The sequence below is a fragment of the Gymnodinialimonas sp. 57CJ19 genome (assembly GCF_038396845.1).
In the GTDB taxonomy this organism is placed as follows: domain Bacteria; phylum Pseudomonadota; class Alphaproteobacteria; order Rhodobacterales; family Rhodobacteraceae; genus Gymnodinialimonas.
In genome coordinates this window covers 3,810,728-3,861,607 of the sequence record NZ_CP151587.1, presented here as the reverse complement: position 1 = coordinate 3,861,607, position 50,880 = coordinate 3,810,728, and the positions used below count along the sequence as shown (strand labels likewise).

Here is a 50,880-nt window from a genome sequence, read left to right as displayed (position 1 = left end):
CGTCACACTTTGCCGATAGGCCCCGCCCATGAGCTTTGCAGACTTCCTGAACGCCCCACACCCCGCCCCCGTTTCTGTCCCCGATGCGGCGGGGCCGGCACGGTTTTTCAACCGTGAACTCAGCTGGCTCGCCTTCAATTGGCGGGTGCTGGAAGAGGCTGTGAACCCCCGTGTTCCCCTGCTGGAACGGGTGCGCTTCATCTCGATCTCTGCGGGCAACCTTGATGAATTCTACACCGTCCGGGTGGCGGGCCTGCGCGAACTGGCGCAAGAGGGCAACCATACCCCCGCCCACGACGGGCGCACCCCGGCAGAGCAGTTGAAACTTATCAACGCCAACGCCCGCCAATTGATGCGCAAACAGCAAGAAGCCTGGATCGACGTGCGCACCGAGCTGGAGGCCACGGGCATCACCGTGGTCACCCGCGAAGACCTGACCTCTGCCGACGAACGGCACTTGGCGGAAATCTTCCTTGCGCAGGTCTTCCCTGTGCTGTCGCCCTTGGCCATTGATCCAGCCCATCCGTTTCCGTTCATCCCGAATGAGGGCATCGCCTTGGCGCTGCAACTCAAACGCGACCGCGACGGGCGCGTGTTGCAGGCGCTGTTGCCGATTCCCGGCCAGATTGACCGCTTTGTTTCGCTGCCTGCCGAAGAAGGCTCAATCCGCATGTTGCCGCTGGAAGAGCTGTTGCTGCTGAATATTGTCGAGCTGTTTCCCGGCTATAAACTCAGCGGGTCCTGCATGTTCCGCGTTCTGCGCGACTCGGACCTGGAGGTCGAGGAAGAAGCCGAAGACCTTGTGCGCGAATTTGAAACTGCCTTGAAGCGCCGCCGCCGGGGCGAAGTCGTCCGCCTGCAAATCAGCGAAGGGGCACCGGAAAAGCTGGCCCGTGAGATCATCGAAGAACTGCACGTCACCGGCGACGAGGTCGTCGAAGTCAAGGGCATGATCGGCTTGGTTTCCTTGAAGGAACTGGTGCGTGATGACCGCTCGGATCTTCTGTGGCGCAGCTTCACCCCCCGCGTGCCGGAACGGGTGCAGGACCACGATGGCGATATGTTCGCTGCGATCAGCAAGAAGGACATGCTGCTCCACCACCCTTATGAAACCTTTGACATGGTGATCCGCTTTCTGGCCCAAGCGGCCCGTGATCCCAACGTGGTGGCCATTAAACAGACGCTCTACCGGACCTCGAACGAAAGCCCGGTCGTAGAGGCGTTATGCGAAGCGGCGGAAAACGGGAAATCCGTCACCGCGCTGGTCGAATTGAAGGCCCGTTTCGACGAGGCCGCCAACATCCGCCAATCGCGCAAGCTGGAACGTTCCGGTGCCCATGTGGTCTATGGGTTCATCAACTACAAAACCCATGCGAAAATCAGCACCGTGGTGCGCCGCGAAGGCGACAAGCTGGTCACCTATACCCATTACGGCACCGGGAATTACCACCCGATTACAGCGCGGTTTTATACGGACCTGAGCCTGTTCACCAACGATGCGTCTCTTGGGCGGGACGCCACGAAGGTGTTCAACTACATCGGCGGTTACGCCGAGCCGGAGTCGCTGGAAAACCTCTCTATCTCGCCGTTGATGCTGAAGAAGACCCTGATCGACGGGATCTTGGCCGAAGCCGAGCACGCCCGGAATGGGAAGCCTGCGATGATCTGGGCGAAGATGAATTCCCTGATCGAGCCGGACGTGATCGATGCGCTCTACAAGGCCAGCCAGGCCGGGGTGCAGATTGATCTGGTGATCCGCGGCATTTGCGGCTTGCGCCCCGGCATCGAAGGGTTGAGCGAGACGATCCGCGTGAAGTCCATTGTAGGCCGCTTTCTGGAACATTCGCGCATCGTCTGCTTTGGCAACGGCCACGGGCTTCCGGCCAAGAAGGCGCGGGTTTACATCAGCTCGGCCGATTGGATGGGACGCAACCTGAACCGCCGGGTCGAAACGCTGGTGGAATGTACGAACCCGACCGTGAAGGCGCAGATTGTCAGCCAGATCATGGCCGCCAATCTGGCCGATGTGGCGCAAAGCTGGGTTCTGCAACCCGATGGGACTTATCTGCGTCCCGATCTGAGCGAATTGGATAACCCGTTCAATTGCCACCGCTTCTTCATGGAAAACCCTTCACTGTCCGGGCGCGGAAGTGCCGGCGCGAAGGATGTGCCCGAGTTGACGCACAGCGAAGATTGACCCAAGCGGCGCGCCCGTGCCAAAAATGATCCAGACGACCTTGGAGGGCCCGATATGGGTGAACAAGACCCCGATTTCGGTCCCTTTGGGTTGCCGTTGTTTGATGGCCCCGAGGCGCGATCTCTGGCCCGCGTGGGGGTGATCGACATCGGATCAAACTCGGTCCGTTTCGTGGTTTTCGACGGTGCGGCGCGGTCTCCGGCCTATTATTTCAACGAGAAAATCCTGTGCGGGTTGGGGGCAGGCTTCGCCGAAACGGGCCGCCTGAATGCCGAGGGCCGGGTGCGGGCGTTAAGCGCGTTGAAGCGCTTTGCGGTGCTGGCCAAGGAGATGGACGTAACCCCCATGCTGACCGTCGCGACCGCGGCGGTGCGCGATGCCGTAGACGGGCCAGATTTCCGGGCCGACGTTCTGCGGGACGCCGGGTTGGAGATCCAGATCCTCACCGGCGCGGAAGAAGCCCGCCTGTCGGCCCAAGGGGTGCTGCTGGGGTGGCCCGGCGCGGAAGGGTTGATCTGCGACATCGGCGGCTCGTCCATGGAATTGGCCGAGCTGTTGGGTGACGGCATCGTGGGCACACGGCGCACCTCGGATTTGGCACCGTTGAAATTGATGGGGATGAAGGGTGGCAAGAAGGCCATCCGCAAGCATATTCGCGAAAAGGTCGCCGCCCTGGTGGCCGAGTTTCCAACGGCCCCCAAGCGCCTGTTCCTGGTGGGGGGATCATGGCGGGCGATTGCGCGCGTGGACATGGTGCGCCGCGATTATCCGCTGCGGGTTCTGCACGAATACCGGATGACGCCCAAGGCGATCATGAACACGATCAAGCACATCGGCGAAGTCGACCCCGACGCGCTGCGGGCCGAGACCGGCACCTCCGCGGAGCGGATGCGGTTGGTGCCCATTGCCTCGCTCGTGCTGAAAGAACTGGTGCGTCAAGTGCGCCCGAAAGAGGTGGCGATCTCCAGCTATGGCATCCGCGAGGGTCTGCTTTACGACCAGATGTCGGACGCCCTGCGCCACCGTGATCCGTTGATCGAAGCTGCCCGCCATGCCGAGGCATCATCGGCGCGGCATCCGGGCTTTGGCCGGGCGCTTTACCGCTTTGTGGAGCCACTGTTCTCGGGCGCTCGACCCGAGAAAAAGCGCCTCGTGCGGGCGGCTTGTCTGCTCCATGACGTCAGCTGGCGCGCCCATCCCGATTACCGCGCCGAGGTCTGCTTTGATAACGCCACGCGGGCCAACCTGGGCGGGCTGACCCATGGCGAACGTATCTATCTGGGGTTGGCGTTGCTGCACCGCTATAAATCCAACCGGTCAGGCACCGGCTTTGATCCGAACCTGTTGAACCTCCTTTCTGACGCCCGCGTGCAAGAGGCCGAGAACCTGGGCCGCGCCATGCGCTTTGGCGCGATGTTCGCCACCGCTAACCCGGTCGATCATGGGCGGCTGAAGTACCACCCCAAACGGCGCGAATTGGTCCTGACGCTGACCTCGGAAGAGGGGCGCGACCTGTTCGGCGAAGTGGCCCAATCGCGCTTCAAGTCGCTGGCGAACGCGATGGGGGCGGAAGCCATTGTGAAGGGGCTAAGAAAGCGACGGTAGGGATTCCCGCCATTTGCCAATTCGCTGGCGCGCCCTATCTCTGGTGTATCGCAAATGAGCGCCCAACCGGAGAGACCCCATGATCGCCCTGAACGCCATCGCCTGCTCAGCCGTCCTGCTGATCCTTGTGATGTTCACGATCATGATAGCTGCCCCTGTCTCTGCCGGATCGTTCTGACACGCGTGTACCTCAGGTGTGGTGGGCTTCTGTCCCTTGTCCCGCCACACCGACTTTCCTGTTCACACTGCCTCAACGGTCCCTTCGCGGGGCCGTTTTTTTGCGATGCAGTGCGGCGTCAGGGTATGGAATGCCTGCATTTCGCGCCGCGTTTCAGCACGCTATCGTGATGACATCGGAGAGAAGGAGCTGCCCAAATGTCTATCATGAACGTGCTGTCCATCACCCTAATCGCCCTAATCCTTGGCGCTATGCTTGCCCTGATTATCGGGGTTCGCTCTGTCGCAGCGCAGGCCAGTGCGGTCCCCGCAGAGATACCGCAAACCATCGCTACCTTGTGAGAGTTTTCCCTTTGGCGTAGACCGCAGGGAACACCCATATCCCAAGGTTCGCCAACATGCGCCTCAGCCGCTACTTCCTGCCCGTCCTCAAAGAAACGCCCGCCGAGGCGCAGATCGTCAGCCACCGGCTGATGTTGCGCGCCGGGATGATCAAGCAATCCAGCGCGGGCATCTATTCCTGGCTGCCTCTGGGGTTCAAAGTTCTCAAGCGGATCGAGCAGATCGTTCACGAAGAACAGATCCGTGCCGGTCACATCCCCATGTTGATGCCCACGTTGCAATCGGCCGAGCTTTGGCAAAAATCCGGACGTTACGACGCCTATGGCCCCGAAATGCTGCGCCTGAAGGACCGTCACGACCGTGACATGCTCTACGGTCCCACCAACGAAGAGATGATTACCGACATGGTCGGCACCTTCGTGACCTCGTATAAATCCCTGCCCCTGACGCTCTACCACGTGCAGTGGAAGTTCCGCGATGAAGTCCGTCCCCGTTTCGGCGTCATGCGGGGCCGCGAGTTTCTGATGAAAGACGGCTACAATTTCGATCTGACGAAGGAAGCCGCGCTGCACGCCTACAACCGCCATCTGGTGTCCTACCTGCGCACCTACGAGCGGATGGGCCTGCAAGCCATCCCCATGCGCGCGGACTCTGGCCCGATTGGCGGCGATTACACGCACGAATTCCTTGTGCTGGCCGACACCGGCGAATCCGAGGTGTTCTATGACGCCGAGATCACCGATCTGAAGTTCGGCGACCGCGAGATTGACTATGACAACTGGGATGAATGCGCCGAGGTGCTGACCGAGTTCACCTCGCGCTATGCCCGCACCGATGAAACCCACGACGCGGCAGAATTTGCCGCCGTGCCAGAAGATCGTCAGCGGTCCGCGCGGGGCATCGAAGTGGGGCAGATCTTCTATTTCGGCACCGAGTATTCCGAGAAGATGGGCGCGTTCGTGCAAAACGACGAAGGCGAACGGGTGCCGCTTCACATGGGGTCTCACGGGATCGGCGTCAGCCGCCTGTTGGGCGCGATCATTGAAGCCAGCCACGACGACAAGGGCATCATCTGGCCCGAAGGTGTCACGCCGTTCCACTGCGGGATTGTGAACCTCAAGCAAGGCGACGCCGAGGCAGATGCCGCCTGTGAAGCGCTGGAGACCGCGCTGGAGAATGCAGGGCTGGAGCCACTCTACGATGACCGCAATGAACGCGCAGGCGGCAAGTTCGCCACGATGGACTTGATCGGCCTGCCATGGCGCATCACCGTCGGCCCCCGTGGCCTGAAAAACGGCGTGGTGGAACTCACCGACCGCCGCACCGGCGAAAGCGAAGAAGTGTCGCCCGAGGCCGCCGTGGCCCGCGTGGCAGAGGTCTACGCCGCCCACGGGATCGGGACAGCAGGCGCCTGAACCGCGCCTAAAAGGCCGTTGAACATGTGGAAGAGGGTGCAGTCAGTTGCGCCCTCTTTTGCTGTCTACTTAGTCTCGGGCGCAGGCGCTGTCACAGTGGCGGACGCCGCGCCCGCAAGCCGCGCCAGATCGGCCACGATGTAGTCGACATACATGGCGACGTTGCGGTCAAAGGGTTCGTCCGGTTGCGGATCGGTGCGGGATTCCACGCCGATGATCTGATGGCCGCCGCTGTCCGTAGCGATAAACAGCGGAGAGCCACTATCGCCGGAAAGCGTATCACACTCATGCTCCAACACGTTCTGGGGCGCGACCTCGATCAGGGGGCAGCCGAGGTTCCCGGTCAGCACCCCTTGCTGGTCATAGCTATATCCCGCCTGCAAGATTTCCGGCCCTCGGCCCTGCAACATCTCGGCGATTTGGCCTTGGGTCAGGGGGGCGACAGTCATCCAGCCCAACTGATTGCCCAAGGGCTGGTCGAGGTAGATGAAGGCGTAATCCGTGCCCTCTTGTTCGCCGTTCACATAGCCCTCGGCCACGAAGAAATCGCGCACGCCCGAGCGCGCCACATGGGCGCCGTTCTGGAACCCCGCAAGGAACTCGACCGGGGGCGTGGCCACGACGCCATTCTCTACAATACAATGGGCCGAGGTCAGCACCACGTCAGGGCCGATCAAGGTGCCGGTGCAGCTGGCCTCGGACAGGTCCACGAAGCCGATCATGTTCCAGGGCGCGGTGGCGGCGTCGATGATGACCCGGTCGTCGTTGCCAAAGAAGGCACGGTCATAGTTGATCTCTGGCATGCCCAACTCGGTGATGAAGACATCAGCAGTCGGGAAGTTCGGCGCGGTTTCCTGATAGGTGCCGATCCAGATGTCGTATTGGCCGCCTAGGGGCGTGTCGAAGTTCAATGCTGGGTTCAGGTCAACGGTGTCGTCGTTGCAGTACCACTGCCCGTCCGGCGCGTTGATCAGCATCACCGTATCGGCCCCGGATTCCACGTAGAACGACAGCGGAAAGCCAAAGTCGCCATCGGTGAACTGGAGCCGGAGGTCAGGGGCGTCGGCGAAAAAGCCGCGGCAAGCACCGCCGCTGGCGGCATCGGTATATGCGCCATAAACCGGGCCGCCGGCCGCGATGGTCACGCGATGGGGGTCGGGCTGGAAGTTTGTTTCCAACGAGATTTCGCCAAAGGTCGGGGGCAGGGTGTAATCCTGCGCCATGGCAACGGGGGCGGTGACCAGCAGGAGGCCTGCGGCAAGGGCGATGGGGTTAGGCAATGTCATGGCGCTATCCAATATGAAGGAGACACCCGCAAAGACTACGCGGGCGGCCGTTTTCCGGCAATGAGGATGAAAGGGGTTAGGGGGCGCAATGCGCCGGGTGAACGGCGGCGAGGGGGATGCCCCCCCACCGCAGTTGAAGGTCTACTTCACCACAGGCTCTGGCAGCGCCGTGGTTGCCGGGGCCTGGCCGTTCAAGGCCTGATACTCAGCCACGACGTTCGCAATATACATCGCGACGTTCATGTCGAACTCCTGCTCGGGCAGGAAGTTGGTGTGGGATTCCACGCCAATGATCCGGTAGCGGTCGCCGTCCTGCACGAACAGCGGAGAGCCACTGTCCCCCTGCACCGTATCGCATTGGTGCACCAGTCGGTTCTGGCTGGCCAGCTCGACGAACGGACAGCTCAGGTTGCCGGTCAGCACGCCCGGTTGATCGGCACTGTACCCTGCTTGCAGGATGTCAGGGCCCGAGCCATTGGCGAAACCCGCCAGCTCGGCCTGGGTCAACGTGCCAATATCCATCCACCCCAACTGATCGCCAAGGGGTTGTTCCAGATAGAAAAAGCCGAAATCCATGCCCTCTTGTTCCGCCAGACGCCACAGCTGGGGGACGTAGTAGCTGGTCACGCGCGATGTCGCCACGGCGTTGCCATTCTCAAAGCCCGCGCTGAACAACATCGGCGGGTTGTCGGGCTCTCCCAGACCCACAAGGCAATGGCCGCCGGTAAGCACAACGTTGGGCCCGATCAGCGTGCCTGTGCAGCTGCCCGATTGCATTTCCACCAAGCCGATCATGTTCCACGGTGTTTCCGTGGGGTCCATGACGATGCGGTCGTCTTCCCCGAAGAACGAGCGCCTGCGCTGCGGCTCGAACGGCTCTTGTGCGGTGAAGCCCAGTTGCGCGCCGGGATAGTCGCCTTGTGGATCGTTATAGGTGCCGACCCAGACGTCATAGACGCCGCTTTGGGGGGCCTCAAATGTCACCGCACTGTCGAGACCAAAGGTATCGTCGTTGCAATACCACCGCCCATCGGGGCCGTTCACCAACAACACAGGATCCGCGTAGGATTCCGCCGTGATCGAGAAAGGATCGCCATTAGTGGCATCAAAAACCATCCGAAAATCAGGGGCATCGGCGAAATAACCCCGGCACACATCGCCGCTTGCGGCATCGGTGAACGTGCGTTGATCGAGCCCGCCCGCCAGCAAATAAACCCAATTGGGATCGTTGGAAAAGCCTGCCTCCAAGTTCAAGACGCCGAACGTCGGGTTTAACGACGGGTCTTGCGCGTGGGCAGGTGTCAGGGACGCCGCGAGGGCGGTGGCTGCAACAAGGGTCAGGTGGCGCATGGGTCACCTCCGTTAAGAAAAGTATGGACATAACGTAGGGGTAGCAGTGGCGCTTGGGCAAGGTTTGGCTTGCGGGGAATGTTCGGGAATCGGGGACGGAAAACCTCCAGTGACACGCGTACACTGGGGCGTACACACCCCGTACACCGCCCCCACATCCATAAAATTTTAACCGATTTGTGCGATTCTGGCCGGACCCAAGGCTTCAAGGACCGGACAATTGCCCCCCAAATTCATCGACAAATCCCCCACCAAGACCGAGCGCTTCCACCACTTCTACATGGTCGATGCGATGCGGCGGTTCGAATACGACATGCACAACGCCATCGCGCTGCACGGCCGCGTGCCGCCCGCTTGGCACGACCTGTCATCGAAACGAGACACCGCCAAGACCCGCGTGACCGTGCGGCTGGATACCGATGTGGTGAAGTGGTTCAAATCCATGGGTCCGGGCTACCAACCCCGCCTGAACGCGGTGCTTCGGTCCTTCATGCACGCCAAACTGATGGGGCTGTTGCAGGGAGATGAGACCCTCGACATGTTCCGCGACCCGATGTTTGACGGCGCGCGCAAGCCGGAATGGGGAGATATAGCTCGGGCTCGGGGGGAGTGAGGGGGGGCATTGGGCTAGAGCCCGGTCTACGGACATGCGGACCCGCCCGGAACGAGGCCGCAGGCCGCCGGGCGAGCGCCAGCCCGCCCCACCGGGGTGGCGCTTTTGCGAGTGTCGTGCCGAGTTGAGAGGGAGGGCGGGTTTGGCAAGAATAAAGTGCCGAGTTGGGAGGTTGCAGCGCCTCCCCGGCGGGCTGGCGCTCGCCCGTCTTGAGTATGAACGGTTGCGTCGGGTTACATCATATTCGGCTCTTGGATGAACCGTTTGTAATTCGGATTTCGCGATCGCTAAAATGCGCGGACGCAGAGCGGGCTGTGGCGTTTTTGGAGGGGCGGCCGGGGTGAGGGGTCAGACGTCTTCTTCGATAGTGTCCTCGACGCGCTCTCGATCTGCGCGGAGTAGGTGGACGTTGCGGCTGATCTCGGTCGCGATGCCAAGGGCTATGGCGATGAAAATGTATAATGACGCCTTGTCGATGATTGCGCCGGAGGTTGCCTCCCCCGCAATTCGCTGAGAGAAATAGCGGTTGTCTTCCATGCTCTCAGTGCCAAAGAGGATGGCGAAGCCAAGCAACAGTTGTGCGACGGCTACGGTGAATAGCAGCGCAGCGACAAAGCGCCCGACCTTGGTAAAGAACATTAATATCCCTCCTGTAGAGGCGGGGCTCCGCCCGTGAATTGACCGAAAGGTCCACTGGACCTTTCGCCCGCGTGGCGGGTCCGTCAATTCACCCCTGCAGCGCCCGAACCACAGTCTCGCCTTCACGGGCTGATACCATCGCCTGAGCCGCCGCGTGGCTGCCTGCGAGCGTGGTGAAATAGGGGATCTTGTCCATCAGCGTGACCGTCCGCATGGAGCGGGAGTCTTCGACCGCTTGGGCGCCTTCGGTGGTGTTCATCACCAATTGCACGCCGCCGTCCTTGAGGATGTCGACGATCGTGCGGCCGCCCTCGTATTGCTTGTTCACCACCTCGGCCTCGATCCCGTGCTTGCCCAGGAAGGCGGCAGTGCCGGAGGTGGCAAGGATGTGGAAGCCCAATGTTTTCAGCATCTTGGCCGTATCCACCAGGTCGGCGGTCTTGTCGGCCTCTTTGATCGACAGGAAGGCGGTGCCGCGCTCAGGCAGGGACACGCCCGCGCCGAGTTGCGCTTTCAGGAAGGCGCGGGGGAAGGAGCGGTCCCAGCCCATGACCTCGCCGGTGGAGCGCATTTCAGGCCCCAGAAGCGTATCGACGCCGGGGAAGCGGGCGAAGGGCAAGACGGCCTCTTTGACCGAGAACCAAGGGGTGCGGAAATCGGCCAGCGCCATCGGCTCGCCGGGGATGATCGGCGTGTCCTCGTCCACGGGGACGTGGGGTTTGGCCTTGGGGAAATCGGCCAGTTTCTCACCCGCCATGAGGCGCGCGGCGATGGAGGCGATGGCGCTATCGGTGGCCTTGGCCACAAACGGCACGGTGCGCGAGGCGCGGGGGTTAACCTCGATCAGGTAGATGTCATCGTTGCCGTTCCCATCGGGTTTGACGGCGAACTGGATGTTCATCAGGCCGACGACGTTCAGCGCCTTTGCCAGCGCCTCGGTCTGGGCGATGATGCGGTCTTGCACCTCAACGCTCAGCGTATGGGGGGGCAGGGAACAGGCGCTGTCACCGGAGTGGACGCCCGCTTCTTCGATGTGTTGCATGATGCCCGCCACATGCACGTCGGTGCCGTCGCAAAGGGCATCCACGTCCACCTCGGTCGCGCCATCAAGGTAGCTGTCGAGCAGGACGGGGCTGTCGCCGGAGACAACCACGGCGTCACGGATATAGCGGTTGAGTTGCGCCGTATCGCGCACGATCTCCATCGCGCGCCCGCCCAGAACGTAGGAGGGGCGGATCACCAGCGGATAGCCGAGCGCCTCGGCGGCGGCTTTGGCTTCGTCATCGGTGGTGGCAATGGCGTTTTCGGGCTGCTTGAGGTCCAGCTTCTGGACAAGCTGTTGGAAACGCTCACGATCTTCGGCCAGGTCGATGGCGTCGGGCGTGGTGCCGAGGATCGGGATCCCGGCCTCTTCCAGCGCATTGGCCAGCTTCAGGGGGGTCTGGCCGCCGAACTGGACGATGACGCCGTGCAGCGTGCCGTTTGCTTGCTCTACCCGCAGGATTTCCAGCGCGTGCTCCAGCGTTAGCGGTTCGAAATACAGGCGGTCCGAGGTGTCGTAGTCGGTCGAAACCGTCTCGGGGTTGCAGTTGACCATGATCGTCTCATAGCCCGCGTCGGACAGGGCGAAACAGGCGTGGCAGCAGCAGTAATCAAACTCGATCCCCTGGCCGATCCGGTTCGGGCCACCGCCCAGAATGACGACCTTCTTGGCGTCCGAGGGGCGCGCTTCGCATTCGGGCTCGCCCATCACGGGGGTCTCGTAGGTGGAGTACATATAGGGGGTCTGTGCCTCGAACTCAGCGGCGCAGGTGTCGATGCGCTTGAACTGCGCGTGAACGCCCGCGCCGACGCGGGCGCGGCGGATTTCAGCCTCGGTCAGGCCCGTCAGCGTCGCGAGGCGGGCATCGGTGAAGCCCATCATCTTCACGTGGCGGAATTCTTCTTCGGTGGCGAGCATGCCTTTATCGCGGATGCGGGCCTCTTCCTCGATGATCTCGCGGATACGGGCAAGGAACCAAGGGTCAAACTTGGTGACGGCGTGGATATCGTCGTCGGACAGACCGTGGCGCATGGCCTGGGCGATCACGCGGATGCGGTCCGGGGTCTGTTTCGCCAGTGCTTTAGTGATCGCGGCAGGGTCTGCGTCGGCGCCTTCGATCTCGATCTCATCGAAGCCGGTCAGCCCGGTCTCCATGGAGGCCAGCGCCTTCTGCATCGACTCGTGGAAGCTGCGGCCAATGGCCATCGCCTCGCCCACCGACTTCATCGCGGTGGTCAGGTTCGGCTCGGAGCCAGGGAATTTCTCGAACGCGAAGCGCGGGATCTTGGTGACGACATAGTCAATCGTCGGCTCGAAGCTCGCGGGCGTGACCTTGGTGATGTCGTTGTCCAGCTCGTCCAACGTATAGCCCACGGCCAGCTTCGCGGCGATCTTGGCAATCGGGAAGCCCGTGGCCTTGGAGGCCAGCGCGGAGGAGCGAGAGACGCGGGGGTTCATCTCGATCACCACCATGCGGCCATCGGCGGGGTTCATCGCCCATTGCACGTTGGAACCGCCCGTCTCAACCCCGATCTCGCGCAGCACGGCGATGGAGCCGTTGCGCATGATCTGATATTCCTTATCGGTCAGCGTCAGCGCGGGGGCGACGGTGATGCTGTCACCGGTGTGGACGCCCATGGGGTCCACGTTTTCAATGGCGCAGACGATGATGGCGTTGTCGGCCTTGTCGCGCACGACCTCCATCTCGAACTCTTTCCAACCGAGCAGAGATTCATCGACCAGAATCTGCGCCATGGGCGAGGCTTCCATGCCGGAGCGGCAGAAGAACTCGTACTGTTCCCGGTTGTAGGCGACGCCGCCGCCGGTGCCGCCAAGCGTGAAGGCGGGGCGGATGATGGCGGGCAGGCCCACGTATTCGATGGCCTCGATGGCTTCGGCCACGCCCGCGTTGATGTCGAACTTGCCGTCATCGCCCTTGGGGGCGGTGATGATCGTCGCCTTGGGGTTTTCCAGCCCGATCCGGTCCATCGCCTCGCGGAACAGCTTGCGGTCCTCGGCCATTTCGATGGCGGGACGTTTGGCGCCGATCATCTCGACGCCGAATTTTTCCAGCACGCCCATTTCTTCCAGCGCCAAAGACGTATTCAGGCCGGTTTGCCCGCCCATGGTTGGCAGAAGCGCATCGGGGCGTTCCTTCTCGATGATCTTGGCGACGACTTCGGGGGTAATCGGCTCGATATAGGTGGCATCGGCCAGTTCCGGGTCGGTCATGATCGTGGCGGGGTTGGAGTTGACGAGGATGACCCGGTAGCCTTCCTCGCGGAGCGCCTTGCAGGCCTGCGCGCCTGAGTAGTCAAATTCGCAGGCTTGGCCGATCACAATAGGCCCCGCACCGATGATCATGATCGAGTTGATGTCTGATCTTTTTGGCATGGTAGCCCCCAACATGTGCGCAAACTGTCGGCGTTATAAACGGGCCGTTGTGGGGCGCAAGGGTGGAAGCGGAGCGGGCTACGAAAAAGGCCGCGCGATTGATGGCGCGGCCTCGGAAGCGGTTGGCGAAGGTATCAGAAGCGGAACGCGTAGCCGACAAGTAAATCGGTCCGGGACAGTTCGCGTTCATTGGGAAGGAAGACAAGGCCAGGTACGTCTGTTTGAATTTCAGGGACGGCAACGGTGCCAAAATCCGTGTGGCGCACTTCAACGCGAAGAGAGCCTGACGCGCCCATTGCGATGTCCGCCCCGATTGCGACGGTCGGTGCCGTTTCCGTACGGGACAACGACCCACGTGCGTTGGCAGACGCAGCGTAAACTCCGTACTCCACGTTGGCGGATGTCACACCGATGGCGATGTACGGCATATAGCGACCCATATCGTAACCCGCGCGGGCGCGGAGCGAGGCGGTTGTACCGTAAGCCACGCCCATGAAGTTGTTTGGGAAGGTGCCCTGCGCCAAAACTTCGCCAGACACATCGCCAAACATGACATCTGCTTCCACGCCGATGACTGCACCGTTTGAATATTGGAAGTTATAGCCTGCGAATGCACCGGCCACCGCGCCAGTCACTTCGTCGTCCCAAAAGAAATTGATTGCTGGATTGGGATTGGCGCCAGTGTTGGCAGCTTGGCTGAATCCGAGCTGACCGCCAGCATAGGCCCCGGACCAATCCTGTGCTGTGGCTTGGGTGGCGGTTGCTGTCAGTATTAAGGCAGCCGCGAAGAGGTGTTTGCGCATTGAAAGAATCCACTTTTTAAATCCCCCTCATCAGTAGAGGGCGGGGAGGATAGAGGCGATGTTTTTCAGCGTCGGGGTTTAATTGCGCGGCCCTTGTTGCCGTAGGGCAACCCGAGCCAGTGAGCTCAGGTCGGCGACGGCACGGCTTCAGGCTCTTGCAAGAGCCTGATCAGACCCTTGCAAGGGTCTGGGTCTGGGTCTGGGTCTGGGCCGGGAGCGCTTAGGGCAGGAACTCCGCCGGGTTCACCGCCTCGAACCCGCGACGCACTTCAAAGTGCAGGAACGCCGGGTCGCCGCTGCCCACCTGGGCCACGGTCTGGCCTTGGCTGATCCGGTCGCCGCGCGACACGGCGATGTTCTGGATATTGGCGTAGACGGTCAGAAGCCCACCGGAGTGGCGAATCACAAGGATTGGCACCTGGTCGGTGTCTTGGGTGATGGCGGCCACGGTGCCATCGGCGGCCGCTTGTACGGCGGTGCCAGCGGAAGCGCCAATATCAATGCCCTCATTGCCCGAGCCGTAGCCGCGCACGATCGAGCCCGAAACGGGTCGGATCAGCGGTGCCGCGTCGCGGGTCGCGGCGGCGGCGGGTGCTGGGGCAGGGGTGGCAGTGCCGGTGCCCGCGCCGTCAAGGGCGGGCAGGGCGGCGGTTTCAATGCTGCCGGGCAGGGGATTGGCGGCCGAGGGCGGCAGGGGGGCCACGCTATCGCCGGGGCGGCTGTCGTCGGCGGCTTCAGCGGACTCAATCACGATGGGGATCAGCAGGTGTTGGCCTTCGCGCACCGCCAGATCGGGGCCGAGGCCGTTCCATTCGGCCAGGCTGCGCACCGAGACGCCGTAGAGGCGGGCGACGGAGTAGGCCGTTTCGCCGCGCCCGACACGGTGGCGGACGGGTTCCTGCCCATCGGGGAGTTGCGGTCCAGAGGCCGAGGGCGAGCCGCTGCCCGCAGCATCAATCGCCGCCCCCGCGATGGAGGCGATGTCGGTCCCGGTGCCGGTCGCAGAGGCCGCGCCGGCCACACGGCTTGGCAGGGCCAGAACCTCGCCGTTGCGCAGCTCATCGGTTTCAGAGCGGCCGTTGAAAGAGGCCAGTTCCGAGGAAGACAGGCCAATCCGCGCGGCCACATCGGCAACGGTGTCCCCGCGCCGGGCGACCGCGACCTGGTAGCTGTCGTAGGAGATGAGCCCCCGGCTGTCGGGATCGGGCCGATCGGCCACGGTGACATTGGTGCGCGGCGCGTTGGGGCGGAAGTCGAAGTCCCATTCCGCGGGCGCACCGACGCAGGCTGCAAGAAAGACGGGCGCCAGCAGGGGGAGCCTACGGGCGGGAAAATACTGTGTGATCAGGCGCATGGCGCTCGAACCTTCCTCAATGATGCGGGGCTGCGGCCCTCTTTGCGCGTAGTTTACACAGAAACGTCGGGTTTCGGAAGGGGGACAGACGGGGGCGGTTTCCCAGTGGCGAAAGGGCGCTCGGGGGGAGGGGGTGGGATTGAGTTGTATTGGCCAAGATGAAGGGGGAGCGGTGCGCGTGCCATTGGCGGGGGCTAGTCGCGGGCGGTGCCTTCGATGAGGGGGACAAAGCGCACGGGCATCAGTTCGTCGTAGTCGTAGCCGGTGTCGTGGCGGGTGACTTTGATCAGGCTTTGAACGGTATCGGACTGGCCCACGGGCACCACCATGATGCCGCCGATTTTGAGTTGTTGCATCAGGGGGCCGGGGGGATCTTCGGCGGCGGCGGTCACGAGGATGCGGTCGAAGGGGCCTTGGTCGGGCAGTCCGAAGGAGCCGTCACGGGTGAGCACGGTGATGTTGACGAGGCCTTGTTTGGTGAAGGCGATTTCCGCTTCACGGGTCAGGTTGCGGTGGCGGTCGATGGTGTAGACGCGCCGGGCGAGGTGGCTGAGGATGGCGGCCTGGTAGCCGGAGCCGGTGCCGACTTCGAGCACGGTGTCACGGGGTTGCACATTGAGGGCCTGGGTCATCAGGCCGACAACGGAGGGTTGGCTGATGGTTTGGCCCGAGCTGATCGGAAGGGGCATGTCCTCGTAGGCGCGGGCGGCGAAATGGCCGCGCACGAAGGCGCCGCGATCGACGCGCTCCATCGCGGTGAGCACGCGTTTGTCCATCACGCCTTTTTGGCGCAATTGGTAGAGGAACTGCATTTTGCGTTCCGGATCGAAGCCGGCGCCTTCGCGGTCGGTCATTCGATGGCATCTTTCAGGCTGGAGAGCCTGTCGTAGGCTGTGAGATCCGCCCGCATCGGGGTGACCGAGATATAGCCGTCGAGATTGGCCGTGGCATCGGTGTTGTCGCCGGAGGGGACATTTTGCGCAGAGCCGGTGATCCAGAGGAATTTGCGCCCGTTGGGGGCGGTGTCGGCGCGCATGCCCATGCCGGTGCCGCCTTCGCGGAAGCCCTGGGCCACGGCGCGGATGCCTTTGACCTCGGCGGCGGGAAGGGGCGGGAAGTTGACATTGTAGAACAGTTTGTAGGGGTGGCTGGTGAAGGCGTCCGGCGTGGAGAGGATTTTGCGAATGACGTCAGCACCATGGGCGCTGGCGGCTTCGAACTGGTTTTCGAGGCTCACGTTGCCGGGGCCGTAGTATTGCGACAGGGCGATGGCGGGAACGCCTTGGATTGCGGCCTCGATCGCGGCGCCGATGGTGCCGGAGTAGAGGGTGTTCTCGGCGGAGTTATTACCTTTGTTGACGCCGGAGAGGATCAGGTCCGGGGGCGTGTCCATCAGCACATCGTGGAGGGCGGCGATGACGCAATCGGCTGGGCTGCCTTCGGCGGCGAAGCGACGGGGGCCGAATTCCGAGATCATCGTGGGATGGGTGTAGGAGATGCAATGGCCCACGCCTGATTGTTCAAAGGCGGGGGCGACGGTCCAGACCTCGCCGGTGTCGCCGGCGATGTCGGTTGCGATGGCGTGGAGGACTTCAAGGCCGGGGGCGTTGATGCCGTCGTCGTTGGTGATGAGAATGCGCATGGGTGTGGGTGTAGCTTGTGGCCGCCAGTGCGGCAAGCGGTGGCAAGGGGGCGGGGCGTGTCCTTTTGACCCTTGCGTCTGGGGGGGCGCTGCGCAGTGAGTTGTATGGCCAAGGTGAAATTGCAGGGCGCGTCAGGATTTTTGGCGGAGGCGCAGGAGGGTCTGGATGCTGAGGATCGCGATGACGGCGATGGTGGTCCCGAGGGAGAGGGTGGCCCCGTTGGGGGCGTTGGCGACCACGACACCGATGAGCGCCCAGAGCACGGCGGCGGCGTAGGGGAGCGGATGGGCGGTGGCACGGATCACGAGGGTGGCGACAGCGCCGATGACGATCAGGCCGCCGATGCTGACGATGGTGGTGGAGATGCCGGTGTAGGCGGCGATGATGGTGGCGCTGGCAACGATGGCGGCGGCCGACAGCCAGCCCGCGTAGAGGGCGATGGGCGCGGCGGCGAGGGCCGGTTGGGCGGCGGGCGCGTTGAACAGCGCGATGAGGGCGGTGACCAGCATTGCGAGGATGAGCACCGTTGAGGTGACGGGGGCGGAGAGCGCCACGGGAATCCAGCTTGCCCCGATGACGAGGGACAAGAGCAGCGCCGGGCGCATCTTTTGCCAATCGGGAGCGCTGTCACGCGACAGCAGGCCGTAGGCGGCGCTGATGATGAGCCAGACATAGATCACCCCCCAGATCGAGAAGGCATAGCCCGCCGGTTGGATTGGGGGATCATCCACGGGGCGGGGCAATTGGCTGGGGTCAAAGCCCGAGAACGGCTCGGTCAGGAAAGGTGAGACTGCGAAGGCGATGGCAGCCATCAGGACGAGGGCCGCCATCGTTTTGGACGAGAGATCAGGCAAGGTCGCCATCCGCGGTGATTTGCGTCTTGCCGCCCAGCCAGGGGTGCAGGGCCTCGGGCAGGGTGACGGAGCCGTCGGCGTTCTGGCCGTTTTCCAGCACCGCAATCAGGCAGCGCCCCACCGCGAGGCCAGAACCGTTGAGCGTATGGACGAATTCGGGCTTGCCGCCGCTGGTGGGCTTGAACCGCGCGTTCATACGACGGGCCTGGAACGCGCCGCAAGTGGAGACCGAGGAGATCTCACGGTAGGTATCCTGGCCGGGCAGCCAAGCCTCGATATCGAACGTCCGCGTCGCGCCGAAGCCCATGTCACCGGCGCAGAGCAGGACCGTGCGATAGGGGATGTTCAGCTTGTCGAGGATACCCTCGGCGCAGGCCAGCATCCGCATTTGTTCGTCGTCGGACGTGTCTGGGTGAGTGACCGAGACCATCTCCACCTTCTCGAACTGGTGCTGGCGCAGCATTCCGGCGGTGTCGCGGCCCGCGCTGCCTGCCTCGGACCGGAAGCAGAGCGAATGGGCGGTGTAGCGGCGGGGCAGGGTGGCTTCGTCTACGGTATTGCCGCTGTCGAGAGAAGTGAGCGTGACCTCGGATGTGGGGATCAGCCACCAGCCATCGGTCGTCTGGTAGCTGTCCTCGGCGAACTTGGGCAACTGGCCGGTGCCATACATGGTTTCGTCGCGCACCAGCACAGGGGCGTTGACCTCTTGCAGGCCGTTTTCCTCGGTGTGGGTGTCGAGCATGAATTGCGCCAAGGCGCGGTGGACGCGGGCCACGGCGCCCTTGAGCGTGACGAAACGCGCGCCGGACAGCTTGGCGGCGGTCTCGAAATCCATCGATGCGGCGACGCCCTTGATCTCGAAATGCTCTTTCGGGGTGAAGTCGAAGCTGCGTGGGGTGCCGCGGCGGTGCTGCTCGACGTTGTCATCCTCATCCGCGCCGGGGGGCACGTCGGGGTGGGGCAGGTTGGGCAAGGCTTCCAGGATCGCGGTCAGCTCCGCGTCTTTTGCCTTTGCCTCTTCATCGAGGCGGGCGATTTCGTCTTTCTTGGCAGAGACGAGCGCGCGCAGACGCTCAAACTCGGCCTCATCGCCCGAGGCTTTCGCACGGCCCACTTCCTTGGAGGCGGCGTTGCGGTCGGCCTGAGCGGTTTCGGCCTGCGTGATCGCGTCGCGTCGGGCGGCGTCAATGGCGAGAATGTCGGAGGACACAGGAGACAGACCCCGAAGCGCCAGTGCGGCGTCGAAAGCGGCGGGGTTTTCGCGGATCGCGCGGATGTCGTGCATGGGTTGTGCCTCCGGTATGGTGTGGTGGACGCGGTATGCCAGAGGAGCGCGCAGGGGGGAAGAGGGGGAGCGGTGGTTCGGCTGAAAGCCGACGAGGCGTCCAGTGGACGCATCGAGCCGCGAACGGGCGGAGCCCCGGGTGGGGCGAAGAGGTTAGGGCGTGTAGTCGTGGGCGATGGTGACGGGCGGGTCGAGGGAAGCAGCGAAGGCGCGCCATTGGGTGAGGAAGGTGTTGTAGTCGAAGTCGTCTGTCTGGACCCAATGGGCGGGGGCATCTTCGGGCAGGGTCTCTGCGAAGTTTATGATGGCGTCCCAATGGGGGCGTAACTGTGCTAATGTCGTATCATCCACGGATCTGACCGCGACACCCCAGAGGGATGCGCCGGTCAGATCCGTGGATGAATCCATCTCCGCCCCGAAGAGGTTCGCCCCCTGCATCTCCGCCCCGAAGAGGTTCGCCCCCTGCATCTCCGCCCCGAAGAGGTACGCCTCCTGCATCTTCGCCTCGCGGAGGTCCGCCCCCTGCATCTTCGCCTCGCGGAGGTCCGCCCCCTGCATCTCCGCCCCGAAGAGGTTCGCCCCCTGCATCTTCGCCCCGAAGAGGTTCGCCTCCTGCATCTTCGCCCCGAAGAGGTACGCCCCCTGCATCTTCGCCTCGATGAGGTTCGCCCCCTGCATTTGTGCCTCGCCCAACTGAATGCCTTGGAAGTTCAGACCGCGCAGGTCGAAGCCTTGCAGGTTGCAGCGGCGCAGGTCGATGTTCTTGGGGTCAAAGGCTTCGCGGGCGTCGTCGTCTTTTGGGTTGATCCGCCCGAGGCTTTGAACGGCGCGTTCCATATCGGTGCGTTGAATTGGGCGCAGGGCTCTGGCCCATTCCTGCATTTGCGCCCGGCCTTCAAACGCGGGCGTCGGTTTGGCGGCACGGGCCGGATCGCGGCTGAGTTCCTGCACATAGATCGACAGCATCCGCGCGATGCGGGGGGCGACGTCGGCACGCTCCAGGGCGAGGCCTTCCAGTCGGTCAATCGCAGCGGCGCGGGTCACGAGATCATCTTCTTCTTCGGATAAGACTTGGGTTTTCGCTCCCCTTCCAATGACGCGGGTTACCGTGCGGCGCGCGGCGAGGTCCGTGGCGGCGGCGTTGATCTTGTCGTTGAACAGCGCCTCGTCCTGCAGATCGGTCTGGCGTTTGGTTTGGCCGATGCGGATCAGCGTGAAGGGGAAGGCCACGACCGCGCCCAAGGCGCCTGTCATGGCGGTGAGGGTGAGGAGGGTCCAGCGAAGGGTAGTATCATCCGGGTCGTCGGTTAAGGCCGAGAACGCGGAGGGGACGGTGAAGATGGTGGTCAGGATGCCGCCCGCGAGGGTCAGGGCGAGGATCAGCCAGAACGCGCCCGCGAACAGGGCAGCGGCGGGCGGGAATTGCCCGAGGCCGTTGCGGGTGAGGAAGCGTTGCCATGGGCTGTCCGTGGGGCCGGGCGGCGTGTCCGGCCTTGTGGCGATGGCGAGTGATACCCCGAGGGCGATGAGCCCGGCGAGGACGATCAACCAGAAGGTCGGGGGCGAGAGGGGGAGGGTTATCGTTTCTTGCACGGGCGCGGTCTTTCTGGGGCTGGGTCATCCAACCCGGTTTTCGGCGTTGTCGCAACAGGGGGCCGCAAGTCCCGGCCACCGAATTGCAGGCGCGGGTTGTGCGGCAGGGTGGGGATGCCCATTTGGCGGTTAGCGCTTATTGCACTCAGTCAACCGCGCCCTTAGGGTGCCGCAACTTTTCAACATCGGGTGTTTGACACCCAAGAAACTTTAAGGACGCAAGCCCATGGAAGCCTTCGGCCAGGTAGTTCCGCTGATCCTGATCCTCGTGATCATGTATTTCTTCCTCATCCGCCCTCAGCAAAAGAAGGTGAAAGATCATCAGGCGATGGTCGAGGCGCTGCGGCGCGGGGATGAAGTTGTCACCCAAGGTGGCCTGATCGGCAAGATCACCAAGGTCAAGGACGAGACCGAGGTTGAGGTCGAGATTGCCAAGGACGTGAAGATTCGCGTTTTGCGCCCCACGATTGCTCAGGTCCGTTCCAAGACCGAGCCTGCCAACGACTGATCTCTCGGCGCTTCCCCCGAGGCCCGAGAACGTAAGGACGACCCCATGCTGCAGATCCCTCTCTGGAACCGGCTGTTCATCATACTGACGGTTCTTGTGGGCCTTAGTTTTGCGATGCCCAACTTCTTTTATGGCACCGTAGAACGGCACAATGACGCGTTGGCTGAGATTGAGCGGACGGGCGCGGAAACACCGCAACAGACCGAGGATGTCGCGGCCTGGCCCAGTTACCTGCCTGCGACGCTGGTTAATCTGGGGTTGGACCTGCGGGGCGGGGCGCATCTGCTGGCCGAAGTGCAGGTGGAAGACGTCTATGTTCAGCGCATGGACAGCCTGTGGCCGGAAGTGCGTGACGCCCTGCGCGGGCTGCGTGATGTGGTCGGCACGATCCGCCGCATCGACGCAGAGCCGGGGTTGCTTCAGGTGCGCATCAGTCAGCCCGAGGGCATGGTATCGGCCCTCGCCGCCGTGCGCGAACTGGGCCAGCCGGTTGTCAGCCTGACCGGTGGTTTTGGCGAAAGCACCTTGGATGTCAGCGGGGCCGGTGACGTCATCACGGTGCAACTCAGCGAAGCCGAGCAAGCCGCCACCAACGACCGTACCTTGCAGCAGAGTATCGAGATCGTGCGCCGCCGTGTGGATGAGGCTGGCACGCGGGAGCCGACCATTCAGCGCCAAGGCGCGGACCGTATCCTTATCCAGGTGCCGGGCATCGGGTCAGCGCAGGAACTTAAAGAGCTGATCGGTACCACCGCCCGGTTGACCTTCCACCCCGTTGTCGGGCGCGCCAGCGGCCCCGATGCGGACACCGACTCGCGCCAGATGGTGCTGCCGTCGGTGGATGAGGGGGACGGCTACTATATCCTTGAGGAAACCCCCGTCGTGACGGGCGATGACCTTGTGGACAGCCAACCGGGCTTTGACCAACAGACCGGAGAGGCCATCGTTACCTTCCGCTTCAACCCCACCGGCGCGCGGGCCTTTGGGGAATACACCGCCGCCAACGTGGGCGCGCCCTTTGCGATCGTACTGGATGAAGAGGTGATTTCCGCCCCGGTCATCCGCTCGGCCATTACCGGCGGTGCGGGTCAGATCAGCGGCAACTTCACCGTGGAAGGCTCGACCGAGCTGGCAATTCTGCTCCGTGCCGGGGCATTGCCTGCGGAAATGACCTTCCTTGAAGAACGCACTATCGGGCCCGAGCTTGGCGCGGACAGCGTGCAGGCAGGCCAAACCGCGGCACTGATCGCCTTTGCCGCCGTCTTGATCTTCATGGTTGCCAGCTACGGCCTGTTTGGGGTCTTCGCCTCGATCGCGTTGATCCTGAACGTGGGGCTGATCTTTGGTGTCCTGTCCCTGATCGGGGCCACCCTGACATTGCCCGGCATCGCGGGGATCGTGTTGACCATCGGCATGGCCGTTGACGCCAATGTGCTGGTGTTTGAGCGTATCCGAGAGGAACTCAAGACCGCCAAGGGCCCCGCAAGGGCCATCGAGTTGGGTTATGAACGCGCCTTGTCCGCCATCATCGACGCCAACATCACGACGTTCATCATTGCCACGATCCTGTTCGTGCTCGGCTCGGGTCCCGTGCGCGGCTTCTCGGTCACGCTGGGGATCGGGATCGTGACATCGGTCTTCACGGCAATCTACGTGACACGCCTTTTGGTGGTCTACTGGTTCGAGCGGAAACGCCCGAAGAAAATCGAGGTATAAGTGATGCGTCTTCGTCTAGTCCCGCAAGAGACCAACTTCGATTTCTTCAAACACGCCCGCCTGACTTTTGGCGCGTCAATCGTGGCGGTCATCGCGTCGCTGGTGATCTGGGCCATGGTCGGCCTGAACTTCGGTATCGACTTTCTGGGCGGCACGACGATCCGCACCGACAGTACGGTGCAGGTTGATGTCGGGGAATACCGGACTGCCTTGGACCCCTTGGACCTTGGCGACGTGGTGATTTCCGAGGTGTTCGACCCGAACTTTGCCGACGACCAGCACGTTGTCACCGTGCGCATCCAGGCCCAAGAGGGCGCCGAGGCGGTGACACCCGAAATTATCACCGCCATCCAGACCGCCCTGCAAGAGGCCGTGGACCCCGCGATGACCTTCCCGTCGGTCGAATCCGTCGGCCCCAAGGTCTCGGGAGAGTTGATTCAGACCGCGATCATCGCGGTCCTGGCCTCGCTCGGGGCGATCCTTGTCTACATCTGGCTGCGGTTCGAATGGCAGTTCTCCGTCGGCGCGGTTGCGGCCCTGATCCATGACGTGATCCTGACCATCGGCGTGTTCAGCCTGTTCCAGATCCGGTTTGAGCTGGCCACCGTGGCGGCGCTGCTGACCATTGTGGGCTATTCGATCAATGATACCGTGGTGATCTTCGACCGCCTGCGCGAGAACCTGATCAAATACAAACAGATGGCCCTGCGCGACGTGATGAACCTGTCCGCCAATGAAACCCTGAGCCGGACCCTGATGACATCGGGGACCACGCTGATTGCGTTGATTGCGCTGCTGGTTCTGGGCGGCGATGTGATCCGTGGTTTTGTCTTCGCCATCGCTTGGGGCGTTGTTGTGGGGACGTATTCCTCGATCTATGTGGCCAAGAACGTGGTGCTGATGATCGGCGTGAAACGCGACTGGTCCAAGCCATCGGACGGCGGCGGCGCATCGGGCACCCAGTTCGCCAATATTGATGCCTGAGGCCCTTGCTCTGGCCCTGCAAACGCCGGGGTTGGAGTGGGTTATCTGTGCGGGCTTTCTAGCGGCATTGGTTTACGGCTTTGCGGGCTTCGGCTCGGCGCTGATCTTCATGCCGCTGGCGACCATCTTCATGTCGCCGGCCCTGGCGATTGCGGCGTTTTCCCTGTCGGCGCTTGGGTCACTGGTGACAGTTTTCCCCGGCGCGTGGAAATCGGCTGACCGACGCCAAACGCTGATGGTCGTGGCGATGTCCATCGTGTTCATGCCGGTGGGTATCTTCCTTCTGCGCATCGCCTCCGAAGTGACAATCCGCACCGCCGTATGCGTGGTGACCCTGCTGACGCTGGCCCTGCTGGTTTCGGGTTGGAAAGTCCCCTTGCGGGGCGGGCGGGGGCTGCAACTGGGCGTTGGCGCCTTGGCTGGCATTACCGGCGGCTCGACCGGCCTGAACGGCCCCCCGGTGATCTTGTTCAACCTTGGCACCGATCAGCCCGTGGCGGTGACCCGAGGCAATCTTGCCTGTTTCCTGACGTTGAATTCGCTCTTCGTGATGCCGATGATGTGGGCGCAAGGGCTGGTGGACGCGCGGGCGTTGTTTTTGGGGCTGATCTTGTTGCTGCCCTACGCGCTTGGTGGTTTTGTAGGGGTGCAATTGTTCCGCCCCGGTAACGTGGCGCTATACCGAACAATTGCGTTTGTGTTGATCGGGGTGGCAGGCGTGATGGGCCTGCCGATATGGGGATAGAGCGATGCGAATGAACGAAGTGCAGTTTGATGAAAGCAACCCCGTGGACGGCTATGGGCCGGGCTTCTTCCGCGTCGGCGGAGAGAAGTTTGACGGCGCGGTTTTGCTGCTGCCCTCGGGCGCGGCGCTTTGGGGCGGCTACGAGGATGCCGATGCCTTGGTTGCCGCCGCGACCGAGGTGGACGTGTTGCTGCTCGGCACCGGGGCCGAGATCGCCCATCCCCCCGCCGCCCTGCGCCGCGCCGTGGAAGCGGCCGGTTTGGGGCTGGAGGTCATGGCCTCTCCGGCGGCGTGTCGGACCTATAACGTGTTGCTGGCTGAAGGCCGCCGCGTGGGCGCTGCGATGTTGCCCGTCTAGGGTGCCACGGTTTCAGGGCGCCTGGGTTTCAGGGGGTCAGGGCGGGCGGGATAAGGCCGCCGAAGATCATCGCTCGCAGTTCCCGTTCCAATTTGCGCTGAATGGCCTCGGCAAAATGGTCGTGGTTCAGGGCGTATTCCACGAAGGCACCGGGGCCGTGGATGACCTCGGCGGCGAAGTAATCCTCAATCTCTCTTGACGCGCCGCCAATGGCGAGGCCGTTCACCGTGACCCCGTTGAAGTCGAAATGCTCGAAGGCGGCAGCAGGGGCGAAACCGTCGTTGTTCTGCCCATCGCCCGAAATGTCGAGGGTTTGGAACAGACAGTCCGGCGCTTCGTCGAAGCGGGTGGCGGCAAAGCCCAGGGCATAGCCAAGGGCCGTGGGGTAATCTTGGGTGCCCCGTTGTGATCCGGAGATGCGTTCTGCGATGCGCAGCAGGTCGGCCTCGGACCGGATCAGCGTCCAGTCGACCAGCACATCCTGTTGAAATCGCCCGGACCATTCAAAGACCGACAGCGCAACCGGGCCGGGAGCGCTGAAGAAGGCATCTGACACCACCGGATCAATCAGCGCGGCGGCAAGGCCATCCGCCTGCAACCGGTATTCAGCCGTATCGACCGAGGCGGATACGTCCAGCCCCAATTGCAGGGCCAGACGACAGTCTTCCTGCGCCGCAATCGGCGCAGCTGCGAGGAGGCAAGCGGCGTAAGCCGACGCGCCGAGGAGGCGCTGACCTACCAATGCCCCGTGTTTTCCATGGAGGCCCAGGGCTCCGCCGGGGCCAAAGGCTCCCCTTCCTGCAACAACTCAATCGAGACGTTGTCGGGCGAGCGTACAAAGGCCATATGGCCGTCGCGCGGGGGGCGATTGATGGTGACGCCATTGTCCTGCAAATGCTGGCAGGTGGCGTAGATGTCATCGACACGGTAGGCGAGGTGGCCAAAGTGGCGGCTGTCCGAAGGCAAGCCTTCGTCGCCGTCCCAGTTATAGGTCAGCTCGACACTGGCGTTCTCTTGGCCCGGAGGCGACATGAAGATGAGCGAGAACCGCCCGCCCTCATTCTCGATCCGCCGGGTCTCTTCCAGCCCCAGAAGTTTGAAGAACGCGATCGAGGCGTCCAGGTCTTTCACGCGCACCATCGTATGCAGGTAGCGAATTGCCATAGTCAAAGTCTCCATTGTGCCGTCGCGCCTCTCAGGAATGGGGCGGGATCGGCTTTACACGACAGTGTAGCGCCATGGAGGGGGCAAAAACTACCCCGCCGTTCAGTCACATTTGCGAGGGGAGGGGTGGATTTCGGCGTCGTACATGGCGTCACGCACCACCAGTGTGACCGTCACAAAGGCCACGAACAGCAGCAAATACCACGACCCGAACTTGCCGATATCCACAAGGCCAATGTCGCCTTGCACCGCGTAGCTCCACGTCTGGGTGAAGGTGCCCACGTTCTCTGCGATCCACAGCAACCATGCCGACGCGAACGCGCCGACGGGCAGGCGGATGGCGATGGGCTTGCGCCGGATAAACAGCCAGATCCTGGTGCGCCAAAACAAGACCAACGTGGCCGCAAACAGCACCCACCGAATATCGTAAGTGTAATGGTGCGTGTAGAAATTCGCGTAGATGGCCACGGCCAGCACATAGGTCGCCCAGAACGGCGGATAGGGGGCGAACTGGATGTGAAAGAACCGGATCGCGCGGGCAATGAAGCTGCCGACGCTGGCGTACATGAAGCCCGAAAACAGCGGCACCCCACCGATTTCCAGAATGCCTTGGTCGGGGTAATCCCATGATCCCTGCGCCAGCTTGAAGATCTCCATCAAGGTGCCGGTGATGTGGAAGATGAGGATGACTTTCGCCTCCTCCCACGTTTCCAACCCGCGCCAGATGAACACGATCTGCGTGACCACGGCGAACACCACCAATGCGTCATACCGTGCAAGGGGCCAGTCGTCGTTCCAGATCAATCTTGTGGCGATGATCGCCGACAAGATCATCACGCCAAACAGCGCCGCCCATAAAAGCTTGGCGAAAAACACCATGACGCCGGGCCATCCCGCTGTCATCCGTTCCAGTTTCGCCACGCCGTCGCTTGTCATCGTGCCTCATTATCTTGCGATTGGTTTGCCGCTTAGGGCAATATGTGGCCTTAAGGCCCTCGCCAACCTGATTCCTCCACAAGGACAAATGTCATGCCCCTGACCCCTGAACAACTGGAGGATATCCAAGCCTCTCGCGCCAATCCCCAGCCCACCCTTCGGGCCGTTGCTCCGGGGATGGAACAGCACCTCTACGAGGCCAAGCCGGTGCTGGACCATGGCTTCGTTCGGGTCATCGACTATATGGGCGACGATGCCGCCATCGTCCAAGCCGCCCGTGTGTCCTACGGCGCAGGCACCAAAAAAGCCCGTGATGACAGTGGCTTGATCCGCTACCTGATGCGTCACTGGCACTCTACCCCGTTTGAGATGTGTGAACTGAAGCTCCACGTCAAACTGCCCGTCTTCGTGGCCCGTCAGTGGATCCGCCACCGCACCGCCAACGTGAACGAATACTCCGCCCGCTACTCGATCCTCGACCGGGAGTTCTACATCCCCCAGCCTGATCAACTGGCCGCACAAAGCGTGGTGAACAACCAAGGCCGCGGCGCGACCTTGGAGGGCGAAGAGGCCGAACGTGTCCTGCGCATGCTCAAAGACGACGCGACCCGCGCCTACGATCACTACCAAGAGATGCTGTCCGATGATGGCCAACAAGGCCTCGCCCGCGAGTTGGCCCGCATGAACCTGCCCGCCAACATCTACACCCAATGGTACTGGAAAGTGGACCTGCACAACCTGTTCCACTTCCTCCGCCTGCGCGCCGATGAGCACGCCCAATACGAGATCCGCGTCTACGCCGACGCCATCTGCGAAATGGTCAAAGACTGGGTCCCCGCCGCCTACGGCGCCTTCGAGGACTACCGCATGGGCGGGATCAACCTGTCCGCCAAGGGCGTCGAAGTGCTGAAGCGGCGGCTTGCGGGCGAAGAGGTGACGCAGGAGTCGTCAGGCATGAGCAAAGGCGAATGGCGGGAGCTGATGGGGGCGTTTGAGTGAGTAGACGCTTTTCCCAACGCATTGGCTTAATCTCACCTAGGACAAGCGTCCAACGTGAAGATATGGACGAGCGCCTCGCCAATCGGGCTTGGTCCTTATTCCTCCGCCACTTCATCCAGGAACGAGCTTATTTTCTCAATGAAGACTCGGTTTCGAGATTGCTTTTCTTTCTGTTGTGGGACGATTTCTTTGGCGCTCGGGTTGATGAAATTCCTGAAACTGTTAACACAACTGTCGCTGTTATTCGGGATTGGTATGATCAATCGAAGTGGAACGAGAAGTACGACCTGATTCAATTCTTTTCGGATTTGCAGCACCTTCAGGAAAACAGCACATCGGCTAACGAACTTCGAAATTCCTCCGAGAAATTTACTTCCGCTGTTAATGATCTACTGCAAAGTGAGAAATCTGCTTATCGGTTTGTCGGCGACACTCTTTCAGAGATTACTGACGAGTCTGAAATAGTAGAAATTGAGTCCGCGCTTAATGCACCGAACAAATATTCAGACGCGAAGGCGCATATTTCGATGGCATTAAGAAAATACTCCGATCGCGAAGCGCCGGATTATAGGAACTCTGTCAAGGAGAGCATATCTGCTGTTGAGTCGGCGTTCACGGCCTTTAACGGGGAAAAGAATAAAAACATGTCAGCTGCGCTATCCGCAGCCGAGAAAAACGGATTGGTTCTCCAACCGGCACTACGATCTGGTATATTAAACCTGTACGGATGGACATCTGACGAAAGCGGGGTCCGTCATGCACTTTTAGGTGGAAGCGATGGTGTAACGGAACACGAAGCAAGACTAATGCTTGTTCTGTGTTCGGCTTTTGTTAACTACGTGGCTTCCAAATTCCAGTGATTTCAACCGCTTTCCAAGGCGCTAATCCCCCCAAGCGCGGAATCAAGGCCACAGGCCGCCGCGCATCGCCGGGCCGCCCCCCGGCACGGCGATTCCTCAAGGCTTGGCGCTCCTCCGATAGAAAGCTCCTAAGCGGCTACCATAAAGTGGCAAAAACACCCGTTGGATCGCCGCACCGCGGCCCGCCGATGCGCGGCTTGTGGGGACGTCGACAACGCTTGGCGCTCCTCCGATAGAAAGCGCCTAAGCGGCTACTATAAAGTGGCAAAATCACTCGTCCGATCGCCGCACCGCGGCCCGCCGATGCGCGGCTTGTGGGGGGACACTCGACAAGGCTTGGCGCTCCTCCGGTAGAAAGCGCCTAAGCGGCTGCCATAAAGTGGCAAAAAAACCCGCAGGATCGCCGCACCGCGGCCCGCCGATGCGCGGCTTGTGGGGGGACACTCGACAAGGCTTGGCGCTCCTCCGATAGAAAGCGCCTAAGCAGCTACCATAAAGTGGCAAAAACACTCGTCCGATCGCCGTACCACGGCCCGCCGATGCGCGGCTAGGGGGGGACACTCGACGGTGGTCTAACGTGTCCGCCCCTGTAGACCGGGCCGAGGCCCGGTCTACGGTTTATACCTTAACCAACTCCACCGCGCTTTCGCGGCCGTCGCGGCCCTCGCGCAGCTCATAGCTTAGCTTCGTGTCGTCCGGCAGGTCCGTCCAGCCCGCCCGCTCCACGGCAGAGATGTGGACGAAAACGTCGCTCCCGCCTGTGTCAGGTGCGATGAATCCAAAACCTTTCGTGGTGTTAAACCACTTCACTGTCCCAGTCGGCATGTTCCCGTGTCTTCCCATAATAAAGCCCGCCCACAGACGTTGCGGCGGTGTGATGCGCGGTTGCGTGCAGCGCATGGTGAAATGATGCGGGGATTTTCGCGGAACTCAAGACCCTGTTTTGCCCCGGTGGTACAGCGGCGCGAGTTTGCTTATGTATTGGGCGGACAAAGGGACCGAAGGAAAAGATCATGCGCGTATACGGGGTTAAGGCCTGCGACACCTGCCGCAAGGCGGCGAAGGCATTGGGGGCAGAACTGGTGGATATCCGGGCCACGCCCTTGGACGCCGCGCAGATCGCGGCTTTCCACAGCACCTTCGGAGAGGCGCTGGTCAACACACGCTCCACCACATGGCGCGGGTTGTCCGAGGCGGAGCGGGCGATGGACCCGGTGGCTCTGATCGCGGCGCATCCCACGGTGATGAAACGCCCGGTGATCGAAAAGGATGGCGCGCTGACCCTGGGCTGGACCAAGGACGTGCAAGCACACTACGGCGTCTGAGCAGGGGGGAAACGGACGCCGTGTTTCACCCTGCTGACACGGCCTCCGTGGCCCCATCTGATATCCAACGCAACAATGACGGAGACACCTAAATGCGCAACGCGGCCCTTGTTCTTGGATTGATTGGCGGCGTTCTCGCCATGATCGTGGGCTTCTTTGTCTACGGCTACACGGTGTTCATTGATTGGTTTGGGGAAATCCCGGACCTTGCGTATCAGGTTGATAACCCACAGCTTTACCGCACGATGGCGTTCGTGTCGCCGCTTCTGGCGATTGCCGGCGGGGCCATGGCCAAGGCGCGGGCGCTTTGGGGCGGCGTGTTGATGCTGCTGGCCGCTGCGGGGATGCTTTATGGCTTCGGGTTCGGCGTCTTTACCATGTTCCCTATTGCCATGTGTGGTCTGGGTGGGGTTCTGGCGATCGCCGCAGGGCGTCCGGACGAAGAACGCGCCCACTTCTAGGCGATCGCCAGGTGCCGCGGGCAGAATGCCACTGCGGTTCCGGCCGCTTCGTGTCCGCCGTCCTGCCCCAGATTGCAGAGATACGGCGGCCGACGCGGCTAGGCCGGGATAGGCCGGAAAATACGGATGTCCTGAACCAACTGCGGCACCTGCACATCGCGGGCCTCATCGGTGGTGCCGTCGACATCCAATTCCACCCAAATACCGCCCGCACAGATTTGTTGCGTAGAGGGCAGGTGCAGACGGATGAAGTGGATGCCTTCTTCCGGGATCACCCGGCGGATCATGCCACCATCGCAAAACGCTTTGGCGGGAAACCGGGTCAGGCTGTTGGGGTCTTCCGTCCACGAAACCGGACAATCAGCTGAGAGGAGAACGGCCGATGTCGCGGTCATGGAGGGCAGCGCATCGGGGTCAAAGCGCACCGGCGCGGCGTCGGGCATGTCGTGAAGCTGGCGCTTCGTGAAGTGGAAATGCTCGATTTTGGTGATCGGCTCCAACGTGCCAAGACGGGTCAAGACCAGTTGCCCAACGGACAATTCGCTTAGCGCCTGAAAGCCTTGCTCGGTTTGGACGGGGGTCTGTGCGGCGAAAGCCTGTTTGGGAAGCGTCGGCACCTGGACCGGTTCTGAGGCTTCCGATCTCTCGTCCAGACACAGCTCTGCTGAGTGCGAAAGTTGGTTAGTTAATTGCATACTCGAAACCTACCTTGCGCCGGTTCTCCGGCGTCGAAAGCTGTATACCGGACAAGGTGGGACGGAAGGGGGGCCGAAATGTGGCGAAAGTGCGATTGTAGGTTAACCGAACGTTAATGCCGCGCGCCAACACAAGGCGCGCGGCGTCAACAAACTAACGCAAATCTGGTGCGACGGCCTCGGCTGAGAGGCTGTCGATCACTTCTGCCAAAGGCACGACCTGCGTCTGTTTCTCGCCCAGTCGGCGCAGGGTCACGGTGCGGTTCTCAACCTCCTGCCGGCCCACGGCAAGGATCACGGGCACTTTGCCCACGGAATGCTCGCGCACCTTGAAGTTGATCTTCTCGTTGCGGATATCGGCCTCGGCCCGGACCCCGGCGGCACGCAGGGCTGCGACGGTGTCGTGAACGAAATCATCGGCGTCGGACACGATAGAGGCCACAACGACCTGACGCGGTGTCAGCCAGAACGGCAGCTTGCCCGAGTGTTCCTCGATCAAGATGCCGATGAACCGCTCAAAGCTGCCAAGACAAGCCCGGTGCAACATGACGGGGCGATGCTTGGCACCATCCTCGGCGATGAAGGTCGCGTCGAGCCGTTCGGGCAGGACGAAATCCACCTGATGGGTGCCACATTGCCAATCGCGGCCAATGGCGTCGGTCAGGACGAACTCCAGCTTGGGGCCGTAGAAGGCGCCTTCGCCGGGGTTCATCTCTGGCTCGATCCCGGCGGCACGGGTGGCGCGCAAAAGCGCGTCTTCGGCCTTGTCCCAGATCTCATCGCTGCCCGAGCGGACCTCGGGGCGGGTGGAGAATTTGACCCGGAATTCGGGGAAGCCCAAATCTTGGTAAATCGAGGTCAGATAGTCGATATAGACCTTGGTTTCTTCCTCGATCTGATCTTCGCGGCAGAAGATGTGGCCATCGTCTTGGGTAAAGCCGCGCACCCGCATGATGCCGTGCAACGCACCCGAAGGCTCATACCGCGCGCAAGAGCCGAATTCAGCCATACGCAGGGGCAAATCCCGGTAAGACTTCTGGCCCTGGTTGAAAATCTGAACGTGGCAGGGACAGTTCATTGGCTTAAGGGCGTTGACCGCCTTTTCACGGGCGTGATCCTCGTCCACTTCGACGATGAACATGTTCTCCTGGTATTTGTCCCAATGGCCGGAGTCCTCCCACAGTTTGCGGTTCACCAGTTGGGGGGTGTTGACCTCGACGTAGCCGCCGGCGCGTTGCTTGCGGCGCATGTAGTCTTGCAGCTCGGTGTAGACGGTCCAGCCGTTGGGGTGCCAGAAAACCTGCCCGGGCGCTTCTTCCTGCATGTGGAACAGGTCCATTTCCCGGCCCAGGCGACGGTGATCGCGCTTGGCAGCTTCCTCCAGGAAGTTCAGGTGTTTCTTGAGGTCGTCCCGGTTTTTGAACGCCACGCCGTAGATGCGTTGCAACATCGGGCGGGTGTTGTCGCCAAGCCAATAGGCGGCAGCCACGGACATGAGTTTGAATGCATCGGCGGGCACCTGGCCCGTGTGTTGCAGGTGCGGACCCCGGCAGAGGTCCATCCATTCGCCGTGCCAATACATGCGGATCGGCTCATCCCCGGGGATGCGGTCGAGGAGTTCGACTTTGTAAGGCTCGTCGGTGGATTCGTAATGGGCGCGGACCCGGTCGCGGTCCCAGACTTCGGTGCGAACGGCGTCACGGGCGTTGATGATTTCCTTCATCTTCGCCTCGATCGCGCCGAGGTCATCGGGGGTGAAAGGCTCTTCCCGGTCAAAGTCGTAGAACCAACCGTTGTCACGCACGGGGCCGATGGTGACTTTGACATCGGGCCACAGTTCCTGCACCGCGCGGGCCATGATGTGGGCGCAGTCGTGGCGGATCAGCTCGAGCGCTTGAGCGTCGTCTTTGAGGGTGTGGATGGCCACGGTGGCGTCGGCCTCAATCGGCCACTGGAGGTCATGGTGTTCGCCGTTGACCGTGGCAGAGATGGCTTTCTTGCCCAGAGATGAAGAGATGCTGGAGGCGACTTCGGCGGGGGTAATGCCAGCGTCAAAGTCACGCGCGTTGCCATCGGGGAAAGTGAGGGAGATTTGGGCCATTTTTCCGGCTCCTCGTCAGTTTGGCGCCTACGAAACGCCCGGTTGCGGGTATGTATGTGGCCGCGTTTTCGCGGCGGGGGTGGGAAATGTCAACGGCTACGCGCGGCGAGGGGGCTGGATTGAGTTGTATTGGCCAAGATGAAGGAGCGGGCGGGGTAACGCTGCTTGGGAACACCGCCCTTGGGGGGGCGACGGTCGCGCGTTTCTTGCAAGGGCAGGGCGGTGAGGGCGCGAAGGGAGAACCGCGCTAGTTGGATGTGGTTCATGACGTCGAAGTGGGCCGTGGGGGATTGAGGTTTCAGATCGGGGAGGGGGACCGGCCATGGGAGAACGCGAAGGGATGAGGCAGGTGCGGCGGGCCGGGTCGCTGAGCGTTTTCAGGAGGGGCCATGGACAGGCTGGCCGATGATTTGATGGCCACGGGAGTTTGGCAATGCTCCGCCCATGGGGGACGGGCGGGATTGCGGAAACGGGCCCGGCGGGGCAGGGTCTGCGCGAGAAATTAAGCGCCGAAAATCAGCGCCAGAACCGGAGGGATAATCCTTGGCCGAGATGCAGTATCTAGAGACCGACGCGGGACGCCGTCTTGCCTATCACAAATTCTCGGGCCGCCGGACGGGCGTGGTGTTTCTGGGCGGTCTGCGCTCGGATATGACCGGGTCCAAGGCGATGCATCTGGAGGCTTGGGCGCGGCGGTCTGGACGGGAGTTCTTGCGGTTCGATTACTCGGGCCACGGGGCGAGCTCGGGGCAGTTTACCGAAGGGTGCATTGGTGATTGGGCCGAGGATGCCATGGCGGCGATTGATGCGCTGACCGAAGGGCCGCAGGTGATTGTGGGCTCCAGCATGGGCGGCTGGATCAGCCTGTTGATGGCCAAGCACCGGCCCGACCGGGTGGCGGGGCTTGTGACCGTCGCGGCCGCGCCCGATTTCACCGAGAACGGCTATTGGAAGGTATGGGACGAGGAAAAACGCAAGGCCTTGATGGAGGAGGGGCAGGTTGCGCTGCCTTCGGAATACGGCGAGCCGATGATCATTACCAAGCGGTTGATCGAGGACGGGCGGGATCATCTGGTCTTGACCGAGCCGTTGCGCATCGACGTGCCGGTTCGGATGTTGCAGGGCACAGCGGATGTGGATGTGACGATGGATGTGGCCCTTGGGGTGCTGGACCATATCGAGGGGCCGGATGTGCGGTTGGAACTGGTGAAAAATGCCGATCACCGGTTCTCGGACCCTGCCTGTCTGGACACGATCACGCGGTCTGTGGAGGAGGTCCTGGCCCATGGCTAGGATGATCCGGGGCTTGGTGCGGATCATCGTGCTGGTGGCGATTGTGATGGTCGCCTTCCTGTATCTTGGGCCGGTGGAGCAGGTCCAGCGTGGAGCCGTCGAGGCACCCGATCTGGACGATCCCGATGGCTGGCTCGCGGCGCGGGAAGCCCGGTTTGATGACATCACCGAAGGCACAGAGGCGCGGATTGTCTGGGCGACGGAACCGGGTGCGCAAAGCGATGTTGTGGTGCTGTATCTGCACGGGTTCTCGGCCACATCGGAGGAAATCCGCCCGGTGCCTGACCGGGTAGCCGAGGCGTTGGGGGCGAACCTGATCTTTGCAAGGCTGCCCGGCCACGGCAGGTCCGGGGTGGCGCTGGCGGAACCCCGCGCCGGGGATTGGCTGGACGAGACCGTGGCGATGTTGCGATTGGCACGGGGCATTGGCGACCGGGTTGTGGTGATTGGAACCTCTACCGGGGCGACCTTGGCGTCCTGGGCTGCCAGCGACACGGAAATGGCACAGGACGTGGCGGCGATGGTGCTGATCTCGGCGAATTACGAGTTGGCCAATCCGGCGGGAGCGTTGTTGGAATTACCGCTGGCAAGGGTCTGGGGGCCATGGATTGCCGGGGCAGAACGGTCTTTTGAGGCGGTGAATGAGAACCACGAAGCCTATTGGACGACGGCCTATCCCACAGAGGCGACAGTGACCCTTGGCACCTTGCTGAGGGAGACAAGGGCGAGGGATTACAGCAGCGTGAGGACGCCCGCGCTATTTATGTTTGCTGATACGGATCAGGTGATTTCGGCCCCGGCGCTGCGGGCATTCGCCCAAGGTTGGGGTGGGGAGGTGACGTTGGTTCCCGTGGCTGTGCCGGAACAGGGGGGCGACCCGGTCCACCATGTGATTGCGGGCGATATCCTGAGCCCGGCCCTGACGGATCGGGTGGTGGAAGACGTGACGGCGTGGCTGCGCGAGACGTTGTATTGACCGATAGCTCGGGGGTTCGGCGGCTTTGCCGCCGACCGCGTGGGGGCGCTGCCCCCACACCCCCGTGAAGGGGGCTGTCTGCCCCCTTTCAAATCCCCCGAGGATATTTTTCGAACAAGGAAGCGTGGGTGTGGCGCGTTGGCTTGGAGGCGATTTGGCATTCTTTGCATTCGTATGCAGAATCGTCTTGAAGCAGGGCGCGGCGTTTGTATCCTTGGGGGGAATGACAGGGGAGGGATGCCAGATGGCCGAATATCTAAAGCGTGGAAAGCCTGCGCAGGAGCGGGCAGATGACGACGCCAAGGTGCGTGGCACCGTGGAGGGGATATTGGCGGATATCGAGGCCCGAGGCGACGCGGCGGTGCGCGATTTATCGGCCAAGTTCGACGGCTATGAGCCGGAGGCGTTTCGGCTGAGTACATCGGAGATTGAAGCGGCGATGCAGAAGGTGTCGAGCCGGGAGATGGCAGACATCCGCTTCGCACAGAAACAAATCCGGCGCTTTGCCGAGGCGCAGCGGGCCTCGATGACCGATATAGAGGTGGAGACGATGCCGGGGGTGATCCTTGGCCATAAGAATATCCCCGTGAACTCGGTCGGGTGCTATGTGCCGGGGGGCAAGTTCCCGATGGTGGCCTCGGCGCATATGTCGGTGCTGACGGCCAAGGTTGCCGGGGTGAAGCGGATCGTGGCCTCGGCCCCGCCGGTCAACGGCGCGCCGCATCCGGCGATCGTGGCGGCGATGCAGGAAGGCGGCGCGGACGAGATTCTGGTGCTTGGGGGTGTGCAAGCTGTTGGGGCGATGGCCTTGGGAACCCAGAGCGTGGAGGCGGTCGATATGCTTGTGGGGCCGGGCAACGCTTTTGTGGCGGAGGCCAAGCGGCAGTTGTTTGGACGTGTGGGCATCGATCTGTTTGCCGGGCCGACGGAGACTTGCGTGATCGCCGATGACACGGTGGATGCGGAATTATGCGCCACGGACCTGCTGGGGCAGGCGGAACATGGATATAACTCTCCGGCGGTGTTGATCACCAACTCTCGTGCCTTGGCAGAGGCGACATTGGCGGAGATCGCGCGGATACTGCAAATCCTGCCGACGGCAGAGACGGCGCGGGTGAGTTGGGAGGAATACGGCGAAGTGATCCTGTGCGACAGCTATGACGAGATGTTGGCCGTGTCCGAGGAGATCGCCTCGGAGCATATTCAGGTGATGACGGACCGGGATGATTGGTTTTTGGAGAATATGACCAGCTATGGGGCGCTTTTTCTGGGGCCGCGCACCAATGTGGCGAATGGGGACAAGGTTATTGGCACCAACCACACGCTGCCGACGAAGAAGGCGGGGCGCTATACGGGCGGCTTATGGGTCGGGAAGTTTCTGAAGACGCATTCTTACCAGAGGATTGTGAGCGATGAGGCTGCGACGTTGATGGGGGAATATGGGTCAAGGCTCTGCATGTTGGAGGGCTTCGTGGGCCACGCCGAGCAGTGCAATATCCGGGTCCGGCGCTATGGCGGGGTGAATGTGCCTTATGGAGAAGGGGCGCCGTATCGCGCGGCCGAGTAGTGCGCGGGCGCCGTGATTGGGGCGGGCGGAGCGCTTTGGGGGGCCAGCCCCCTTTGCGCATCCAAGGGATGCGCATACCCCCGGAGTTGTATGGGCCAAGATGAAGGAGCGTTCGAGCGGCGGGGACGTTGCGGGAGAGGCACCGGGGGCGTAGACAAATGCCCCATGGCTAAGGGAGAAATTCCTTGGATATAAGCTCATGTTGAGCTGAGGGTTTTTGGAGGTTTTAAGATGACATTGCCGCAGACACCGTCGTTCTCGCTTGCCGGAAAGCGGGCCCTTGTTGCGGGGGGCTCGCGGGGGATTGGGCTTGGGTGCGCTGTGGCCTTGGCCGAGGCGGGGGCCCATGTGATTATCGCCGCCCGCGGGCAAGCGGCGGTGGATGGGGCTGTGGCCGAGATGACGGAAGCGGGGCTCTCGGCCGAGGGGGTGGTTCTGGACATCACGGACATCGACGCCATGGGCGCGGTGGTTGCGGGGATGGGGCGGTTGGATGTGCTGTGTAACTCTGCCGGGTTGGCGCGGCACGGCGCGGCGACGGAGACGACGCCGGAGGATTTCGATGCGGTGAGTAATGTCAACGTGCGGGCGGCGTACTTCCTTGCCCAGGCGGCGGCAGCGAAGATGGAGGGGGGCGGGTCGATCATTCAGGTGTCGAGCCAGATGGGCCATGTGGGGGGCATCGACAGGGCGGTGTATTGCGGTACGAAACATGCGGTTGAAGGGTTTACCAAGGCGATGGCGATTGAGTGGGGGCCGCGCAACATTCGCGTCAACACGCTGTGTCCTACGTTCATCCGCACCCCCCTGACCGCGGCGACTTTCGCCGACCCGGAGAAGCGCGCCTGGATCGAGAGCAAGATCAAACTGCCCCGCGTGGCCGAAGTGGAAGATATCATGGGCGCGGTCCTGTTCCTTGCATCGGAGGCGAGCGCCATGGTGACCGGCACCTCGATCCTGGTGGACGGCGGTTGGACCGCTGGATGACCGAGCAGAACGGGGGCACCGGTAAGGTCACCTCGACCGACGTGGCGCAGCGGGCCGGGGTGAGCCAATCGGCGGTCAGCCGGGTGTTCACCCCCGGGGCCAGCGTATCAAAAAAGATGGCCGCACGGGTGCATGAGGCGGCGGATGCGTTGGGCTATCGGCCCAACGTTTTGGCACGTTCCTTGATTACCGGGCGCTCCAGGATCATCGGGTTGGTGGTGGCCTATCTGGACAACCCCTTCTACCCCGATGCGCTGGAAAAGCTGAGCGCGGCCTTGCAGGAAAAGGGCTATCATATCCTGATTTTTCTGGCTGGAAACTCTCGGGATCACGTGGACGAGGTGGATGAGGTCGTCCAAAATCTGATGGATTATCAGGTGGATGGGATCATCACCGCCTCGATCAACTTGAGCGGAGAGCTGACCGATCGTTGCCGCGCCGCGGGCCTTCCGGTTCTGTTGTTCAACCGGGGCATCGAAGGCTCGGGGCTGAGCGCGGTGACCTCTGCCAATCGTGTCGGCGGTGCAATGGTGGCCGATGCCTTGCTGGACGCGGGACACCGACGGATCGCCACGATTTCCGGCTGGCTGGGGGCCTCTACCGGGCGTGACCGCCGCGATGGGTTCGTGGCGGCCTTGAAGGCTCGTGGCGCCGCTGTGCACGCGGAAGCGGACGGGATGTTCAAGCGCGAAATCGCGGCGGAGGCAGCGCGGACCATGATGGCAAGCGCGCAGCCCCCCGATGCGATCTTTGTGGGGAACGATCATATGGCGCTGGCCGTGATGGACACGTTGCGCTTCGAGATGGGCGTGGACGTTCCCGGTGAGGTGTCGATCATCGGCTATGATGACGTGCCCATGGCGGCGTGGCCGTCCTATAACCTCACCACATTGCGCCAGCCGGTGAACCGGATGGTGGAGGCCGCAGTCAGGACGCTGTTGGCAGAGATCGAAACCGGGCGCACGCCTGGCACGAGGGTTGAGATTGAGGGCGAATTGATCCGCCGCGCCTCGGCCCGGTTATCGCCTTTGGGTTGATGATCACTCGTGCACCACGGCACGATTGTTGAAACATAGCTCCCTTCGCGTCATTCTCCTTCTTGTGGTTTGGGTCATTCAAAAGTCGCAAGCATGGCCCGGATGCTGCCAAAGGAAAGTTAATGGGCCGTTACGCCGAGGCGGCCGGGGAACGGTGCAAGGGGTAACATCATGAAATCAGCCTTTCACGCTTTGGTGACCCTTTCTTTGGCGACGGCGCCCGTTGGTGCCGAGTCGTGGACACCGCTGACCTCGGATTCCGGGGCGATCCTGTTCGCCTATGCCCAAGTGGAGGGGCGAACCTTGGGCTTTGGCTGCACCGCACCGTCGCCCCAGGGGCTTGGGCTGATGGAGACGGGAAGCCACGAAAGTCACCTGACCGACCCGTTCGAGATACTTGTGGAGATCAGTGACTCCATAATCACGTGGGAGCCGCCCTACACCATTGAAGGCATTGTGCTTTCTGTCGACGATGTGGGCTACGGCCTGCCGCCGCTACAACTCAATGAACTACAAGGTTCTGCCGTTTATCTGCCAATGACGGATCAGATGGTCCTTGCCCTGTTCGAGGCGCAGCGGCTCGTCCTTAATCCGGGGCAGGGGGTGGCTTATGAATACCCCGTGGATGGGCTGACCCAAGCGCTGGACACGGCGTTTTCCTATTGCGTGGGGCGGTGGGTGGAGATGGGCAATCCCTTGCCTCCTGCGCTTGACCGATATCAGGGGGCAGGGCAGGTGGCGGGCGTCGCGATTGCGCCCGATCCGGTCATCGCGCCCGCCACACCGCCGCCCGATACGATCCCGCCGTTTATCGCAGAGGCTGCCGCAACGGGGTGCAGCGCCTCGGGCTACACGTTGGACGCGGCGGACCTGCGCATTGCCGACCTCGATGGTGACGGGACCGACGATTATTTGTTGCACCATGGCAGCGCGGGTTGCGTGGACGGGATGAACGGATGGTGCGGCGCGGCCAACTGCTCGATTGATGCGTTCCTGTCCTCTCAAGATTTCGCGCGGAGAGAGGCGTTTCTGGGCACAAACGCGGGCCTTGTTCCCATGGCCGATGGCCGGACGGGCGTGCAGATTTCGGGCACGTTCTCCCTGTGCGGAGAAACCGGACTGTGTCCGGGGCCGCAGGTCTGGGATGGAGACAGCTTCGCACTCGCAGCAGACACAACGCCGTCCGGGCAGACGGATTGATGTGCGAATTATCCTAGGTTTCTGGGGGTAACTCAGGGGATAACGCTGTGAGCAAATCGCGAAAGCGATAGGTTCAGCCGCGCCCCGCATCGCGCGGCAGAAGCTCGGGCGTCGCCACGGGCTGCCCCGTGCTCACATCGAAAAACGGCGTGTCGCGCCAACGCCCCGACACAAACGCCGCCACGCTGCGCGACATCAACGCCATGATCGCGGGCATCAACCGCGTGTGCTTCACCCCGCCCCCGGGCTGTGCGACGAACGCATGGGTGCGAACCCGGCCGAGGGCGCTTGGGTCAGCAAAGATCGTGTGAACGGGGCTGAAGAAAGCGAACTTGGGCGTGGTGGAGGAAACCCCCAACTGTGTGTTGCAGCACGCGGCATACCAGCGATACGGCCCCTTGGGCGACAAACGCGCGATGGCCAGATTGTCAGTGCCTGCGTCAATCTTGAAACGGTCCGGGGTGGTCTGAAAGACGCCCACACCTTCCTGTTGGGTCGCCTTCACGCCGAAGTGGCGCTGCGCCCTTGTGCAGCTTTCGCAATGGCAAATGGCGGGCGTGCCCGTTCCATGCGCCACTGCCAACGTCCCGTGAGTGGCCCCGCAACGGCAGGACCACGGCAGGGCGCTTGCGCTCATTTAGCGGCTTTTTTCGTGGCCGTCATTGGCACCACTTTCGGTGCTGGGGCCGCGTTGGTGTCGATGAAGTCTAGCACGAGGGGGCGGATATTATTGCGCCAGGACTTGCCCGCGAAAATACCGTAGTGGCCGGCCTCGGGCTCGATGTAGTTGGCCTTTTTCTCGTCCGGCAAACCGGTCAGCATATCCAGCGCGGCGACGCATTGGCCGGGGGCCGAGATGTCATCCTTGCCGCCTTCAACCGTTTTCACGGCGACCGAGGTGATCTTGCCGATATCCACCGGCTTGCCATCCACCACGAAGGTGTTCTTGGCGATCTCGCGGTTCTTGAAGATGCGTTCCACCGTCGTCAGGTAGAACTCTGCGGTCATGTCCATCACGGCGAGGTATTCGTCGTAGAAAGCGTTGTGCTTGTCGTGGTCGCCGGCCTCGCCCTTGGACACGGCAACGATCTGGTTGGCGAACGCCTTGGCGTGGTTCTCGGCGTTCATCGCCATGAAGCTGGAAAGCTGCTGGATGCCCGGATAGACCATCCGTCCTGCGCCCGCGTATTTGAAGCCGACGCGCTGGACGACGAACTTTTCCAACTGGCCCATCGTCACCCGGCGGCCAAAGTCGGTCACGTCGGTTGCGGCGGCGTCAGGGTCAATCGGCCCGCCGATCAGCGTCAGGGTTCGGGGCTGCGCCTTGGGGTCTTCCTCGGCCAGATAGGCCGTGGCGGCCAGCGCCAGTGGCGCCGGCTGACAAACCGCGATCACATTGGTTTCGGGACCCATCTCGCGCATGAAATCAACAAGGTAGAGGGTGTAATCCTCAATATCGAACTTGCCCTCGCTAACCGGAATATCGCGCGCATTGTGCCAATCCGTGATGTAGACATCGGCATCGGGCAGCAGCGAGATCACCGTTTTGCGCAGCAGCGTGGCGTAGTGGCCCGACATCGGTGCCACGAGCAGGATCTTGCGGCCTGTGGGCTCTCGGCCCTGCACGTCGAAGCGGATCAGGTCGCCGAAGGGGCGTTTCACCACGGGCTCGATCGAGACAATGTGGTCGCGACCGTCTTTGCCGGGGATCGAGGAGATGCCCCAATCGGGCTTGGCTGCCATACGCTCAAAACTGCGCTCTGTGACTTCGCCCCAAGCGGCGGTCAGCTGAATGAAGGGGTTCGCGGCAAGGCCAAGCTGCGGGTAGCTGCACAGCGCCCGGGCCGACGCGCCCATCCACTGATTTGTGACGCGCATCGATTCCATTAGGTCATAGGTGAGTAGCTGTCGCATAGTAACTCCAAGCGTCCGGTGCAGATGATCTGCATACAAGCCGGATCATTTCGTCACGTGGACCGCCTCACCCTGGTCCCCGTATAATTATGGTCATTATGCAGATGCAGCATCGGGACGGGGAAATCAAGGTGTCACAGAAAACAGAAAATGACGGCGCAACAAAAGACACAGCCCCAGATGGTGCCGAAGCGCTGGAGAAGTTGAACGCAAATCTGGCCAAGGTTGAAGCCCTCTCCACACGTCTTGTGGCTGCCATGGGCCAGCGGACACCGTCCGATCAGGGGCTTTCGGGGCCAAGCCAGGACCTCTACCTGAAAGCCGGTGCCGCCTATTGGACCGAAGCCATTGCCAACCCCGGCAAGCTGCTGGAGCAACAGGCGATGTATTGGGGCCAGGCGATGGCTCAATACATGGAAATGCGCGACGCGCTGGCCGCGGGGCAGATGCCTGTGATCGCCGACAGCGACCTGCCCGATGACAAGCGCTTCGCGAACCCGCTTTGGAAAACGCACCCCTATTTCAACTTCGTGCGCCACCAATATGTCTTGGGCTCCGACGCGATCCGCAAGGCGGTGACGGAACTTGAAGGACTCGATAGCAAAGACAAGCAGCGGGTCGAGTTCTTCGCCTCTCAGGTGATCGAATTGTTCTCCCCCACCAACTACTTCGCGACCAACCCCGATGCCCTGGAAAAGGCGGTGGAGACCGAGGGCGAAAGCCTTGTTCAGGGTCTCGAAAACCTCGTTCGGGATTTTGAAGCCCATGGCGGAGAGCTGCTTCCAACCCTCGCCGATCCCGATGCCTTTGAAGTGGGCGTGAACATTGGCACCTGCGAAGGCTCGGTCGTTTATCGCAACCGGATGCTGGAGCTTATCCAATACGCTCCGACGACCGAAAAAGTGCATAAAATCCCGCTCATTATTTTCCCCCCGTGGATCAACAAATTCTACGTGCTGGACCTGAAGCCGCAGAACAGCCTGATCAAATGGGCGGTGGATCAGGGCTACACCCTGTTCGTAGCGAGCTGGAAGAACCCCGACGAAACCTATGCTGATGTGGGCCTGCAAGATTACGTCGAAGACGGCTATCTTGCGGCGATCGAACAGGTGAAAGAGATCACCGGCGAGAAACAGGTAAACGCCGTGGGCTACTGCATCGCCGGCACGACCCTGAACTTGACCCTTGGCCTGATGAAGAAGCGCGGCGACAAGTCGATCAAATCGGCCACCTTCTTCACCACGCTGACCGACTTCTCGGTGCAGGGGGAATTCACTCCGTTCCTGCAAGACGATTTCGTCGACGCCATTGAACGGCAGATCGCTCAGGATGGTGTCCTGAGCAGCTATTTCATGTCCAAGACGATGTCGTTCCTGCGCTCCAAGGACCTGATCTACGGCCCCGCCGTGCGCAGCTACATGATGGGCGAAACGCCCCCGGCCTTTGATCTGCTCTACTGGAACGGCGACAGCACCAACCTGCCCGGCAAGATGGCAAAGGAATATCTCCGCGGGTTGTGCCAAAGCAATGCGCTGGCCACGGACGGGTTTGAGCTTGGCGGTGAAACCCTGTCCCTGAAGGACGTGACCGTGCCAGTCTGCGCGATTGCCTGCAAAACGGACCATATCGCCCCTTGGGTGGATTGCTTCCGCGGCGTAACCAAGATGGGGTCGAAGGACAAAACCTTCATCGTCTCGGAATCCGGCCACATCGCAGGCATCGTGAACCCGCCCTCCAAAAAGAAATACGGCCACTTCACCAACCCCAAGGTCTCGGGCGAGGCGGCGGATTGGCTGGAGGCCGCGGACTTCAACGAGGGGTCTTGGTGGCCGCAGTGGGATTCGTGGCTGAAACCACGCTCCGGAGCGCAAATTGCTGCACGTGCACCCGGAGATAATGGGCGGGAAATTCTGGCTCCAGCCCCCGGGTCTTACGTAAAAGAAGGCAAAAAGCTCTGATTTCAATCAGTTTTTTTGGCTTAACCCTGGGTTATGCTGCGCTGCAGAATAAAGGTTGACTTTCTGCAGTGCAGCATACATATATTCTCCATATTCAAACACCCGGCACGGGTACTCAAATCGGAGAATTCCAATGGCTAAAACTGCAACAACCCCCGACTTCTCGAAGTACATGACCGAAATGATGGCGTCTTTCCCTGTAGACATGTCCTCCATTTCCGACTCGTTCAAAACTCAGGCCGCCGTGTCCGAGAAAATGTCCAAAGTCGCTCTGGAAGCTGCTGAGAAATCCACCGAGGTTTCTTCCAAGTGGACAAAAGACACCATCGCCAAAATCGGTGACGTCACAGCCGTCAAGGACCAGCCTGCTGACTACACCAAATCCATGACTGACTTCGCCTCCGCTCAAGCTGAAATGGCTTCCGAGTCCATGGCCGCTTTCGCTGAGATCGCGAAAAAAGTTCAGATGGAAACAGTTGAGCTGATGATGGCAGCTGGCAAAGAAGCTTCCGAAGAAGCAACTGCCGCCGTCAAGAAAGCAACTGCTGACGTGACGACTGCTGCCAAGAAAGCCGCAACCGCCAAGTAAGCGGCCCCTTCGCGCCATCCTCCCAGGCGCGAACGGCTTTCACATAGGCGATAAAGGGTCCTCCCCCCTTATATATCGCTGAACCGGATAAGGCGGACCCGCATGCGCAGGTCCGCCTTTTCTGACTCTCGCGTGCTGTTTTAAATCTTATGAAAGAATGCGCCACAAAATGGCCCGTTTGCATTCTCAGATAAGGAGCGTAGGCTGCGAATGCTGCACCGCAATACCAGAGGAGGGCCAGCCATGACCAACACACCCGAGCCGCTTCTCATCAAGCGCTACGCCAGCCGGAGGCTCTATAACACGGAAACCTCTGACTATGTGACGCTGGAAGACATTGCAGGCTTCATCCGTGATGGCCGCGAGGTGAAAATCGTGGACCTCAAGTCCGGCGACGACCTGACCCGCCAATACCTTCTGCAAATCGTGGCCGACCACGAATCGCGCGGGGAATCGGTGCTGCCAATCTCGGTGCTGACCGATCTGGTGCGCAGCTACACCACCCAAGCCCATTCCGTGGTGCCCGAGTTCCTCGCCTCGTCCTTCGAGATGCTGAAAGAGGGGCAATCGACCATCATGGACAATATGGCGGCGATCAATCCCATGGCCGCGATGCCCGGTTTCGACGCCATGCGCGCGCAGCAAGAAGCGTTCTTCAACGCCATGTCCGGCGCCGCCACAGGCGGGTCAGGGCAAAGCGCTCCACCCGCTGCGTCCGACGACGCCACCCCCTCGGAAGAGTTGGATGCCATCAAACGCCAACTCGCCGAATTACAAAGCAAACTCAGCAAGTTGTGACCCCCTTGATTCGTATTACCCTCTCCGTCCTCGTGGTCTCGACCACGGCGTCCTGCTCGATCCTCGCGCCGATTTTCGGGCTCGACAGCCCCCCTGACGATCTCAGCACCTATGACGCCGCGATGGCCGATTTCTCCCTGTGCGAAACCGCGCCAAACCCCGCCGACCGTGCCGCCGCAGGCGCGCGTTTGGCTGCGGCGGCAAACACCATGACCGCCGTGGTGCAGCCCACCAATCCAGATCATTTCTACGAGATGGACCGCGTCGTGGCGGCAAACGCCCGGTGTCAGGAAGCCCTCCTGGCACGCTGATGCCGGGCCGCGTGCCACTGCGCCTTTTGCAACCGCATCCGCACCCATTCCGTCGGCCCGGCCCCGAGATCCAAGTCCCGGCTGTCCTCTGGCCCGGGCCCAAGCTTGGCCATCGCCTTCTCGGAAAAAGACACCGCCTCCCGCCGACAGTATTCCGTCAAACTAGGGCTCAAAAACCCGTGCCCGATACCGGTATGTCTCCGGATGTCCGGCCCAAATGCCGGGGTCGCTGGCCGCTTCCGCCAACGCCTTGTGATCCGCGCAAGCCAAAGGGCTGACAGACACTCGGTCGCCCGCAAGCTCACCTACCGAAAATCCACTCGGCAACGCCCGAATATCCATCGCGCCGCCTCCCTTCACCTTTTCATAAATATCGACTCCCGCACCCTCAACCAGCACCTCACGTGATCTCGGAGAATACCTGCTGCAACGCAGCGTCGAGCTTTTCAAACATCTCGTCCATCTGCCCATCCGTCAGCGTAAACGCCGGGCACAACACCACCGCTTGTCCCAAGGGACGACAGATCAACCCGTGATCCGTGCAGGCATTTGCAATCCGCTCCGAGACGCTCAAATGGCCTTCAAACGGAATCTTGCCCTCTCGCACCGCCTCCAACGCCCACATGTATCCCACGCCGCGCAACTCTCCGATGTTGGGGTGCTTGGCGATGTCTCGAAGGCCAGCCTCCATCCGGCCCGTGCCCGCGCGCACCATGTCCAGGAGGCCCTCCTCAAGCACGACGTCGATGGCCTTCAACGCCACTGCACAGCCCACCGGATGGCCGCTGGCGGTGAACCCGTGCGGGAACTCCTCAATCGGATCAATGGCGGCCAGCAAACGGTCCGCCATCCGCGGCCCAAGCATCACCGCGCCCATGGGAAAATACCCGGCGGTCAGAGCCTTAGAGGAGATGATGACATCCGGCACAAAGTCATAGGTCTCGCACCCCCACGTATTGCCCGTTCGGCCGAACCCGCAGATAACCTCGTCAGAGATCAAGGGAATGTCATGCTTCTCAAGCACCGCCTGCATAGCTTGGAAATAGCCTTCCGGCGGCGGGATCACACCGCCCGCACCCAGAACCGGCTCGGCAAAGAAACCGGCGATGGTGTCCGCGCCTTCGCGCGCGATCACATCCTCCAACTCACGGGCAAGACGGGCGGTAAAGGCGGCCTCAGTCTCCCCCTCAGCGCCCTCACGCCAATAATGTGGACAGGTCAGATGAATGAACCCGTCCATCGGTAGGCCAAACACCTCATTGTAGGGCTTCGCCGTCATCGAGGCCGCGACCGCCGTTACCCCATGGTACCCGTTGCCCCGTGTCAGGATTTTCCGCTTCTGCGGCGTTCCTTCTGCGCGACCCATGAACCACAGCATCTTGACCATGGTGTCATTGGCCTCAGATCCCGAGTTGGTGTAAAATACCTTGCCCCGGTCCCAAGGGCTGACATCGATAAGCCGCTCCGATAGCGCGACGGTCTGATCTGACATCCGGCCAAAAAAGGCATGGTAGCCGGGGAAGCGATCATACTGCGCCTTGGCGGCCTCGGCTAAACCTTTGTGATCAAATCCGGCCACCATGTTCCACAGGCCGGAATTGCTATCGAGGTACTTTTTGCCATTGGTGTCATAGATATACGGACCCTCGCCATGGGTCACGACCACCGTGCCACGGTCTCGGATCGAAGGCAGATCAGTGAAGCCGTAAAGCGAATATTCCTCGGCACGGGCTTCCCAGGAGTTGGGGGGATTTGTCGTCATGTCGAACACTCTCAAACAAGGTTGCCCGAAGGTACGCCTGCGCCGCGCCTCCCTCAATAGGGATTATCGAGACGGCGCATTATCTCACCCGCCGCCCTTCTCTCCCGTCCGGCATCAGGGTTTTGCAAAACCCTGAACAGAGCCTTGCAAGGCTCTGTCCAACGCCCTTGCAAGGGCGTTCGCAAATCTTTTGCAAAAGATTTGTGCGGCTCACGTGCCGTAGGCGCGAGCGGTGCCTTTGACGTCTTCGGCGGCGGACAGGAGCGCCCCGATGATGTGGTCGAGGTCTGCTTTTTGCAGCCTCGCGGGCAAACGGGCGTCACAGGCGCGCATCAGCATCGCTCGGGTTTGGGGCAGCTCGGGCAGGTCCCCGGGGATAAATTGCCAGTTCCAGAAGGCCCGTGCGTTGTCCGTGCTCAGGCCGAAGATCTGCACCTTCACGCCCCTTGCGGCGGCGGCGTCCGCGAAGGCGCGGGCCTCGGCGTCGCTGTCAAAGCCTTGCAGGTTGAACTGGATTGAATCCGGTGCGCGCTCTTCCGGGCCAAGGGGGTCCGGCACATTCAGCCAATCCGAGGTGTTCAGCGCCGCAGCTACGTAGTCGTGGTTCTTGCGGCCGTCGCGTACCCGACGCGCCACTTCGGGCAATTGGGGCCGGATCACGGCTGCACTCAGGTTCTGCATCCGCAGGTTGTAGAGCGGCAGCTTGTTCTGCCAGCGGCCAAAGGCCTCTACCAGCGCAGTGTCATCGCCGTGCTTCGCCCAATTATGCTCATAGGCGCCCGACATGATCACGGCGCGCGCCACCAGATCTGCGTCGTCGGTGATCATGATCCCGCCTTCGCCCGCGTTAATCAATTTGTAGGACTGGAAGCTGAAGCAGCCAACCTTGCCGATCGTGCCGATCTTCTTGCCGTGCCACTCGGTTCCCAGGGAATGGGCCGCATCTTCGATCAGTGGCACGCCCGCCGCTTCACAGGCGGCCGAGATCGCGTCCATGTCCGAGGTATGGCCCCGCATGTGGCTGATCAGAACCGCTTGCACGCCGGGTAGTTTCTCCATGAAATCAACCATATCGACGCGGTAGTTGTCGGCCACTTCACACAGGACCGGCTGCAAGCCCGCGTGCACGATGGACGACGGGACGGCGGCAAAGGTGAACGCGGGGATCATTACCTTGGCGTCCTTGCCCAGATCCAGCGCCTCCAACGACAAGAACAGCGCGGCCGAACAGCTCGACACCGCCAGCGCGTATTTCGTGCCCATCATCGCGGCGAATTCACGCTCCAGCAGGGCTACGGGCGCGTCTTCGGGGGCGGTGTAGCGAAACAGGTCGCCGCTTTGCAGAAGACGGTCAATCTCGGCGCGGGCGGCCTCGGGGATCGGTTCGGCGTCGTAGACGTTCGGAGCGGACAGCGTGGACATATATTCACCATTTCAAAATGTGATATTTCGTTTTGCTTATATATGCAGAAGAACGGCACAGAAAAGCGACAACGTCGCCGTCAGCGGAAATTGTCCGGTTTTTGCCTAGAGGCCGATGCGATCGCGCAACGCAAACCACGACATGGCCAGCGTCAGGATCGGCGTGCGCAGGGCCGTACCCCCTGGAAACGCAGGGATTTTCAGGGTGTCGAACGTGGCCAAGCCGTCTTCTTGGCCCAGAACAGCCTCGGCCATTACCCGGCCCGCCATCCCGCTCAGCGCGACCCCGTGGCCGGAAAATCCGGCCCCAGACAGCACCTTGGAGCCGACGCGGGCCACATGGGGCAGGCGGCTTGGCGTTATTCCCAGCGATCCGCCCCACACGTAATCCACCTTCACGCCGGAGAGCTGCGGGAACAGTTGCGCCATCCGCGCAACGAGGGCCGTCTTAATGTCTTTGGGAAATCCGATGGAGTAGCTTTCCCGCCCGCCAAACAGGAACCGCCTCTCGTGGTCGAAGCGATAATAATTCACCACGAACTTGCTATCGGATACGGCGATGTCTCGGGCCATGACCTCGTGCCAGCGCTCGGGAAGCGGCTCGGTCGCGGCGATGAAGGAATTGATCGGCATGACCCTGCGGTTTACCTGCGGCAACAGGTTCGGCAGATAGCCATTGCCCGCGGCAATCACGTGGCCCGCATTGATGCGCCCGCGCGGCGTGGTCAGGCGCACCCGCGTCCCCTCTGTCACGCTCAGCACTTCGGTCCGCTCGAATATGACCGCGCCTGCGGCCTCGGCGGCGCGGGCCAAAGCCAAGGCATAGGCCAAAGGCTGCAAATGCCCGCCGCTTTCGTCCAAAGTGCCACCCACATAGGCGGGGGCTTTGACCAATTCTGCAAAGGCGTCACGGCCCATGACGTCGGTTTTCAGCCCGTAGTTCCGGGCCATATGATCGGCCTCCAGGCGGGCCTCTGCCAAAGACAGGGGGCTGTATTCGCCATGGGCCACGCCGGGGCGATAGTGGGTTTCCGGGGCCGTTTCGCAAAAAGCGCGGAGCTGGTCCTTGCCCGCTTCCGCCAAGTCCCACAGGGCGTGGGCGCGGTCCTTGCCCAAGCGGTCCTCCAACGCCCGTTGGCCCATGTTGAAGCCCGAATGCACCTGCCCGCCGTTGCGCCCAGAGGCGCCAAAACCCACGCGGTGCGCGTCCAGCACCACCACAGACCGCCCGGCTTTCGCCAAGGTCAACGCGGCCCACAACCCGGTGAAGCCCGCGCCGATCACCGCCACATCAACGCTGATTTCTCCGGTCAGGGGGGCGCGTTCCGGCGCACTGACGCCCGCTGCATAGACCGAAGGCGCGTGGCGTCCGGGGCGGTCGTTGCGATAAAGCGCGTTCATGGCGAGGGATCCTGCGGATGCAACGGGCAGGCCACGTAGATCGTTCGGCCTTCCACCATGGCGCGAAGGTTTTCCTGGGTCAGGCAGCCCGCATCCACCAGGTCCGCCACCGTTCGAGGCACAGGCACAGGCACAGGCGCGGGGGCGCGCGCAGGTCCGGGCGCGACCATTGGCGTGGCCGCAGACACGGCGTCGCCGCCCGCAAATATCGGCCCGTCCCA

47 protein-coding genes (1 of these 47 running past the window's edge) are annotated in these 50,880 nt (G+C 62.0%); 24 read left to right on the top strand and 23 right to left on the bottom strand.

Going from position 1 to position 50,880, the window contains the following annotated elements:
* The first annotated feature begins 28 nt into the window (after window positions 1-28).
* From AADW23_RS18815 to proS, 4 genes are all read left to right on the top strand, one after another.
* The gene (locus AADW23_RS18815; protein WP_341862479.1) at window positions 29-2,197 is read left to right on the top strand and encodes an RNA degradosome polyphosphate kinase; all 2,169 of its coding nucleotides are present in this window, start codon (window positions 29-31) and stop codon (window positions 2,195-2,197) included.
* A gap of 54 nt (window positions 2,198-2,251) precedes the next feature.
* The gene (locus AADW23_RS18810) at window positions 2,252-3,802 is read left to right on the top strand and encodes a Ppx/GppA family phosphatase (protein WP_341862478.1); all 1,551 of its coding nucleotides are present in this window, start codon (window positions 2,252-2,254) and stop codon (window positions 3,800-3,802) included.
* A 375-nt stretch (window positions 3,803-4,177) separates the two neighbouring features.
* Window positions 4,178-4,321, top strand: coding sequence for a hypothetical protein (locus AADW23_RS18805; protein WP_341862477.1), 144 nt, complete (start codon window positions 4,178-4,180; stop codon window positions 4,319-4,321).
* Window positions 4,322-4,377: 56 nt separating this feature from the next.
* The gene (proS, locus tag AADW23_RS18800) at window positions 4,378-5,736 is read left to right on the top strand and encodes a proline--tRNA ligase (protein WP_341862476.1); all 1,359 of its coding nucleotides are present in this window, start codon (window positions 4,378-4,380) and stop codon (window positions 5,734-5,736) included.
* 65 nt (window positions 5,737-5,801) lie between these two features.
* Here the strand turns inward: proS and AADW23_RS18795 are convergent, their stop codons facing one another.
* Window positions 5,802-7,022 carry a trypsin-like serine protease gene (locus AADW23_RS18795; RefSeq protein ID WP_341862475.1) on the bottom strand — a complete coding sequence of 407 codons (1,221 nt, stop codon included), beginning with the start codon at window positions 7,020-7,022 and terminating at the stop codon, window positions 5,802-5,804.
* 141 nt (window positions 7,023-7,163) lie between these two features.
* Entirely contained in the window at window positions 7,164-8,372 is a 1,209-nt protein-coding gene (locus AADW23_RS18790; RefSeq protein ID WP_341862474.1) for a trypsin-like serine protease, read from the bottom strand.
* 220 nt (window positions 8,373-8,592) lie between these two features.
* Here AADW23_RS18790 and AADW23_RS18785 point away from each other — a divergent pair, with 220 nt between their 5' ends.
* Window positions 8,593-8,985: a BrnA antitoxin family protein gene (locus AADW23_RS18785; RefSeq protein ID WP_341862473.1), complete on the top strand. Its 393-nt coding sequence runs from the start codon at window positions 8,593-8,595 to the stop codon at window positions 8,983-8,985.
* Between the two features lie 348 nt (window positions 8,986-9,333).
* Here the strand turns inward: AADW23_RS18785 and AADW23_RS18780 are convergent, their stop codons facing one another.
* From AADW23_RS18780 to AADW23_RS18740, 9 genes are all read right to left on the bottom strand, one after another.
* Window positions 9,334-9,624: a hypothetical protein gene (locus AADW23_RS18780; RefSeq protein WP_341862472.1), complete on the bottom strand. Its 291-nt coding sequence runs from the start codon at window positions 9,622-9,624 to the stop codon at window positions 9,334-9,336.
* 88 nt (window positions 9,625-9,712) lie between these two features.
* On the bottom strand, window positions 9,713-13,060 hold the full coding sequence (carB, locus tag AADW23_RS18775; RefSeq protein WP_341862471.1) for a carbamoyl-phosphate synthase large subunit: 3,348 nt from the start codon (window positions 13,058-13,060) through the stop codon (window positions 9,713-9,715).
* Window positions 13,061-13,194: 134 nt separating this feature from the next.
* Entirely contained in the window at window positions 13,195-13,863 is a 669-nt protein-coding gene (locus tag AADW23_RS18770) for an outer membrane beta-barrel protein (RefSeq protein ID WP_341862470.1), read from the bottom strand.
* A 220-nt stretch (window positions 13,864-14,083) separates the two neighbouring features.
* Window positions 14,084-15,217 carry a peptidoglycan DD-metalloendopeptidase family protein gene (locus tag AADW23_RS18765; protein WP_341862469.1) on the bottom strand — a complete coding sequence of 378 codons (1,134 nt, stop codon included), beginning with the start codon at window positions 15,215-15,217 and terminating at the stop codon, window positions 14,084-14,086.
* A 194-nt stretch (window positions 15,218-15,411) separates the two neighbouring features.
* Window positions 15,412-16,071 carry a protein-L-isoaspartate(D-aspartate) O-methyltransferase gene (locus AADW23_RS18760; RefSeq protein ID WP_341862468.1) on the bottom strand — a complete coding sequence of 220 codons (660 nt, stop codon included), beginning with the start codon at window positions 16,069-16,071 and terminating at the stop codon, window positions 15,412-15,414.
* Window positions 16,068-16,859 (bottom strand): 5'/3'-nucleotidase SurE, encoded by a 792-nt coding sequence (gene surE, locus AADW23_RS18755; RefSeq protein ID WP_341862467.1) that lies wholly within the window; start codon window positions 16,857-16,859, stop codon window positions 16,068-16,070. Before surE ends, AADW23_RS18760 begins: the two co-directional genes overlap by 4 nt.
* Window positions 16,860-16,991: 132 nt before the next feature.
* A complete protein-coding gene (locus AADW23_RS18750) occupies window positions 16,992-17,723 on the bottom strand; it encodes a hypothetical protein (protein WP_341862466.1) in 732 nt (243 codons plus the stop codon).
* On the bottom strand, window positions 17,707-18,999 hold the full coding sequence (gene serS / locus AADW23_RS18745; RefSeq protein ID WP_341862465.1) for a serine--tRNA ligase: 1,293 nt from the start codon (window positions 18,997-18,999) through the stop codon (window positions 17,707-17,709). The genes AADW23_RS18750 and serS overlap by 17 nt, the downstream gene beginning before the upstream one ends.
* A gap of 153 nt (window positions 19,000-19,152) precedes the next feature.
* Window positions 19,153-20,592 carry a pentapeptide repeat-containing protein gene (locus tag AADW23_RS18740; protein WP_341862464.1) on the bottom strand — a complete coding sequence of 480 codons (1,440 nt, stop codon included), beginning with the start codon at window positions 20,590-20,592 and terminating at the stop codon, window positions 19,153-19,155.
* A 226-nt stretch (window positions 20,593-20,818) separates the two neighbouring features.
* Here AADW23_RS18740 and yajC point away from each other — a divergent pair, with 226 nt between their 5' ends.
* Genes yajC through AADW23_RS18715 form a run of 5 tightly spaced genes read left to right on the top strand, consistent with a single transcriptional unit; the run spans window position 20,819 to window position 24,903 of the window.
* A complete protein-coding gene (yajC, locus tag AADW23_RS18735) occupies window positions 20,819-21,100 on the top strand; it encodes a preprotein translocase subunit YajC (protein WP_068364439.1) in 282 nt (93 codons plus the stop codon).
* Between the two features lie 45 nt (window positions 21,101-21,145).
* Window positions 21,146-22,816: a protein translocase subunit SecD gene (gene secD, locus AADW23_RS18730; RefSeq protein WP_341862463.1), complete on the top strand. Its 1,671-nt coding sequence runs from the start codon at window positions 21,146-21,148 to the stop codon at window positions 22,814-22,816.
* A gap of 3 nt (window positions 22,817-22,819) precedes the next feature.
* Complete coding sequence (gene secF, locus AADW23_RS18725; protein ID WP_341862462.1) at window positions 22,820-23,800, top strand: protein translocase subunit SecF; 981 nt, start codon at window positions 22,820-22,822, stop codon at window positions 23,798-23,800.
* The gene (locus AADW23_RS18720; protein ID WP_341862461.1) at window positions 23,793-24,545 is read left to right on the top strand and encodes a sulfite exporter TauE/SafE family protein; all 753 of its coding nucleotides are present in this window, start codon (window positions 23,793-23,795) and stop codon (window positions 24,543-24,545) included. Before secF ends, AADW23_RS18720 begins: the two co-directional genes overlap by 8 nt.
* Before the next feature lie 4 nt (window positions 24,546-24,549).
* Complete coding sequence (locus AADW23_RS18715) at window positions 24,550-24,903, top strand: Mth938-like domain-containing protein (protein ID WP_341862460.1); 354 nt, start codon at window positions 24,550-24,552, stop codon at window positions 24,901-24,903.
* 28 nt (window positions 24,904-24,931) lie between these two features.
* Here the strand turns inward: AADW23_RS18715 and AADW23_RS18710 are convergent, their stop codons facing one another.
* From AADW23_RS18710 to AADW23_RS18700, 3 genes are all read right to left on the bottom strand, one after another.
* Window positions 24,932-25,645, bottom strand: a complete 714-nt coding sequence (locus tag AADW23_RS18710) for a DUF1194 domain-containing protein (protein WP_341862459.1) — start codon at window positions 25,643-25,645, stop codon at window positions 24,932-24,934.
* Window positions 25,639-26,067 carry a VOC family protein gene (locus AADW23_RS18705; protein WP_341862458.1) on the bottom strand — a complete coding sequence of 143 codons (429 nt, stop codon included), beginning with the start codon at window positions 26,065-26,067 and terminating at the stop codon, window positions 25,639-25,641. Before AADW23_RS18705 ends, AADW23_RS18710 begins: the two co-directional genes overlap by 7 nt.
* Window positions 26,068-26,169: 102 nt before the next feature.
* Entirely contained in the window at window positions 26,170-27,003 is an 834-nt protein-coding gene (locus tag AADW23_RS18700; RefSeq protein ID WP_341862457.1) for a DUF817 domain-containing protein, read from the bottom strand.
* Between the two features lie 93 nt (window positions 27,004-27,096).
* Here AADW23_RS18700 and thyX point away from each other — a divergent pair, with 93 nt between their 5' ends.
* Together thyX and AADW23_RS18690 are read left to right on the top strand one after the other, a co-directional pair.
* Complete coding sequence (gene thyX / locus AADW23_RS18695; RefSeq protein WP_341862456.1) at window positions 27,097-28,002, top strand: FAD-dependent thymidylate synthase; 906 nt, start codon at window positions 27,097-27,099, stop codon at window positions 28,000-28,002.
* On the top strand, window positions 27,999-28,862 hold the full coding sequence (locus AADW23_RS18690; RefSeq protein WP_341862455.1) for an AbiJ-NTD4 domain-containing protein: 864 nt from the start codon (window positions 27,999-28,001) through the stop codon (window positions 28,860-28,862). Before thyX ends, AADW23_RS18690 begins: the two co-directional genes overlap by 4 nt.
* Window positions 28,863-29,480: 618 nt before the next feature.
* Here AADW23_RS18690 and AADW23_RS18685 read toward each other — a convergent pair.
* On the bottom strand, window positions 29,481-29,687 hold the full coding sequence (locus AADW23_RS18685; RefSeq protein WP_341862454.1) for a cold-shock protein: 207 nt from the start codon (window positions 29,685-29,687) through the stop codon (window positions 29,481-29,483).
* A gap of 188 nt (window positions 29,688-29,875) precedes the next feature.
* Between AADW23_RS18685 and AADW23_RS18680 the strand changes: the two genes are divergently transcribed.
* Complete coding sequence (locus tag AADW23_RS18680) at window positions 29,876-30,187, top strand: ArsC/Spx/MgsR family protein (protein WP_341862453.1); 312 nt, start codon at window positions 29,876-29,878, stop codon at window positions 30,185-30,187.
* Between the two features lie 92 nt (window positions 30,188-30,279).
* Window positions 30,280-30,648 (top strand): hypothetical protein, encoded by a 369-nt coding sequence (locus tag AADW23_RS18675; RefSeq protein ID WP_341862452.1) that lies wholly within the window; start codon window positions 30,280-30,282, stop codon window positions 30,646-30,648.
* A 98-nt stretch (window positions 30,649-30,746) separates the two neighbouring features.
* Here the strand turns inward: AADW23_RS18675 and AADW23_RS18670 are convergent, their stop codons facing one another.
* Together AADW23_RS18670 and thrS are read right to left on the bottom strand one after the other, a co-directional pair.
* On the bottom strand, window positions 30,747-31,343 hold the full coding sequence (locus tag AADW23_RS18670; RefSeq protein ID WP_341862451.1) for a Hint domain-containing protein: 597 nt from the start codon (window positions 31,341-31,343) through the stop codon (window positions 30,747-30,749).
* Window positions 31,344-31,497: 154 nt separating this feature from the next.
* Window positions 31,498-33,444 (bottom strand): threonine--tRNA ligase, encoded by a 1,947-nt coding sequence (thrS, locus tag AADW23_RS18665; protein WP_341862450.1) that lies wholly within the window; start codon window positions 33,442-33,444, stop codon window positions 31,498-31,500.
* Window positions 33,445-33,996: 552 nt separating this feature from the next.
* Here thrS and AADW23_RS18660 point away from each other — a divergent pair.
* The 6 genes from AADW23_RS18660 (at window position 33,997) to AADW23_RS18635 (ending at window position 40,504) form a co-directional block, all read left to right on the top strand.
* Window positions 33,997-34,737 (top strand): alpha/beta hydrolase, encoded by a 741-nt coding sequence (locus AADW23_RS18660; protein ID WP_341864360.1) that lies wholly within the window; start codon window positions 33,997-33,999, stop codon window positions 34,735-34,737.
* The gene (locus tag AADW23_RS18655) at window positions 34,730-35,713 is read left to right on the top strand and encodes an alpha/beta fold hydrolase (RefSeq protein ID WP_341862449.1); all 984 of its coding nucleotides are present in this window, start codon (window positions 34,730-34,732) and stop codon (window positions 35,711-35,713) included. Before AADW23_RS18660 ends, AADW23_RS18655 begins: the two co-directional genes overlap by 8 nt.
* A 244-nt stretch (window positions 35,714-35,957) precedes the next feature.
* A complete protein-coding gene (gene hisD / locus AADW23_RS18650; protein WP_341862448.1) occupies window positions 35,958-37,280 on the top strand; it encodes a histidinol dehydrogenase in 1,323 nt (440 codons plus the stop codon).
* A 231-nt stretch (window positions 37,281-37,511) separates the two neighbouring features.
* Window positions 37,512-38,267, top strand: coding sequence for an SDR family oxidoreductase (locus tag AADW23_RS18645; protein WP_341862447.1), 756 nt, complete (start codon window positions 37,512-37,514; stop codon window positions 38,265-38,267).
* Window positions 38,264-39,304, top strand: coding sequence for a LacI family DNA-binding transcriptional regulator (locus AADW23_RS18640; protein ID WP_341862446.1), 1,041 nt, complete (start codon window positions 38,264-38,266; stop codon window positions 39,302-39,304). Before AADW23_RS18645 ends, AADW23_RS18640 begins: the two co-directional genes overlap by 4 nt.
* A 171-nt stretch (window positions 39,305-39,475) precedes the next feature.
* Window positions 39,476-40,504 (top strand): hypothetical protein, encoded by a 1,029-nt coding sequence (locus tag AADW23_RS18635; RefSeq protein ID WP_341862445.1) that lies wholly within the window; start codon window positions 39,476-39,478, stop codon window positions 40,502-40,504.
* Window positions 40,505-40,577: 73 nt separating this feature from the next.
* Here AADW23_RS18635 and AADW23_RS18630 read toward each other — a convergent pair whose 3' ends face one another.
* Both AADW23_RS18630 and phaZ read right to left on the bottom strand, forming a co-directional pair.
* Entirely contained in the window at window positions 40,578-41,141 is a 564-nt protein-coding gene (locus tag AADW23_RS18630) for a DUF6151 family protein (RefSeq protein ID WP_341862444.1), read from the bottom strand.
* A complete protein-coding gene (gene phaZ / locus AADW23_RS18625; protein WP_341862443.1) occupies window positions 41,138-42,418 on the bottom strand; it encodes a polyhydroxyalkanoate depolymerase in 1,281 nt (426 codons plus the stop codon). Before phaZ ends, AADW23_RS18630 begins: the two co-directional genes overlap by 4 nt.
* A gap of 131 nt (window positions 42,419-42,549) precedes the next feature.
* Here phaZ and phaC point away from each other — a divergent pair, with 131 nt between their 5' ends.
* From phaC to AADW23_RS18605, 4 genes are all read left to right on the top strand, one after another.
* Complete coding sequence (gene phaC, locus AADW23_RS18620) at window positions 42,550-44,376, top strand: class I poly(R)-hydroxyalkanoic acid synthase (RefSeq protein ID WP_341862442.1); 1,827 nt, start codon at window positions 42,550-42,552, stop codon at window positions 44,374-44,376.
* A 133-nt stretch (window positions 44,377-44,509) separates the two neighbouring features.
* Entirely contained in the window at window positions 44,510-44,965 is a 456-nt protein-coding gene (locus AADW23_RS18615) for a Phasin (RefSeq protein WP_341862441.1), read from the top strand.
* A 243-nt stretch (window positions 44,966-45,208) separates the two neighbouring features.
* On the top strand, window positions 45,209-45,763 hold the full coding sequence (gene phaR, locus AADW23_RS18610; RefSeq protein WP_341862440.1) for a polyhydroxyalkanoate synthesis repressor PhaR: 555 nt from the start codon (window positions 45,209-45,211) through the stop codon (window positions 45,761-45,763).
* A 5-nt stretch (window positions 45,764-45,768) separates the two neighbouring features.
* Window positions 45,769-46,074 (top strand): hypothetical protein, encoded by a 306-nt coding sequence (locus AADW23_RS18605; protein ID WP_341862439.1) that lies wholly within the window; start codon window positions 45,769-45,771, stop codon window positions 46,072-46,074.
* Window positions 46,075-46,474: 400 nt separating this feature from the next.
* Here the strand turns inward: AADW23_RS18605 and AADW23_RS18600 are convergent, their stop codons facing one another.
* The 4 genes from AADW23_RS18600 to AADW23_RS18585 all read right to left on the bottom strand — a co-directional run.
* Window positions 46,475-47,836 carry an aminotransferase gene (locus AADW23_RS18600; protein WP_341862438.1) on the bottom strand — a complete coding sequence of 454 codons (1,362 nt, stop codon included), beginning with the start codon at window positions 47,834-47,836 and terminating at the stop codon, window positions 46,475-46,477.
* Between the two features lie 210 nt (window positions 47,837-48,046).
* A complete protein-coding gene (locus AADW23_RS18595; protein ID WP_341862437.1) occupies window positions 48,047-49,258 on the bottom strand; it encodes an aminotransferase class I/II-fold pyridoxal phosphate-dependent enzyme in 1,212 nt (403 codons plus the stop codon).
* Window positions 49,259-49,363: 105 nt separating this feature from the next.
* Entirely contained in the window at window positions 49,364-50,659 is a 1,296-nt protein-coding gene (locus AADW23_RS18590; protein WP_341862436.1) for an FAD-binding oxidoreductase, read from the bottom strand.
* Window positions 50,656-50,880: the 3' portion of a hypothetical protein gene (locus AADW23_RS18585; protein WP_341862434.1), read on the bottom strand. Its footprint extends 87 nt past the window's final position; only the last 225 of its 312 coding nucleotides appear in the window; the start codon falls outside the window, past its right edge; the stop codon is at window positions 50,656-50,658. Before AADW23_RS18585 ends, AADW23_RS18590 begins: the two co-directional genes overlap by 4 nt.

Coding starts and splice junctions, on each gene's coding strand:
- hisD (WP_341862448.1), top strand. CDS start 35,958: ATGGCCGAATATCTAAAGCGTGGAAAGCCTGCGCAGGAGCGGGCAGAT.
- AADW23_RS18655 (WP_341862449.1), top strand. CDS start 34,730: ATGGCTAGGATGATCCGGGGCTTGGTGCGGATCATCGTGCTGGTGGCG.
- phaR (WP_341862440.1), top strand. CDS start 45,209: ATGACCAACACACCCGAGCCGCTTCTCATCAAGCGCTACGCCAGCCGG.
- AADW23_RS18670 (WP_341862451.1), bottom strand. CDS start 31,343: ATGCAATTAACTAACCAACTTTCGCACTCAGCAGAGCTGTGTCTGGAC.
- AADW23_RS18815 (WP_341862479.1), top strand. CDS start 29: ATGAGCTTTGCAGACTTCCTGAACGCCCCACACCCCGCCCCCGTTTCT.
- AADW23_RS18700 (WP_341862457.1), bottom strand. CDS start 27,003: ATGACAAGCGACGGCGTGGCGAAACTGGAACGGATGACAGCGGGATGG.
- AADW23_RS18765 (WP_341862469.1), bottom strand. CDS start 15,217: ATGCGCCTGATCACACAGTATTTTCCCGCCCGTAGGCTCCCCCTGCTG.
- AADW23_RS18590 (WP_341862436.1), bottom strand. CDS start 50,659: ATGAACGCGCTTTATCGCAACGACCGCCCCGGACGCCACGCGCCTTCG.
- AADW23_RS18675 (WP_341862452.1), top strand. CDS start 30,280: ATGCGCAACGCGGCCCTTGTTCTTGGATTGATTGGCGGCGTTCTCGCC.
- AADW23_RS18635 (WP_341862445.1), top strand. CDS start 39,476: ATGAAATCAGCCTTTCACGCTTTGGTGACCCTTTCTTTGGCGACGGCG.
- AADW23_RS18715 (WP_341862460.1), top strand. CDS start 24,550: ATGCGAATGAACGAAGTGCAGTTTGATGAAAGCAACCCCGTGGACGGC.
- proS (WP_341862476.1), top strand. CDS start 4,378: ATGCGCCTCAGCCGCTACTTCCTGCCCGTCCTCAAAGAAACGCCCGCC.
- AADW23_RS18600 (WP_341862438.1), bottom strand. CDS start 47,836: ATGACGACAAATCCCCCCAACTCCTGGGAAGCCCGTGCCGAGGAATAT.
- secF (WP_341862462.1), top strand. CDS start 22,820: ATGCGTCTTCGTCTAGTCCCGCAAGAGACCAACTTCGATTTCTTCAAA.
- AADW23_RS18640 (WP_341862446.1), top strand. CDS start 38,264: ATGACCGAGCAGAACGGGGGCACCGGTAAGGTCACCTCGACCGACGTG.
- AADW23_RS18770 (WP_341862470.1), bottom strand. CDS start 13,863: ATGCGCAAACACCTCTTCGCGGCTGCCTTAATACTGACAGCAACCGCC.
- AADW23_RS18780 (WP_341862472.1), bottom strand. CDS start 9,624: ATGTTCTTTACCAAGGTCGGGCGCTTTGTCGCTGCGCTGCTATTCACC.
- AADW23_RS18685 (WP_341862454.1), bottom strand. CDS start 29,687: ATGCCGACTGGGACAGTGAAGTGGTTTAACACCACGAAAGGTTTTGGA.
- AADW23_RS18805 (WP_341862477.1), top strand. CDS start 4,178: ATGTCTATCATGAACGTGCTGTCCATCACCCTAATCGCCCTAATCCTT.
- AADW23_RS18720 (WP_341862461.1), top strand. CDS start 23,793: ATGCCTGAGGCCCTTGCTCTGGCCCTGCAAACGCCGGGGTTGGAGTGG.
- AADW23_RS18760 (WP_341862468.1), bottom strand. CDS start 16,071: ATGACCGACCGCGAAGGCGCCGGCTTCGATCCGGAACGCAAAATGCAG.
- thyX (WP_341862456.1), top strand. CDS start 27,097: ATGCCCCTGACCCCTGAACAACTGGAGGATATCCAAGCCTCTCGCGCC.
- AADW23_RS18595 (WP_341862437.1), bottom strand. CDS start 49,258: ATGTCCACGCTGTCCGCTCCGAACGTCTACGACGCCGAACCGATCCCC.
- yajC (WP_068364439.1), top strand. CDS start 20,819: ATGGAAGCCTTCGGCCAGGTAGTTCCGCTGATCCTGATCCTCGTGATC.
- AADW23_RS18790 (WP_341862474.1), bottom strand. CDS start 8,372: ATGCGCCACCTGACCCTTGTTGCAGCCACCGCCCTCGCGGCGTCCCTG.
- thrS (WP_341862450.1), bottom strand. CDS start 33,444: ATGGCCCAAATCTCCCTCACTTTCCCCGATGGCAACGCGCGTGACTTT.
- carB (WP_341862471.1), bottom strand. CDS start 13,060: ATGCCAAAAAGATCAGACATCAACTCGATCATGATCATCGGTGCGGGG.
- AADW23_RS18795 (WP_341862475.1), bottom strand. CDS start 7,022: ATGACATTGCCTAACCCCATCGCCCTTGCCGCAGGCCTCCTGCTGGTC.
- AADW23_RS18705 (WP_341862458.1), bottom strand. CDS start 26,067: ATGGCAATTCGCTACCTGCATACGATGGTGCGCGTGAAAGACCTGGAC.
- AADW23_RS18660 (WP_341864360.1), top strand. CDS start 33,997: ATGCAGTATCTAGAGACCGACGCGGGACGCCGTCTTGCCTATCACAAA.
- AADW23_RS18810 (WP_341862478.1), top strand. CDS start 2,252: ATGGGTGAACAAGACCCCGATTTCGGTCCCTTTGGGTTGCCGTTGTTT.
- surE (WP_341862467.1), bottom strand. CDS start 16,859: ATGCGCATTCTCATCACCAACGACGACGGCATCAACGCCCCCGGCCTT.
- AADW23_RS18630 (WP_341862444.1), bottom strand. CDS start 41,141: ATGAGCGCAAGCGCCCTGCCGTGGTCCTGCCGTTGCGGGGCCACTCAC.
- AADW23_RS18750 (WP_341862466.1), bottom strand. CDS start 17,723: ATGGCGACCTTGCCTGATCTCTCGTCCAAAACGATGGCGGCCCTCGTC.
- serS (WP_341862465.1), bottom strand. CDS start 18,999: ATGCACGACATCCGCGCGATCCGCGAAAACCCCGCCGCTTTCGACGCC.
- phaZ (WP_341862443.1), bottom strand. CDS start 42,418: ATGCGACAGCTACTCACCTATGACCTAATGGAATCGATGCGCGTCACA.
- AADW23_RS18615 (WP_341862441.1), top strand. CDS start 44,510: ATGGCTAAAACTGCAACAACCCCCGACTTCTCGAAGTACATGACCGAA.
- AADW23_RS18680 (WP_341862453.1), top strand. CDS start 29,876: ATGCGCGTATACGGGGTTAAGGCCTGCGACACCTGCCGCAAGGCGGCG.
- secD (WP_341862463.1), top strand. CDS start 21,146: ATGCTGCAGATCCCTCTCTGGAACCGGCTGTTCATCATACTGACGGTT.
- AADW23_RS18645 (WP_341862447.1), top strand. CDS start 37,512: ATGACATTGCCGCAGACACCGTCGTTCTCGCTTGCCGGAAAGCGGGCC.